Source organism: Chryseobacterium sp. HMWF035 (genome assembly GCF_003094695.1).
GTDB lineage: Bacteria > Bacteroidota > Bacteroidia > Flavobacteriales > Weeksellaceae > Chryseobacterium > Chryseobacterium gambrini.
On the sequence record NZ_QEHP01000153.1, the window covers coordinates 16,823 to 74,493 of the forward strand.

At 36.3% G+C, this 57,671-nt stretch carries 56 protein-coding genes (1 of these 56 cut by a window edge); 35 read left to right on the forward strand and 21 right to left on the reverse strand.

The window, feature by feature from the left end:
* From DD829_RS23965 to DD829_RS23045, 8 genes are all read left to right on the forward strand, one after another.
* Positions 1 to 476: gliding motility-associated C-terminal domain-containing protein (locus DD829_RS23965; protein ID WP_185140331.1), on the forward strand; the 476-nt coding region annotated here is incomplete at its 5' end.
* A 140-nt stretch (positions 477 to 616) separates the two neighbouring features.
* Positions 617 to 3,436 (forward strand): T9SS type B sorting domain-containing protein, encoded by a 2,820-nt coding sequence (locus DD829_RS23015; protein ID WP_108409820.1) that lies wholly within the window; start codon positions 617 to 619, stop codon positions 3,434 to 3,436.
* Positions 3,437 to 3,555: 119 nt separating this feature from the next.
* Positions 3,556 to 6,957 carry a T9SS type B sorting domain-containing protein gene (locus DD829_RS23020; protein WP_108409821.1) on the forward strand — a complete coding sequence of 1,134 codons (3,402 nt, stop codon included), beginning with the start codon at positions 3,556 to 3,558 and terminating at the stop codon, positions 6,955 to 6,957.
* A 163-nt stretch (positions 6,958 to 7,120) separates the two neighbouring features.
* Positions 7,121 to 7,909: a hypothetical protein gene (locus tag DD829_RS23025; protein ID WP_084196503.1), complete on the forward strand. Its 789-nt coding sequence runs from the start codon at positions 7,121 to 7,123 to the stop codon at positions 7,907 to 7,909.
* A gap of 208 nt (positions 7,910 to 8,117) precedes the next feature.
* Entirely contained in the window at positions 8,118 to 8,918 is an 801-nt protein-coding gene (locus DD829_RS23030) for a DUF6759 domain-containing protein (RefSeq protein WP_108411550.1), read from the forward strand.
* Between the two features lie 82 nt (positions 8,919 to 9,000).
* Positions 9,001 to 9,678 (forward strand): tRNA (guanosine(46)-N7)-methyltransferase TrmB, encoded by a 678-nt coding sequence (gene trmB / locus DD829_RS23035; RefSeq protein ID WP_108411551.1) that lies wholly within the window; start codon positions 9,001 to 9,003, stop codon positions 9,676 to 9,678.
* 163 nt (positions 9,679 to 9,841) lie between these two features.
* Positions 9,842 to 10,465, forward strand: a complete 624-nt coding sequence (locus tag DD829_RS23040; RefSeq protein WP_116548206.1) for a DUF6759 domain-containing protein — start codon at positions 9,842 to 9,844, stop codon at positions 10,463 to 10,465.
* Positions 10,466 to 10,519: 54 nt separating this feature from the next.
* Positions 10,520 to 10,975 (forward strand): DUF6759 domain-containing protein, encoded by a 456-nt coding sequence (locus tag DD829_RS23045; RefSeq protein WP_108411542.1) that lies wholly within the window; start codon positions 10,520 to 10,522, stop codon positions 10,973 to 10,975.
* Between the two features lie 73 nt (positions 10,976 to 11,048).
* On the opposite strand, the gene rpsB is transcribed toward DD829_RS23045, so the two are convergent.
* From rpsB to rplM, 3 genes are all read right to left on the reverse strand, one after another.
* Positions 11,049 to 11,810: a 30S ribosomal protein S2 gene (gene rpsB, locus DD829_RS23050; protein ID WP_076396348.1), complete on the reverse strand. Its 762-nt coding sequence runs from the start codon at positions 11,808 to 11,810 to the stop codon at positions 11,049 to 11,051.
* 207 nt (positions 11,811 to 12,017) lie between these two features.
* Positions 12,018 to 12,404: a 30S ribosomal protein S9 gene (gene rpsI, locus DD829_RS23055; RefSeq protein ID WP_072883409.1), complete on the reverse strand. Its 387-nt coding sequence runs from the start codon at positions 12,402 to 12,404 to the stop codon at positions 12,018 to 12,020.
* Between the two features lie 5 nt (positions 12,405 to 12,409).
* A complete protein-coding gene (gene rplM / locus DD829_RS23060; protein ID WP_027381190.1) occupies positions 12,410 to 12,865 on the reverse strand; it encodes a 50S ribosomal protein L13 in 456 nt (151 codons plus the stop codon).
* A gap of 328 nt (positions 12,866 to 13,193) precedes the next feature.
* Between rplM and DD829_RS23065 the strand changes: the two genes are divergently transcribed.
* Positions 13,194 to 14,309 carry a DUF3667 domain-containing protein gene (locus DD829_RS23065; RefSeq protein WP_108410414.1) on the forward strand — a complete coding sequence of 372 codons (1,116 nt, stop codon included), beginning with the start codon at positions 13,194 to 13,196 and terminating at the stop codon, positions 14,307 to 14,309.
* Here DD829_RS23065 and DD829_RS23070 read toward each other — a convergent pair.
* Positions 14,306 to 14,638, reverse strand: a complete 333-nt coding sequence (locus DD829_RS23070) for a hypothetical protein (RefSeq protein WP_108410408.1) — start codon at positions 14,636 to 14,638, stop codon at positions 14,306 to 14,308. The genes DD829_RS23065 and DD829_RS23070 overlap by 4 nt on opposite strands.
* Positions 14,639 to 14,646: 8 nt before the next feature.
* Positions 14,647 to 16,275: a helix-turn-helix domain-containing protein gene (locus tag DD829_RS23075; RefSeq protein ID WP_108410409.1), complete on the reverse strand. Its 1,629-nt coding sequence runs from the start codon at positions 16,273 to 16,275 to the stop codon at positions 14,647 to 14,649.
* Positions 16,276 to 16,425: 150 nt separating this feature from the next.
* Here DD829_RS23075 and DD829_RS23080 point away from each other — a divergent pair, with 150 nt between their 5' ends.
* The 4 genes from DD829_RS23080 (at position 16,426) to DD829_RS23095 (ending at position 22,738) form a co-directional block, all read left to right on the forward strand.
* A complete protein-coding gene (locus tag DD829_RS23080; protein ID WP_108410410.1) occupies positions 16,426 to 17,331 on the forward strand; it encodes a hypothetical protein in 906 nt (301 codons plus the stop codon).
* The gene (locus tag DD829_RS23085; protein ID WP_108410411.1) at positions 17,331 to 18,143 is read left to right on the forward strand and encodes a hypothetical protein; all 813 of its coding nucleotides are present in this window, start codon (positions 17,331 to 17,333) and stop codon (positions 18,141 to 18,143) included. The genes DD829_RS23080 and DD829_RS23085 overlap by 1 nt, the downstream gene beginning before the upstream one ends.
* Positions 18,144 to 18,155: 12 nt before the next feature.
* Positions 18,156 to 19,061: a hypothetical protein gene (locus DD829_RS23090; RefSeq protein WP_108410412.1), complete on the forward strand. Its 906-nt coding sequence runs from the start codon at positions 18,156 to 18,158 to the stop codon at positions 19,059 to 19,061.
* Positions 19,062 to 19,390: 329 nt separating this feature from the next.
* A complete protein-coding gene (locus DD829_RS23095) occupies positions 19,391 to 22,738 on the forward strand; it encodes a methylmalonyl-CoA mutase family protein (RefSeq protein WP_108410413.1) in 3,348 nt (1,115 codons plus the stop codon).
* A 65-nt stretch (positions 22,739 to 22,803) separates the two neighbouring features.
* On the opposite strand, the gene DD829_RS23100 is transcribed toward DD829_RS23095, so the two are convergent.
* The 3 genes from DD829_RS23100 to DD829_RS23110 all read right to left on the reverse strand — a co-directional run bounded on the left by DD829_RS23100 (position 22,804) and on the right by DD829_RS23110 (position 25,314).
* The gene (locus DD829_RS23100) at positions 22,804 to 23,712 is read right to left on the reverse strand and encodes a hypothetical protein (protein ID WP_116548207.1); all 909 of its coding nucleotides are present in this window, start codon (positions 23,710 to 23,712) and stop codon (positions 22,804 to 22,806) included.
* Positions 23,713 to 23,949: 237 nt separating this feature from the next.
* Entirely contained in the window at positions 23,950 to 24,324 is a 375-nt protein-coding gene (locus DD829_RS23105) for a hypothetical protein (protein WP_116548208.1), read from the reverse strand.
* Positions 24,325 to 24,561: 237 nt separating this feature from the next.
* Complete coding sequence (locus DD829_RS23110) at positions 24,562 to 25,314, reverse strand: hypothetical protein (RefSeq protein WP_116548209.1); 753 nt, start codon at positions 25,312 to 25,314, stop codon at positions 24,562 to 24,564.
* 211 nt (positions 25,315 to 25,525) lie between these two features.
* On the opposite strand from DD829_RS23110, the gene DD829_RS23115 reads away from it, so the two are divergent.
* From DD829_RS23115 to DD829_RS23130, 4 genes are all read left to right on the forward strand, one after another.
* Complete coding sequence (locus DD829_RS23115; RefSeq protein ID WP_108410460.1) at positions 25,526 to 26,236, forward strand: diphthine--ammonia ligase; 711 nt, start codon at positions 25,526 to 25,528, stop codon at positions 26,234 to 26,236.
* 290 nt (positions 26,237 to 26,526) lie between these two features.
* On the forward strand, positions 26,527 to 27,018 hold the full coding sequence (locus DD829_RS23120) for a T9SS type A sorting domain-containing protein (RefSeq protein ID WP_087707136.1): 492 nt from the start codon (positions 26,527 to 26,529) through the stop codon (positions 27,016 to 27,018).
* Positions 27,015 to 29,264 (forward strand): carbohydrate-binding domain-containing protein, encoded by a 2,250-nt coding sequence (locus DD829_RS23125; RefSeq protein ID WP_108410459.1) that lies wholly within the window; start codon positions 27,015 to 27,017, stop codon positions 29,262 to 29,264. The genes DD829_RS23120 and DD829_RS23125 overlap by 4 nt, the downstream gene beginning before the upstream one ends.
* A gap of 98 nt (positions 29,265 to 29,362) precedes the next feature.
* Entirely contained in the window at positions 29,363 to 30,511 is a 1,149-nt protein-coding gene (locus DD829_RS23130; RefSeq protein WP_108410458.1) for a serine hydrolase domain-containing protein, read from the forward strand.
* 1 nt (position 30,512) lies between these two features.
* Here the strand turns inward: DD829_RS23130 and DD829_RS23135 are convergent, their stop codons facing one another.
* Genes DD829_RS23135 through DD829_RS23150 form a run of 4 tightly spaced genes read right to left on the reverse strand, consistent with a single transcriptional unit; the run spans position 30,513 to position 33,020 of the window.
* Positions 30,513 to 31,238 carry a hypothetical protein gene (locus DD829_RS23135; protein ID WP_108410457.1) on the reverse strand — a complete coding sequence of 242 codons (726 nt, stop codon included), beginning with the start codon at positions 31,236 to 31,238 and terminating at the stop codon, positions 30,513 to 30,515.
* 26 nt (positions 31,239 to 31,264) lie between these two features.
* The gene (locus DD829_RS23140) at positions 31,265 to 31,981 is read right to left on the reverse strand and encodes a hypothetical protein (RefSeq protein ID WP_108409010.1); all 717 of its coding nucleotides are present in this window, start codon (positions 31,979 to 31,981) and stop codon (positions 31,265 to 31,267) included.
* Positions 31,982 to 31,986: 5 nt separating this feature from the next.
* Entirely contained in the window at positions 31,987 to 32,700 is a 714-nt protein-coding gene (locus DD829_RS23145; protein WP_108409011.1) for a hypothetical protein, read from the reverse strand.
* Positions 32,697 to 33,020 carry a PadR family transcriptional regulator gene (locus tag DD829_RS23150; RefSeq protein WP_076396392.1) on the reverse strand — a complete coding sequence of 108 codons (324 nt, stop codon included), beginning with the start codon at positions 33,018 to 33,020 and terminating at the stop codon, positions 32,697 to 32,699. Before DD829_RS23150 ends, DD829_RS23145 begins: the two co-directional genes overlap by 4 nt.
* A gap of 82 nt (positions 33,021 to 33,102) precedes the next feature.
* Here DD829_RS23150 and DD829_RS23155 point away from each other — a divergent pair, with 82 nt between their 5' ends.
* Together DD829_RS23155 and ruvC are read left to right on the forward strand one after the other, a co-directional pair.
* Entirely contained in the window at positions 33,103 to 33,630 is a 528-nt protein-coding gene (locus tag DD829_RS23155; RefSeq protein WP_108409012.1) for a 2'-5' RNA ligase family protein, read from the forward strand.
* 56 nt (positions 33,631 to 33,686) lie between these two features.
* A complete protein-coding gene (ruvC, locus tag DD829_RS23160; protein WP_076396396.1) occupies positions 33,687 to 34,241 on the forward strand; it encodes a crossover junction endodeoxyribonuclease RuvC in 555 nt (184 codons plus the stop codon).
* 41 nt (positions 34,242 to 34,282) lie between these two features.
* Here ruvC and DD829_RS23165 read toward each other — a convergent pair whose 3' ends face one another.
* Positions 34,283 to 34,693: a hypothetical protein gene (locus DD829_RS23165; protein WP_116099400.1), complete on the reverse strand. Its 411-nt coding sequence runs from the start codon at positions 34,691 to 34,693 to the stop codon at positions 34,283 to 34,285.
* Between the two features lie 169 nt (positions 34,694 to 34,862).
* Between DD829_RS23165 and DD829_RS23170 the strand changes: the two genes are divergently transcribed.
* The 3 genes from DD829_RS23170 to DD829_RS23180 all read left to right on the forward strand — a co-directional run bounded on the left by DD829_RS23170 (position 34,863) and on the right by DD829_RS23180 (position 37,354).
* Positions 34,863 to 35,933, forward strand: a complete 1,071-nt coding sequence (locus DD829_RS23170; RefSeq protein WP_116548210.1) for a DUF4407 domain-containing protein — start codon at positions 34,863 to 34,865, stop codon at positions 35,931 to 35,933.
* Positions 35,934 to 36,055: 122 nt separating this feature from the next.
* Complete coding sequence (locus DD829_RS23175; RefSeq protein WP_076396402.1) at positions 36,056 to 36,649, forward strand: phage tail protein; 594 nt, start codon at positions 36,056 to 36,058, stop codon at positions 36,647 to 36,649.
* Positions 36,650 to 36,655: 6 nt separating this feature from the next.
* Entirely contained in the window at positions 36,656 to 37,354 is a 699-nt protein-coding gene (locus DD829_RS23180) for a T9SS type A sorting domain-containing protein (protein ID WP_108409353.1), read from the forward strand.
* Between the two features lie 122 nt (positions 37,355 to 37,476).
* Here the strand turns inward: DD829_RS23180 and guaB are convergent, their stop codons facing one another.
* The 6 genes from guaB to DD829_RS23210 all read right to left on the reverse strand — a co-directional run bounded on the left by guaB (position 37,477) and on the right by DD829_RS23210 (position 42,557).
* Positions 37,477 to 38,937: an IMP dehydrogenase gene (guaB, locus tag DD829_RS23185; protein ID WP_108409352.1), complete on the reverse strand. Its 1,461-nt coding sequence runs from the start codon at positions 38,935 to 38,937 to the stop codon at positions 37,477 to 37,479.
* Positions 38,938 to 39,104: 167 nt separating this feature from the next.
* Positions 39,105 to 39,611: a DUF4252 domain-containing protein gene (locus DD829_RS23190; RefSeq protein WP_108409351.1), complete on the reverse strand. Its 507-nt coding sequence runs from the start codon at positions 39,609 to 39,611 to the stop codon at positions 39,105 to 39,107.
* A gap of 25 nt (positions 39,612 to 39,636) precedes the next feature.
* The gene (locus DD829_RS23195) at positions 39,637 to 40,908 is read right to left on the reverse strand and encodes a DUF4252 domain-containing protein (protein ID WP_108409350.1); all 1,272 of its coding nucleotides are present in this window, start codon (positions 40,906 to 40,908) and stop codon (positions 39,637 to 39,639) included.
* Positions 40,909 to 40,969: 61 nt separating this feature from the next.
* Positions 40,970 to 41,638, reverse strand: coding sequence for a hypothetical protein (locus tag DD829_RS23200; RefSeq protein WP_108409349.1), 669 nt, complete (start codon positions 41,636 to 41,638; stop codon positions 40,970 to 40,972).
* Entirely contained in the window at positions 41,613 to 42,122 is a 510-nt protein-coding gene (locus DD829_RS23205; RefSeq protein WP_076396412.1) for an RNA polymerase sigma factor, read from the reverse strand. The genes DD829_RS23200 and DD829_RS23205 overlap by 26 nt, the downstream gene beginning before the upstream one ends.
* Before the next feature lie 84 nt (positions 42,123 to 42,206).
* A complete protein-coding gene (locus DD829_RS23210; RefSeq protein WP_116548211.1) occupies positions 42,207 to 42,557 on the reverse strand; it encodes a helix-turn-helix domain-containing protein in 351 nt (116 codons plus the stop codon).
* A 152-nt stretch (positions 42,558 to 42,709) separates the two neighbouring features.
* Between DD829_RS23210 and DD829_RS23215 the strand changes: the two genes are divergently transcribed.
* Together DD829_RS23215 and DD829_RS23220 are read left to right on the forward strand one after the other, a co-directional pair.
* Entirely contained in the window at positions 42,710 to 43,996 is a 1,287-nt protein-coding gene (locus DD829_RS23215) for a hypothetical protein (RefSeq protein WP_108411350.1), read from the forward strand.
* A gap of 9 nt (positions 43,997 to 44,005) precedes the next feature.
* Positions 44,006 to 44,893 carry a hypothetical protein gene (locus tag DD829_RS23220; protein ID WP_228408277.1) on the forward strand — a complete coding sequence of 296 codons (888 nt, stop codon included), beginning with the start codon at positions 44,006 to 44,008 and terminating at the stop codon, positions 44,891 to 44,893.
* 35 nt (positions 44,894 to 44,928) lie between these two features.
* Here DD829_RS23220 and DD829_RS23225 read toward each other — a convergent pair whose 3' ends face one another.
* Both DD829_RS23225 and DD829_RS23230 read right to left on the reverse strand, forming a co-directional pair.
* Positions 44,929 to 46,089 carry a GlmU family protein gene (locus DD829_RS23225; protein WP_108411709.1) on the reverse strand — a complete coding sequence of 387 codons (1,161 nt, stop codon included), beginning with the start codon at positions 46,087 to 46,089 and terminating at the stop codon, positions 44,929 to 44,931.
* A 105-nt stretch (positions 46,090 to 46,194) separates the two neighbouring features.
* A complete protein-coding gene (locus DD829_RS23230) occupies positions 46,195 to 46,446 on the reverse strand; it encodes a type B 50S ribosomal protein L31 (protein WP_002976190.1) in 252 nt (83 codons plus the stop codon).
* Positions 46,447 to 46,628: 182 nt separating this feature from the next.
* On the opposite strand from DD829_RS23230, the gene DD829_RS23235 reads away from it, so the two are divergent.
* The 11 genes from DD829_RS23235 to DD829_RS23285 form a co-directional block, all read left to right on the forward strand.
* Complete coding sequence (locus tag DD829_RS23235) at positions 46,629 to 48,041, forward strand: hypothetical protein (RefSeq protein ID WP_108410779.1); 1,413 nt, start codon at positions 46,629 to 46,631, stop codon at positions 48,039 to 48,041.
* Between the two features lie 3 nt (positions 48,042 to 48,044).
* Entirely contained in the window at positions 48,045 to 48,236 is a 192-nt protein-coding gene (locus tag DD829_RS23240) for a hypothetical protein (RefSeq protein ID WP_108410778.1), read from the forward strand.
* Complete coding sequence (locus DD829_RS23245; RefSeq protein ID WP_076396420.1) at positions 48,237 to 48,563, forward strand: nucleotide pyrophosphohydrolase; 327 nt, start codon at positions 48,237 to 48,239, stop codon at positions 48,561 to 48,563.
* Positions 48,564 to 48,651: 88 nt separating this feature from the next.
* On the forward strand, positions 48,652 to 49,881 hold the full coding sequence (locus tag DD829_RS23250) for a 3-phosphoshikimate 1-carboxyvinyltransferase (RefSeq protein ID WP_108410777.1): 1,230 nt from the start codon (positions 48,652 to 48,654) through the stop codon (positions 49,879 to 49,881).
* 122 nt (positions 49,882 to 50,003) lie between these two features.
* On the forward strand, positions 50,004 to 50,804 hold the full coding sequence (locus DD829_RS23255) for an SDR family oxidoreductase (RefSeq protein ID WP_108410633.1): 801 nt from the start codon (positions 50,004 to 50,006) through the stop codon (positions 50,802 to 50,804).
* Between the two features lie 116 nt (positions 50,805 to 50,920).
* The gene (locus DD829_RS23260; RefSeq protein ID WP_076396424.1) at positions 50,921 to 52,525 is read left to right on the forward strand and encodes a hypothetical protein; all 1,605 of its coding nucleotides are present in this window, start codon (positions 50,921 to 50,923) and stop codon (positions 52,523 to 52,525) included.
* Positions 52,526 to 52,775: 250 nt separating this feature from the next.
* Positions 52,776 to 53,354, forward strand: a complete 579-nt coding sequence (locus DD829_RS23265; protein ID WP_108410631.1) for a hypothetical protein — start codon at positions 52,776 to 52,778, stop codon at positions 53,352 to 53,354.
* 96 nt (positions 53,355 to 53,450) lie between these two features.
* The gene (locus tag DD829_RS23270; RefSeq protein ID WP_108410630.1) at positions 53,451 to 54,251 is read left to right on the forward strand and encodes a WxL protein host-binding domain-containing protein; all 801 of its coding nucleotides are present in this window, start codon (positions 53,451 to 53,453) and stop codon (positions 54,249 to 54,251) included.
* Positions 54,244 to 56,979: a hypothetical protein gene (locus tag DD829_RS23275; protein ID WP_108410629.1), complete on the forward strand. Its 2,736-nt coding sequence runs from the start codon at positions 54,244 to 54,246 to the stop codon at positions 56,977 to 56,979. Before DD829_RS23270 ends, DD829_RS23275 begins: the two co-directional genes overlap by 8 nt.
* On the forward strand, positions 56,976 to 57,509 hold the full coding sequence (locus DD829_RS23280; protein WP_108410628.1) for a hypothetical protein: 534 nt from the start codon (positions 56,976 to 56,978) through the stop codon (positions 57,507 to 57,509). The genes DD829_RS23275 and DD829_RS23280 overlap by 4 nt, the downstream gene beginning before the upstream one ends.
* A 9-nt stretch (positions 57,510 to 57,518) precedes the next feature.
* A protein-coding gene (locus DD829_RS23285; protein ID WP_185140330.1) for a hypothetical protein crosses the window boundary here: on the forward strand, positions 57,519 to 57,671 show its 5' end (the start). Its footprint extends 360 nt past the window's final position; the window shows 153 of its 513 coding nt (coding positions 1-153); the start codon lies at positions 57,519 to 57,521; its stop codon lies beyond the right edge, outside the window.

A 57,671-nucleotide genomic window follows, 5' to 3' on the forward strand; every position in this document is an offset into this window, starting at 1 on the left:
TAGAAATTGAAATTTCAAACAATACAGCAACGGTAAAAGTAACCGGAGGAAAAGCACCTTACAAATACGCAGTGGATTCTCCTACCAACTGGCAGGATTCTAATGTATTTACGGGACTTTCAAGAGGACAGCATACGTTCTATGTGAAAGACGCCTACAACTGTACCCCGATCTTTGTAGAGGTAACGGTTCCGAATTTGTTAAACGCCATCACGCCGAATGGGGATAATAAAAATGACTTCATCGATTACAGCGAACTGGCGTACAAGGAAAATTTAAGCTTCGTAATCTACGACCGATACGGAAATAAAATTTTCACAGGGAATAAATTCAACAACTACAAATGGGACGGTAAACATTTCGACAAGAAAATACTTACAGGAACCTATTGGTACCATATCAACTGGAATGAACCCAACAAGGAAAAAACACCGATCAAATATTCAGGATGGATCCTTGTTAAAAATATTGACTAAGCAAACAAAAAAGCTGAATCCTAAAGCCACGATTTTTTATCGTGGCTTTTTTACGCTAATATGTTATCATATTTAAAACATAATTTGAATATGTATTAGAAAATTCCATTATTTTTGCATGAATCCTAATTCAACAACTTATGAATAAAATTCTACTGTCTTTTGTACTGATGCTTTTCGGCATAAGTACTCTTTTTGCACAGAGGGATACAGAGCACTGGATCGCGCCTTATTACGCATCCACCACAGGATATACCAATGCACTATATCTTTCTACAGACTCTACCACTCCGTTTGATGTAAAAATTTATAATAATAATACTTTGCTTACCACCGTTACCATCAGCAAAGGAAATCCTCAATCGTATACCGTTTCTGCCAATCTTATTAGCGCAACCACCACTTCGGAGGCGTTACAGATTATTACAAAAGGTCTTTACCTGAAGGGAGACAAGCCTTTTTACTGCACATTGAGATCTGCACAACCTTCGCACGGAGAGATCATCACATCCAAAGGTAAAGCAGGAATCGGGAAATTATTCTTTGTAGCCAATCCGCCCAACACCAATGCAGGAACAGGAACTTCCAATAATTTTACAGCAGGGATTTTGGCTACGGAAGACAATACACAGGTTACCGTTACATGGAATACTTCAGGATTGGTCTTTTTAGGAGGAATTCCTTCCGGTACCAACACCCACACTTTTACCCTGAATAAAGGAAAGTCTTACATTATGGCCGGAAATAATGGCACCGCAGCAAACCTTACAGGATTTATCGGAGCCAAAATAGTTTCTGATAAGCCCATCACATTAACCAACGGAAGTTCTAACGGTAATTTCGGTGCTTTAAGTTCAAGTGGTTCAGATTTAATTATGGACCAGTCGGTTCCGGCGGAAAGACTGGGGAATACATTTGCCATGGTAAAAACAAGATCTACCGCTCCTGCCGAAAACATGGAAGGTGGAATTGTTATTGCCACAGAAGACAATACCCAGATTTTCATCAACGGCGCCACCGCTCCCATTGCAACGATTAATGCAGGGGAATGGTATAGAATTAATGAAACCAATTATATTCAGCAGGGAGGAGCAAGCGGACATTTCAATATGTTTATTTCAACCTCTAAAAATGTATATTTATATCAGTTAGTAGGAGTAGGAACAGAAAATAATACCGGAGGATACAACTATATTCCGCCTTTGAACTGTTTCCTTCCAAGAAAAATTGATGAGATCGGAAAGATCAACGAAATGCCAAGTGTTTCGGGGGTAACCCTGAAGCTTAATATTCTGACAGAAGCCGGAGCAGCAGTTACCGTAAACGGAGCAACTCCTACTGCAGCTCAGGGACCTTATCCTTTAACCGGAAATACCAACTGGGTAACTTATGCCATTACAGGAATTACAGGAAACGTAACGGTAACCTCCACCAAAGCGGTAACAGCCGGAGTGAACGGAGGATACAGCACGGCAGGTTACGGAGGATATTTTGCAGGATTCTCTTCCATTCCTTTAATTACAAAACAAACCGGAGACTGTATTCCGGGAATTGTTCTTGAGGTTGACGACAGCTATGAGACCTATCAGTGGTATCTGAACGGAAATCCTATTCCGGGAGCCAATTCAAACAGCTATACTCCGACAGTAGCAGGAAATTATACGGTAAGAATTACAGTAGGATCTTGTGTTCCGGCAATAACTCCTGTTTATAAAGTCTACACCTGCCTTCAGCAGTCTACAAAAGCGCTTACGGTTTGTGAAGGTTTTCAGGCTGTGGTTCCGTCTTTTACAAATTCTACCCAGACCTATGTTCCGAGTACGGTAACGATTGTTACACCTCCGGCAAACGGTTCTGCAGTTATTGATCCGAACGGCGTAATCATTTATACTCCAAATTTCGGTTTTACAGGTACAGATACTATGGTTTATAAATTCTGTGGAAACGATCCTGATTTTACAGATTGTGAGCAGGTAACTTTAACGTTTACCGTTTCTGCAAGTCCTACAGTAACAGACGCAACACTGAGATCATGTTTTATTCCGTCGAATCCTGCTACGGCATTATTTGACCTTACAACGGCTCTTGTATCTACCACTACAGGAATTACAAAAAAATATTATCCTTCTTTAACGGATGCACAGCTCGGAACCAATGAAATCATCAATCCGGTAAACTATATAGCACCGAACGGAGTGGTTTTCGTGAAAGTAAGCAATGCAAACGGATGTTTCAGAATAGCAAAAGTTACTTTAATTGTTCTTCCACCAGTGTATTCCAGTGTTTTACAGGAGAAGATTATCTGTATTGAAAATAAAACAACTTTAGATGCTGGTCCAGGATTTACAGCGTATTTATGGAGTACAGGTGCAACAACACAGTCGATCAGTAACGTTACGACAGGAACTTACTGGGTAGATCTGAAAACTGGAAATTGTGTAACAAGACAGACAGTAAAAGTCTATGCTTCGGAACAGCCTGTTATTTCAAATATTGATATTTCAAATAATACCGTTACGGTACATGTATTGGGAGGAACAGCTCCTTATCAATACTCCATTGATAATATTCACTGGCAGGATTCCAATGTATTTACCAATGTTCCGAGAGGAAATAATACATTCTATGTAAAAGATTCCTACAACTGTAATCCAATGCAGGTAGAAGTTACCGTACCGAATCTTATTAACGTAATTACTCCGAACGGAGATGGCATAAATGATGTAATTGATTATTCGGCGTTAGGAAACAAGAAAAATCTTGTATTCAATATTTACGACAGATACGGCACAAAAATGCATGAGGGAAATAAAGAAAACGGATACAAATGGGACGGCGCAGTCGGCGGCAAAAAAGTACCTACAGGAAACTACTGGTACGATGTAAGCTGGAATGAGCCAAACGGCAAACATACCCCGATTAAATATTCCGGATGGATCTTAGTGAAAAACAGAAATTAATTTTAAATATCTCTTTAAATAATACTCTGAAAACCATGATTTTGATATCATGGTTTTTTTTATTTTTTTAAGCTTAGAATGCTTTTTATTATTAAATTTGTGTTAAAGGCAATATCTGAATGAAGAAAATTCTATCTTTTCTGTTTTTACTTCTGTTTTTCACCTCTACTTTTGCACAATTGGATAGAGAACACTGGTTTGCGCCGATGGTAGACCGTACAGGAAATTCAAATCCCAATCAGAAACTGTATCTTTCTACTAACCGTACTACGCCTTTTCCGGTAGAAATTTATAACAACAACACTTTAATTGCTACGGTAACGATCAGCAAAGGAAATCCTCAAAAAGTTGATATCTTAAGAGATTATATTATTACGTCACTACAGACAGATCTTTTTACGACGACAACTAAAGGACTTTATGTAAAAGCAGAATTTCCCTTTTACGCCAACTTAAGATTTTCAGTATTTAATCACGCTGAAATTATTACATCTAAAGGAATTCCTTCCACCGGAAAAACTTTTTACGCAGCCAATGCACCACTCTCTGTAAGTAATTCTATCCTGAATTTTATGACGAGTGTTCTGGCAACTGAAGACAATACCACCGTTACCATAACAGGATATAAACCCACTGTACAGTTTTCCAACGGAACAACGGGAGCAACCAATCCTATCATTACGTTTAATTTAAATAAAGGGCAATCCTACATCATCGACGGAATCGGAAATAATGCGGGAAATTTTGACGGATTTATCGGAGCCAAAATTACAGCCAATAAAAACATCAATGTTACGAACGGAAATTTCAATGGGCAATATGCCGGCAATTTTCCTTCAAGTTCAGATATTTTAATGGACCAGGCGGTTCCGGTGGACAGATTAGGAAATGAATTTGCTTTGGTAAAAGGCAACGGAAGCATCGGTTCGAATATGGAAGGCGCTTTGGTAATTGCCACCGAAGACAATACGGAAATTCGTGTAAATAATGAAGTCGTTCCTGTTGCCACTTTAAATACGGGACAGTATTTCATGATTCCGGACTCCAAATATCAGCTTCAGGGAAGCGGACATTATAATCTATACATCAAAACAACCAAAAACGTCTATATTTATCAGGTTCTTGCAGGTGCAAGTACCGCAGGAAACGAGGTGGCAACCGGTGGATTCAATTTTATTCCTGCATTGAACTGTTACTTACCGAAACAGATTAACGAACTTGGATTAATTGATGAAAACTTTGTGTATTCCAACGGAAATCCGAATGGTATTTTAAATGTTCCCACGAAATTAAATCTCATCACAGAAAGAGGCGCAGTAGTTACCGTAAACGGAGTTACCCCTCCTATTTCAACAGGTCCTTTCAATATGACGGGAACTCTTAACTGGGTAACTTACGGAATTCCGAATACTGCAGGAACGGTAACCGTTGTTTCATCTAAAGCGATAACAGCGGGAATCAACGCTGGAAGTGATGCAGTAGGATATGGCGGTTTTTTCGCAGGATTTCCTACACAGCCTGTAATTTTAAAATCCGGTGGAGACTGCGCTCCGGGAATTGTTCTTACAGTAGATCCTGTAATTTATGACACCTATCAATGGTACGTCGGCGGAGTTTTAATTCCGGGAGCTACAGGAGCTTCTTACTCACCGACTCAGTCCGGTTATTACACCTGCTCAGTAACAATGGGAAGCTGTGCTCCTTTAATCACGGCACAGTACAAGGTACAGAACTGTACAAAACTGTCTACCGCGACCTATGATGTCTGTACCACAAAAACAATTACTCCTGCATTTACCAGTTCTACCCAGACTCCGGTCCCTTCAACAGTCGCAGTGCTTACCGCTCCGACTTTAGGAACGGCAACCGTAAATGCAACGACAGGAGTCATTACTTACACCGTTACGAATCCCGGAACTGCAGGAACAGACACTTTCACGTATACATTCTGCGGAAACAACCCGGATTTTCCTGACTGCGAAACTGTAACCGTCACCATTAATATTCAGGTTTTAACGGTGAATAATGCAACATTAAAAGTCTGTGATAACGGATCGGGACAGGGAATATTTAATTTAACAACAGCCAATGTTACCACTAATTCTCCGGTAACCATTACCTATTATACGAATCTGTTGGATGCCCAGAACGAAACTCCGGGAACCGCAATTACCAATACGACTTCTTATACCGCAACGAACGGAACCATTGTGTATGCAGTGGTAAAAAATACACTTGGATGTAAAGCTATTGCCCAGATTACGCTTAATCTTTATCCTTTTGCCAACGTTCTTAATAATTATACCGGAACTTTTTGTGATGATAATCTGGACGGCGTGGTGAATGTAATTCTGCCTAACATCACCCCTCTTGTTTTAAACAATCCGACTTATTTTACGAATGTAAGATATTACGCCAACTTAGCAGATGCCAATGCCGGAAACGCAAATACATTACCGAATAACTGGTCTTACACAACCACCACTACAATTTATATAAGAGTAGATTCTCCGGACGGTTGTCCTCCAGTTGTGAAGCCGCTTGTTTTTGTTATCGGAAATAAAATTTCTTTAATTAAAACCACACACGCCATCACCATGTGTGATGATAATCTGGACGGTACAAAAGTGATTGATCTGATGCCTTATATCAGTCAGTTTACAACAGATCCTTCTGTTACCGTGACTTTTCACCCTACTCTTCAGGATGCACAGAACAACACGGCGCAGATTGCAAACCCAATGAATTTATCGGGAACCCAAACGGTTTTTACAAGATTTGAGAAATCCGGAGTCTGTCCTAATATTGCTTCAATTACTGTTACGATAAAAACTCCGAAATCGTCACTTATTCTGAAAGATAAAGTAGTTTGCCCTAAAACACTGACGACTTTAGATGCAGGACCGGGAATCGACAGTTATCTATGGAGTACCGGAGCAACCTCCTCTTCAATCGGAAATGTTGCCCCCGGAAATTATTGGGTAGATCTTACCGCAGAAGGCTGTACCTACAGACAAAATGTAACCATTACAGAATCTTCTCTTCCGGTTATCACGATGATTGAAATAAACGGAAGTACAGTAACGATCGGAGCAAGCGGTGGCACTCCGCCTTACGAATATTCTCTGGATGGCGTAAACTGGCAGAGTTCAAATGTTTTCATGAATGTTCCGAGGGGAAATCATATTATCCACATTCGGGACACCAATCAGTGCGAGGAAGTAACCAGACCATTTGTTATTATTAATCTTATCAATACAATTACGCCTAATCTTGATGGCTATAATGATGCTATAAATTATTCTGAATTAATGAATAATGACAATATTATTTTCAGAATTTTTGACCGATATGGAGCGGAAGTATTTCGAGGAGCGCCTTCCAACAGATTTACCTGGGACGGAAGAGTCGGAGGAAGACTGGTAAATACAGCAACGTACTGGTATTTCATCAGCTGGACGGAATTCGGTGGCACAACTACTGTAAAATATACGAGTTGGCTTTTGGTAAAGAATTATTAATCGGGATGAAAAATCATTAAAAATTTTCACACATTTTATATTTAAATGCATCCTTATAACATTCATTAACAATTCCGAATCAAAGTTTAATATAACTTTAACCTGTTTTCACTACTAAAATAGGTATAGCTTGTTGGTTTTCTGCGTAATTTTGCGGTATTATATGAAGAAGCTATTTACTCTGCTGCTGTTGGTTTTTCTGGCAAAAATTAACGCACAAACATACTCTGGAGAAGTTTTTCTAAAAGATAATTCTGTTTTGTATCTGAACCAGATGTATGTTACGAATCTTAATACCCTGAAAACTGTTTTAAGCGATTATAATGGTGATTTTTCTATCTCTGCCAATCCGGGAGATGTGATCCGTTTTACGTCGATTATTACAGAGCGAAAAGATATTAAGCTGACGCCCCAGATGATGGATCAGAAAAATCTGGTTGAACTGAAAGTGGCGTATCACGATATTCAGGAAGTCATCATCAGCAGGTTTAAGCCTACCGGAAACTTACGTTATGATGTAAATTCAATCAGAAAAGAAGATAAGGCTTTAGCCATTAAAAAAGTAATCGGTCTTCCGGAACCGAAAGGAGACGGAACTCCGCCGCAGCTTCCTGTTGCAGGTCTTCGCGATGGCGGACTTACCTTCAGCCTCGAAAGTATTTATGATATTTTATCCGGAGAAAGAAAGAAAAAGCAGCGCTATGTAGCCTACGAAAAAATGAATAATTCTGTAACGCAGATTAAAAATTATTTGGGAAAAGATTATTTTACAAGATTCAAAATTCCTGAAAACTTAATTGATAACTTTCTGCAGTTTGTCTATACTTCAGAAAATATCGAACCTTATGTTCTTGCCGGAAATTTTGAAGCGATAAAAATTCCGATTGAAAAATATCTTCCGATTTACCAGAGAAGATTAAGAAATTCTCACCTTCAGGATGTTCTGAAATAAAATTTCTCATTATGCAAATAAAAAAAATGTACATTTTCCAACTGGGATGTACATTTTTTTGTTTTACTTAAAATAATTTTTAAATTTAGAAAAAATTGAATGTTCATTACAGTTGGTGTAATTTTCGCTGCAATTTTGGATACTAATGCCTTAAAAATAAATCAATTAAACGAGAAAATATTTTACTTTTACACTTTAATACCAGTGAATGAAAAAATTATTTATATTTTTTAGTATGATTCTGTGCATCACTCTTTCAGCTCAGTCGAAAGGGAAAGATTACAGTGAAATTTTAAAAAGTAAAAATATTTACGAAATTAATGCTTTCCTGAGAGATGCTCATCCCGATGATCCGCGAAGATCTGTGCTTAAACCCCGCGTAATGGAAATGATGAAGGAATACATAAAAAATGCCCAACCCGGTGACCAGAAAGTGAAACAGATGCAGGACTGGTTTGCTATGCTGAAGCGAAGACCTTCTACCAAAATATCTTTCGATGAGATGAATGCCCTCATCAAGCACAAACAGATTGCAAAATATCAGAAAGAATTGCAGGTGGGGCAATCTGCGGTAGTGTACACACCAAGCAATCCTAAAAACGTATACATTGCTCCTGCTGCTCCTTCCGCAACATCTGCAAACACTAAACCTGTTGCTGCCATTCCTGATGCAGAAGCTTCTGAATTTAATATGCTGATGGCGGAAAATCCGACGGAACATAAAAACAAAACGGTAAAAATCCTTAACTCTCTTTTCGATAACGACCCTAATGCGAAAGAATGTATTGTGATGATCGAAAATAAATCGGACTGTAATATTATTGTACGAATAGAAGGAATCGGGACCACGAAGTACAGGCTTCCTGTTCCTTCGCACGGCGACAATTCGATTGTGGTACAGAAAGGTGATTATCTTTTTACAAGTATTGTCTGCGGAGCTCAGTACGCCTCACAGAAAACCATCCAGAAACCCATCATGGTTGCATTGGGAAGTTCTATGAGAAAATAACGCAGTTAGCTGTTATTTTCAGGTTTAAAAATGAAGCATTTGCTTAAAATTAGTTATTTTTGCAGGATTTTATAAATGTCTCATGGGTAAAAATAAATTAGCAAGATTCGCAGAAAACAAGATATTACCAAACGTTATTCAGCCAACGCGGGAAGATGCTTTAAACGGTTTCGATCTTAAAGGAAAATGGAGAACAGATTTCTTTAAAAACGACAATCCTATTGTTTTAGAATTAGGCTGCGGAAAGGGAGAATATTCGGTAGGTCTTGCAAAAACATTCCCTGAGAAAAATTTTATCGGAATTGATATTAAAGGGGCAAGATTCTGGTTCGGAGCCAAGGAAGCTGTAGAAAACGACATGAAGAATGTGGCTTTTCTGAGAACCCAGATTGAACTCGTTGATTATTTTTTCGGAGAAAATGAAGTGGATGAAATCTGGATTACATTTCCGGATCCACAAATTAAATACAAGCGTACAAAACACAGATTAACGCATCCTGATTTTTTAGAAAGATATAAGAAATTCTTAAAACCCGGAGGAATTGTTCACCTGAAAACAGATTCTGAATTTCTTCACGGCTATACTTTAGGATTTTTGCAAGGGGCAGGTTATGAAATCATTACCGCACACCACGATATTTACGGAGCTTTAGAATATGATCCGAATACTCCGCATTTAAGGGATATTAAAACGTACTATGAGGAGCTTTTTTCTGCTAAAGGAAAAACAATAACGTATATTAAATTCAGAATTAACTAAACAACAAAACACATCATGAAAAAAATTCAGTATTTCCAGACTCTTTACAAATTTAACTTATCGGTAGTTTTTTAAGTGATAAAATTCACATAAACAATTAAAGGCTGTAATATTCTACACCCTTGCATTTTCACGTACAAACACAAAATTATAAAGATAAGTTATGAAAAAATTAATGTTGATTATTTCGACGGGAATTCTTGTATGCTGTAACACGGCTCAGGTACAAAATAAATCCCAGAATATTTTAGAAAGCAAAAACATCAGTGAAATAGAAGAATTCCTGAAAACAGCGCATCCGGATGATCCGAAAAGAAGCGTATTAAAATCCAAGATAATCGCCTTAAAAAACTCGGAATGGACAAAAGGAAAAAAGGATGCTAAACCGATGGAAGCAAGACCTGTTATTTCCGAAATTTCTTCTAGCCTAATGAAGAATTCTAATGCCTCGGAAACGGAGGAGTTTAAACGCCTGATTGCTTCTACACCCGCTGAACATAAAGACAAAACCGTAAAACTGCTTAATGCAATGTTTAATGAAGATATCAGCAGCAAAGAAGTTATTCTTTTGTTTAAAAATAATTCTGACTGTAATATCGTTTTAAGAATTCAGGGAAAAGATTTCTATAATCTTGCAGTACCGGCGAAAGGAGAAAATTCTATCGTAATTAATAAAGGAAGTTATACTTTAACGAGCCATGTCTGTGATGTTTTATATTCCTCACAGAAAGAAATTAAGAAAAGTATTTTTTTAACCATTAATAATCCTGTTCAGACTGGAAAATAAATTATGACGGGCGAGTAAGTAAAAGTTTTAAATTTACACCAAGAAAATTTTGTTATGAAAAAGCTTTTTTCTTTTACGGTTATGATCATCATTGTCTTAAACAGTTGTGAGACTACTCATTACAGGACAAAAAACGATGCTGTAAAAAATCCTCATAAAAATCCAAATACTGTTAGCAGAACCTCTACTGCCAATCAAACGGAATTAGAATATCAGGCTTTGCTGAAAACGTACAAATCTGAAACGGCGGCAGTTTTAACGGATCTTTTAAACGGTTCCGAAGACAGTCCGAATACATCAATTACTGTTGAGAATAATTCCCGCTGCAATATGGTTCTTACGATTAGCGGAAATAATTATTTTAAGAAAATCCCTATTGGTGCCAATAAAATCGGCTCGGCAATGGTTCCGAAAAATCAGAATTATAATATTTCAGGAATGGTTTGCAACTCTGTATACCAGAAAACAAAGTTTATCAGTTCGTCTTATAATGTAACGCTTTCAAATTAGCAGGAAGCTTTATTAAAAACAAAAAAAGACCGCTAAAATTTAGCGGTCTTTGTATTTTAAAGAAAATCTTTAATTATTCAGCATCAAAGTCAGCATCTTTATCAGCAGATACTACTTCTCCTTCTTCTTTAGATTTTTCTTTATCAGCTTTTCTTTGAGACTGACCTTCTTTGATAGATTCAGAAACTACGCTAAGAATCATATCGATAGATTTAGAAGCATCATCGTTTCCTGGGATAACGAAGTCTACTTTTCTTGGGTCAGAGTTGGTATCAACAATACCGAAAACCGGAATACCTAATTTCTTAGCTTCAGTTACCGCGATGTGTTCTCTCATGATATCTACTACGAATACAGCAGATGGAAGTCTCACCATGTCAGCGATAGAACCTAAGTTCTTCTCAAGATTAGCTCTTTGTCTGTCTACTTGTAATCTTTCTTTTTTAGATAAAGTTTCGAACGTTCCATCTTTTTTCATTTTGTCGATAGAGTTCATTTTTTTAACAGCCTTTCTGATAGTAACAAAGTTTGTTAACATACCACCCGGCCATCTTTCTGTAATATAAGGCATATTAAGTTCAGAAGCGTGTTTTGCAACCACTTCTTTCGCCTGCTTCTTAGTAGCTACGAAAAGAACTTTTTTACCTGCAGAAGTTAATTTTTCTAAAGCGTTACAAGCTTCATCCAATTTAACAGCTGTTTTATGTAAGTCTACAATGTGAATACCATTTTTCTCCATAAAAATGTATGGAGCCATATTTGGATTCCACTTTCTAGTCATGTGACCGAAGTGTACACCAGCCTCTAGAAGGTCTTTTACATTTGCTTTTGCCATGTTTTTTGTTTTTGTTAGTTTACTTTCCGTCTTTTAAACAATCAACAACTTCTTTAGATGGGAGAAGCGTTTGGATGCTAAACGTAACGGGCAATTGGCGTTTTGCTTTTTGCTTGTGGCAATTGGCTTTTCGCCGAGATTAAGTTTAAATAAAAATTAATACATTTCTGTAGCAAACAACCATAAGCCATTCGCCAACAGCAAATCTTAACGTTTTGAGAATTGGAATCTCTTTCTTGCTTTTTTCTGACCTGGCTTCTTTCTTTCCACCATTCTTGCGTCTCTTGTAAGTAAACCAGCAGGCTTCAATGCTAATCTGAACTCAGCGTTGATTTCGCATAAAGCTCTTGAAATACCTAATCTGATAGCCTCTGCCTGACCTGTATTTCCACCACCGAATACGTTTACGGTAACGTCATACTGACCAACAGTTTCAGAAAGGATAAATGGTTGGTTTAATTTGTAAACCATTACATCTGTAGAGAAGTATTCTTTAGCGTCTTTACCGTTTACTGTAATGTTACCAGTTCCTGGCTTTACATAAACTCTTGCTACAGAAGTTTTTCTTCTTCCGATTTTGTGAACTGTAGACATATTAATTATTTAAATTCGTTAACATTAATTGTTTTAGGCTGTTGAGCTTCATGTTTGTGCTCAGTTCCTTCGTATAAGTAAAGATTCTTAAGGATCGCAGCTCCAAGTCTGTTTTTAGGCAACATCCCTTTTACTGATTTTTCCAATACTTTTAAAGAATCTTTCTTTTGAAGTTCAGCCGCAGTCATAGACTTCTGTCCTCCAGGATAACCTGTATGCCAGATATAAGTCTTGTCGTTCCACTTGTTTCCGGAAAGAGTTACTTTCCCAGCGTTCAAAACGATTACGTTATCACCACAATCTACGTGAGGTGTGTAGTTCGTTTTGTGCTTACCTCTCAAAATCTTTGCAACCGTAGAAGCTAGTCTTCCCAACGGTTGTCCTTCAGCGTCTACCACAACCCATTCTTTATTAGCAGTAGCTTTGTTCGCTGAAACAGTTTTGTAACTTAATGTATTCACACGTTTTAGTTAAAGATTAAACATAATTTCCCCCTAAAAGGGTGTGCAAAGGTACAAATTATTTTTAGAATGCAAAAACATATTTCGTTTAATCTGTTGATTATGTGTTTAAGCCTAAGTATCTGAAAGACTTAATCGTACAAAAACCAATCAAAAAACACGGAAATAACCATTTAAAAAATTCATGTATAAATTCGAAAATCATTTAAAAATCGAATAAATTTTAAGGGTAATTATTAATTAAATTTAATATTATCCTCAAAAACATATCAATATGATTATTTAATTTCTTTAAATAATTATATTTGCTGAAATCCATATCTATATCATGAGCCACGGAAAAATTAGAGAAGATAAAACGTGTCTTAACTGCGGACACCTTGTTGAAGAAAGATTCTGCCCTCGTTGCGGACAGGAAAATACGGAACCCAAACAGCCGTTCCATTATCTTTTCACTCATTTCATTGAAGATTTCACGCATTATGACGGACAATTCTGGAAAACAATAAAATATTTACTCATTCGTCCCGGGAGATTAACTAAGGAATATCTTGCCGGAAAGAGACAAATGTATGTGGCTCCTGTAAAACTGTATATTTTTATCAGTTTTATTACTTTTTTCCTCCCTACTTTATTTTCCAGTTCGGAAGAGGAACTTTCAGACCATGAAAAGAAAGAACAGATTTTAAAAGAAAAAGAACAGGACGAAAAGATTGCAAGATTCACAGACAGTCTGAAACATTCACTCCAAAAAGATCAACTGATAAAAGAAAATGTATCTCATCCTGAAACGGAAAAAGAGATGAAAACTGTTGACCCGAAAGACAGAAACGATCCTGAAGTGGGTACTTTTGGAGAAACAGCAGACGGAAAAATGAGCATTTTGGGAGCTACTACCCTAAAACAGTATGATTCTTTAAGCTTAAAAAGCAAGGATAAAAAAGCTACATTCGCATTTCTAAAACCTTATGCAGAAAAAATATTTCATTTTCAGGAACAAGGGCTGAAAAAAGACCAGATTTTTGAAAAATTTGCTGATAATATTGTTCACACTCTTCCGAAAGCACTATTTGTTTACCTGCCGATTTTCGCCTTTCTTCTTTGGCTTTTCCACAATAAAAAGAAATGGTGGTATTTTGATCACGGAATTTTTACGCTTCACTATTTTTCCTTTCTGCTTTTAGGAATTCTGATTATCATAACGGTCTCAGAACTCACTTCACTGCTTCCGGATAATACGATCTTCAACACCTTTAGTTTTTCGCTTTATTCTGCGGCAATCATTTATATGCTTGTGTATTTCTTCGTTGCGCATCACAGAGTTTACGAAAACGCACGGAGCATAAGCGTGGTAAAAGGAATTCTTTTATTTATTGTGAATTTATTCGGACTTGTCTGCATGTTCCTTATATTAATGTATGTAAGTTTTATGACGATGCATTAATTGCGCAATGTTTTGTTTGCTCTGAAGCTTGCAATTAAATAATACGCCACAAAAACCGTCGAAAATTTCAGAACGGAAGGGATAGCCAGTTCCAGATTAAAAATTAAAGTTCCCGCAAGAACTAAGATTCCCATGGCAACAAAAGATAATCCTAATTTCTGAGGCAGAGTAAAATCCGGGGTATCTAAATAATAAGCAATTCCCCATGCGAAGCCAAAAGCAAAAGCATAATAAATATCAAGTCCGATGTTTTCCGAACTGTAAAACAAATAATTGATTAAAAAACTCAGAACAGTTCCGAGCATGAAGTATAACATTGCTTTTTTCATAATTTTTTTTAAAATTCTAATTCTTTATTACGATTTTTCATATAATAAGAAGGTCCGATTCCTGTAATTTGTTTAAACGAATTAGAGAATGCTCCCAATGACGAATATCCCAAATAATCTGCAATATATGTAAGTTTAAATTTACGAAATTCACTTTCACTGTCTAATTTTTGAATGAAATGCCTGACACGCAGATCATTAATATACCAATTGAAATTCATATTTTTTTCAGCTTTTATAAAATCAGAAATCGTTCGGGAACTAATATCGAGCAGAGAAGCAAGTTTTGCTGAAGTAAAGTTTTTTTCAAGAAACAAAGTTCCGCTTTCAAAGTCTTGCAAAGCGATGCGCAAACGTTCGGTTGTTTTTTCTGAAACCATGAGTCCGCTTTTAACAGCAGTTTCCGGAGAAATTTCTTTCCCTGAAGTACTTGCAGATGTTTCCTGAAGAGAATCCTTTAGGTTTGAAGACTTATTATCTGTGTTTCCTATACTTATTTTCTTTCTCAGTTCCTCATACTTCTTTTGATTTTCTTTCGATCTGTAAAGATAGAAAACAGTAAGCAATATCATGATGACGATTAAAGAAATAAGCAATCCTGAATACACGGAAACTTCTGTATTCTGATCCTCAATTGTTTTGTTCTTTTCCTGAAGTGATTTTTCCAGACTATGAAAGTTTTTTTTATTTGAAACTGCCGAAAGTTTTTTAAGCTCTTCGGAGTATTTAATAAAATTTGACTGATCTCCGTTTTCAGAATAGGTTTGAGAAAGGTTTTTTAGAATTTCTATCTTTTTATTTACAAAATCATTATTATCCGGAAGAATAGCCAACGCTTTTTTAAAATACATAATGGCTTTCTGATAATCTTTGGCTCCCATATGCAGATAGCCAATATCATGATTAATGGCAGCCTGAAGATAAAAATTATCCGGCTTTACAAGACTCAGTGCCCGTTGAAAATAGACATTTGCTGAATCCGGATTTTTCAGATCAGCATAATTGTATCCGATATTGGTATATGCCGAAACCAGTTGGTTATTACGAAGCTCCGGATCTTCAATATGTCGGAATTCTTCTACAACTTGCAACGAAACAGCAAGTTTCTCTTTTGTAAGCTGCGGTTCCTTACCATCTCCCAAAACAATCAGTTTTGAATTAAGAATCAATCCTCTTACCTCATAAGACTCCTGAGAACTCAAATTTTTTAAAATATTCAGCCCGTGTTCAAAGTTCTGCATCGCAAGATCAGAAGCCTCCATTTTTGCATACTGAGTTCCTAATATTCTGTAGGCGAGAGCCTGCCCTTCTTTATAGTTTATGCTCTCTGCAAGTTCCAGAGATTCTTGTGCATTCTCAAAACAGCTTTCCGGATCTCCATTCAGCAGATAAGCAAAACTTTTAAGGTATAACCCTTTTACAACAAACTTTTGCTCTCCTGAATTCCGGGCGTTAAGAATTAATTGGTCGGTCTGTTTTAAAGCAGAATGAATATCACTCTGAGCCAACTGTTTCAAACGGTTGTACTCATCTTCAAAATGGATTTGTTTTTGAGCTTTCCCATAATGGAAACCCATAAAAACTAAACACCAAATACACTTTATGACAAAAGCTATTTGTTTTTTGGACTTTTTCATGTGTGCTTTTGTTTGTAAAATTCTGTATCCTACAAGTAAGATGCAAATTATCCTTTTGCAAAATTCCGCAATTTGCAAATATGCAACAAGTTACATTAATTCAAACCGTTATCCTAATAATAACTTTGCAAAAAAACATAAGATAATAGAATGAAAAAATGTAAGTTTCTTTTAATAACAATACTGTTATTTTTTCAGCTGTGTAATTCTCAGGTCGGTATTAATACCAGTAATCCTCAAAAAAAATTTCACGTAGATGGAAACAGGGACAATCCTGCAACAGGAATTCCTAACAATATCCAGACTGCAAATGACTTCACGATAGATTCAAACGGAAATGTAGGAGCCGGAACAATTACTCCGCTCGTAAAATTGGATCTGCGTTCTGCAGGAAGCAACAATTCTTTAGCCATAGGAAATACCACACAAACAGCAACACAAGTCTCCGCCGGTGCTGTACGCTATGCCCCTGTAAACGGAGGGGTAATTCAATATTCCGACGGAACGGCATGGTTTCAGCTAAAAACGCCTGATATCGAAAAAACAAATGTGGTGGCGAGAATCCGTGCAGCTGCCTTTCAGGCACAATATCAGTTTCCTTACAATACGGATAAAAAGGTTACCCAATTTGAAGAATTTACAGATAATAAAAATGCATTCGATCCGTCATCCGGAGAGTTTACGGCACCCCGTAACGGAATATACCTTTTGACATTCACTTACGATATGGTGAGATATTGGGTATTGAAAGGAGGTGTCATAGAAGTTGATTTTGTAAAAATCACAGAAACCGGAGCTACCTCTGTCGAAAAAAGATGTGTCCGCAGTTTAGCCTCTTACGGTGATAATTCCAGTGTTACTTACGCCCGTCAGTCGCAGATAGGAGGATCCTGTGTAGGCGCAATACCTCTTACTACCAACGAAAAAGTTTATGCAACCATAAGACAGACTACTTATAACGGAAATCTAAGCATGAGACTTCCCTCCTCCACCGCGGTAAACGATCTCTCCAATCCAGAGCAGGGTTTTAACCATTTAACGATAACCGAACAATAATGATGAAATATATTATACTGATAGGATTTTTACTATTTGGCAAGATCTCCGCACAAAATGTAGGAATAGGCACGTCAAATCCCGAAAATGTTTTACACGTAGATGCCAAAAAAAATAATCCTCAAATTCCGTCAGCTGATGCAAGTTATTATTATGATGATATAGTAATTAATGAAAACGGATTTCTGGGAATAGGAACCAAAAACCCTGTAACGCGGGTTGATGTACGCTCAAAAGGAGACAATAATGCCATTGCTGTCGGAAACACTTCCCAAACCGCCGCAAATGCGGGCGCAGGCGCAGTTCGATACAATGGAACCAATCTAGAATATTCTGACGGAATAACATGGATTGTATTGCCCGTAGTAACCCCCAATGCATTTGTCCTTGCGGGTAAGGTTTCCAGCCAGTCTGTTAATGACAATACTACTTCAACCGTGGTAAACTGGTCTGAGAACAAAGATTTAACGGAGAGTTTTAATCCCGCCACAGGCATCTTTTCAGCAAATAAAGACGGGCGATATCTGGTTACTTTCAATTTCGAATTTCAGACAGCGACTTTAGGAACCAATGCATACGTAGAAGCTATCATTACCAGCAACAGAACCAATAATAATATACAGACTTTTAAATGTGTTTCTTCTTATCCTGGAAGTTCCAACAGCAATATTTCTGCTTCAGGAGCGTGTACCGCCATTTTTAACCTGAAACAAAACGACACAGTAAATGTACAGGTAAAAAATGTTACCGGCGGAAACAAAATTATTGCTTCCGACCCGGCAAAAACAACATTAACGATTTTCGGTATTTAAAAAAAATGAAAAATGAAAAAAAAATATCTCTTACTCCTCATTATTTTTGCATTTCAAGATATCTCCGCTCAGTTGGGTATTGACACTTCTGTACCTGTAGGAATATTTCATGTTGATGCTTCAAAAAACAATCTCAACGCAGTTCCTACAAGCACCACTGTTGTAGACGACTTTATCATATCAAATTCAGCAGGTACAGAAGGCTACATCGGCATAGGAAACAGTTCGCCAAAAGTAAAACTGGATGTAAGGACTACAGCAGGAAACAACAGCGCCATAGGCATCGGTAATACTACTCTTACCGCAGACGCAGCCAAAGAAGGCGCTTTGCGGTACAACGGAACTATACTGCAATACAGCAACGGCTTAGAGTGGGTAAACATAGAAAGTACCACAAACTCTAACAAATCTGTAGTTATTGCAAATAAAACAGATACACCGAATATTCCTCACAGAACGTCTTATTATTTCGGATGGAATAAAATTTATGATTCTAATAATAATTTTACAGCAGGATCAAACGGCGCCGGGGAAACAAATCCTACGGGAGGATATTTTACTGCACCTCGGACAGGAAATTATCTGGCAACTTTTACTTTTGCTGCCAATACATTGGTTCAGGCTTTTCAAAATACAACATTTGACGATCCTAACCAAATTGAAGCTATATGGGAAGTAAGAAGTGATGCGACAACTATCCTAAACCGCCTGAAATGCGCCAACAATTTTCCTGCAAACAGCCGCAATTCAAGTGGAACTGTTATTTCTACGCTTGTCGGCAGCAACTGTACCGTTACTGTACATTTAACAGCTGGACAAAGACTTTATCCTTTGGCTTGGGTAGACTTGAACCCCGGAATCGGAGTTAATCTGATTAATGATTCTTCATATAACACTCTTACAATCGTTGAGCAATAAATGTAGCGCAAAATTGATGACGCAAAAATATAAATACCTACGAATTTCACTGAAAACCGGAACTATGACTCAATAAGTGGATAATTTTAACAATTTAAAAGCTATTATTCTTATTTTAAAAGAACACAGATACTATATACTATTAAGAAAATCAGCAAGAGGGAGGGAGTATATTTCCTCCTTTTTAATGTTAAGTACCTTGTTACGAAGTTTAAAAACGTCTATCTTCTCCTTATCATTTTACTGCGATCAAATAAATCTGCATTTATGTGAGCTCCTCTGATCAATTTTTTTATCTTTGAAAAATTCAGAAATTTTCTAAATCTTTTATGGAAACCCAAAAATATACTCCAAAAAATAAAGTCAGAATCGTGACGGCTGCGTCGCTATTCGACGGTCATGATGCTGCGATTAATATTATGCGCCGTGTGATTCAGGGAACAGGATGCGAAGTTATCCACCTTGGACACGATAAATCGGCAGAAGAAGTTGTAAATACTGCGATTCAGGAAGATGCAAACGCTATTGCGTTAACTTCTTATCAGGGCGGTCATAACGAATATTTTAAATATATCTATGATCTTTTAAGAGAAAAAAATTCGCCACAGATTAAAATTTTTGGCGGCGGCGGCGGTGTAATTCTGCCTGAAGAAATCGAAGATATCATGTCTTACGGAATCGACCGAATTTATTCTCCGGATGATGGTCGTGAACTTGGTTTGCAGGGAATGATCGACGATTTGGTTCAGAAATCAGATTTCGCAACAGGAAAAGATATTGATGTAAAAGATCTGGACTCCATCAGTTTTGAAAATTCGACAAGCATAGCCAAAATCATTTCGGCAGTTGAAAATTTTTCAGAAGAAAAACCGGAACTGGTAAAAGCGATCGACGAAAAATCAAAAGACTTACATATTCCGATTATCGGAATTACAGGAACCGGAGGAGCGGGAAAATCTTCTTTAACAGACGAATTGGTAAGACGTTTCCTGCGTTCAAACACCGATAAAAAAATTGCGATCATTTCGATCGACCCTTCTAAAAAGAAAACAGGAGGTGCACTTTTGGGAGACAGAATCCGTATGAACGCAATTAATGATCCAAGAGTGTATATGCGTTCAATGGCAACGAGAGAAAATAACGTTTCTGTTTCTCCGTTCATTCATTCTGCATTAAATGTGCTGAAACTGGCTCATCCCGATGTTATCATTCTGGAAACTTCAGGTATCGGACAATCCGGCTCGGAAGTATCTGATTTTGCAGATGTTTCAATGTATGTAATGACTCCGGAATACGGAGCTTCCACACAGTTGGAGAAAATCGATATGCTGGATTATGCAGATTTGGTTGCTTTAAATAAATCTGACAAACGTGGCGCTCTTGATGCCCTTCAAGCCGTAAGAAAACAGTTCCAGAGAAACCATCTTTTATGGGAACAGCCATTGGATGAAATGCCTGTGTATGCTACAAAAGCATCTCAGTTCAACGATCACGGAACAACAGAATTATACAACAGACTGGTTGCAAAAGTCAACGCTAAATTTGCTGATTTAAATTTACAATCGTTTGTTGAACAGGAAATTACAGACGAAGTAACCATTATTCCTCCCAAAAGAGTGCGTTACCTTTCTGAAATTGTTGAAAACAACAGACAGTACGATGCTAATGTTGAAAAACAGGCTGAACTGGCAAGAAAAATGTATCATATTGAAGGGGTTAAAAATTTCCTTTCCAATGAAACTTTAGATGCTGAATATCAGAAAGCAGAAAAAGAACTTCAACAGGAAAACATCGACTTCCTTAAAACATGGGATGATACGAAAGAGGCTTTCAAAGCTGAATTTTATTCCTATTTCGTAAGAGGAAAAGAAATCAAGGTGGAAACCTCAACAGAATCTTTATCCCACCTAAGAATTCCGAAAATTTCTTTACCGAAATACAACGACTGGGGTGATCTGATTAAATGGAAAGGACAGGAAAACCTTCCGGGAAGTTTCCCTTATACTGCGGGAATTTATCCTTTCAAAAGAACTGGAGAAGATCCTACGAGAATGTTTGCAGGAGAAGGAGGTCCTGAAAGAACCAACAGAAGATTCCACTACGTGTCTGCGGAAATGCCTGCCAAACGTTTATCTACGGCTTTTGACTCGGTAACTCTTTACGGACAGGATCCTGCTTTACCGCCGGATATTTATGGTAAAATCGGAAATGCAGGCGTTTCTATTGCCACTTTGGACGATGCTAAAAAGCTTTATTCAGGATTTGATCTGGTGAATGCATTAACTTCGGTTTCAATGACGATTAACGGACCTGCACCGATGTTGCTGGCTTTCTTTATGAATGCAGCCATCGATCAGAATGTGGAGAAATACATTATTGAGCATAAGCTTGAAGCAAAGGTTGAGGAAGTTTTGAAAGCGAAATTCGACGATAAAGGTTTAGAAAGACCAAAATACAACGGAGAATTGCCGCCTTCCAATAATGGTTTAGGATTAAAATTATTGGGAATTACAGGAGATGAAGTCATTCCTGCCGATGTGTATGCAGAAATTAAAGCAAAAACCATCGCAACTGTTCGTGGAACTGTTCAGGCAGATATTTTAAAGGAAGATCAGGCTCAGAATACCTGTATTTTCTCTACTGAATTTGCTTTGAGATTAATGGGCGATGTTCAGGAATATTTCATCAAAGAAAAAGTAAGAAACTTCTACTCTGTTTCCATTTCAGGATATCATATTGCGGAAGCAGGAGCCAATCCGGTTTCTCAGTTGGCATTTACTTTGGCAAATGGTTTCACGTATGTTGAATATTATCTGTCAAGAGGAATGGATATCAACGATTTTGCACCGAACTTATCGTTCTTCTTCTCGAATGGTATCGACCCTGAATATTCGGTAATCGGACGTGTGGCAAGAAGAATCTGGGCAAAAGCGATGAAACTGAAATACGGGGCCGACGAAAGAAGCCAGATGCTGAAATACCACATCCAGACTTCGGGACGTTCTCTTCACGCTCAGGAAATTGATTTCAACGATATCAGAACCACTTTACAGGCGTTGTATGCAATTTACGACAACTGTAATTCATTGCACACCAATGCTTATGACGAGGCAATTACGACTCCTACTGAGCAATCGGTAAGAAGAGCAATGGCAATTCAGTTGATTATCAATAAAGAGTTAGGATTGGCGAAAAATGAAAATCCGCTACAAGGTTCATTTATTATTGAAGAATTGACGGATTTGGTGGAAGAAGCCGTGTACGCAGAATTCGACAGAATTACGGAAAGAGGCGGTGTTTTGGGTGCGATGGAAACGATGTACCAACGTTCGAAGATTCAGGAAGAATCAATGCATTACGAATGGCTGAAACATACCGGGGAATATCCGATTATCGGGGTAAATACTTTCCTTGGAAAAGACGGTTCGCCAACGGTTCGTCCGGGAGAAGTCATCCGTTCAACGGAGGAAGAAAAGCAGTTCCAGATTGAAATGCTTCATAATTTCCAGAAATCCAATGAAGACAAATCGGAAGCCGCTCTGAAAACACTGCAACACGCCGCGATCAATCAGCAAAACTTATTCGAAGTGATGATGGACGCTGTGAAATACTGTTCTCTTGGACAGATTACCAATGCTTTGTTTGAAGTGGGTGGTAAATACAGAAGAAATATGTAAATATAATAAGAGCTGTACAAATTTGTACAGCTCTTAATAAATGATTGAAATAATAATAAAATCGATTAATTATTTAAACTATCTAAATCAAGCTCAGGATAATGTTCTTTTGCATACCAAACAAATTCATCTAATGAACCTTTAAATTTCTTAACAAATTCTATAAGTTCATTTTTTGGTTTTCTGTAAGTCTGATAGATTTTCTTAACAATCGCCTTTCTTGTACCATTTTTTAATTTAAAAATAAATTTACTATCAGTAGTAAGAGGTTTTTTTCTATTAAGAATTTCAAGAGAAAGATAATTTCTTGCAATAAACCAATTATAAAGATTCACATATGCTCTGCCACCACTAATTATAAATTTAGGCAATAATATTATGGGTTTTCCCGCAAAATTTGGCAAATTAACTTTTTTTGTTTCCCATTTTTTAGTAATTGCATTATAAAATTCAATTATTTCAGCAACAGTAGCAACCTTATATTTAGTACAAATCTTTAAAGTAAAATTAGCAAAAATATCTCTGCAAACATTTGCTATAATGTCTGACATAATATCCTGTCCAATGCCTTTTACAAGAAGCAAAACAAAATGTGCTTCATTTGTAATTGCAGCATTTTGTTTTGCTAATACATTATTTCTTAAGGCATCATAAATCACTTCTGCTCTTACATCAGAAACTGCTTTACCTTTATTTCTATCAGAGTATCCTAAATGATATTCGTTAGGTTCATGTAAATGAGAAAGAAATTCAATTCCTTCACTTCTTTTATTCGGTTTAATAAAATCTCTATTGAGCTTTATTAAAAATTGATGAACTCTCTCATATACTTCAAAAGCAATAGGATTGGCTAATTTATTGTTCTCAATTAAAAATGGGCAGATAAATGCCTCTAAATCTTCCCCTAAGGGAATATCTACAAAGTCTATATTTCTTTTCTTTAACTTTGTAAAGTAAGTATTGAATGTTTCCATTTCTTGTTTAATGAAATTAATAACTCTAACGTTCGTGAGTGTTAAAACCGAATTTTATTTTGGAAAAAAGAAACATTTGAAGTACATTTGTAAAACAAAAGTAGATGAGGTAATCTCACTTCTTCTTAAATAATTTTGTTAAAAAATTAGGGGTCGCAATCCAAATTAAAAACAAAATTTGATAAATTTTCCTCGGCTGTTTATTCAGCCTTTTTTTATATTTTCTTTCCCTCGATATTACTTTTTTCTTTTAGTCAAAATAAAGAACTCTGTTCCCTCAGAATTCTCTTTTTTTATATCATATATATAACTTTTATTTTTATAGTCAATCCCTCTTTTATCAAAAACATTTTTCAGATTTATATAATAATACATACCTGCTTTTGAAATTTTAAAAGCATTATTCTCGACATCAGATTTAACCATATATATACTATCATCATTGGCATCATTATTATTAAATCCAACTTTAAAAAAACAATCTTCTCTAATTCCCATAAAATCTTCGGCTCCAGAAGAAAACCCAAGCTTTCCGGTCTTGTGTATTGTTGCCTTTATAGAACCTCCAACCTTATTAGGGTCTTCAAATGAAACGAAATCTAAAACACCCATGTTAATATTTTCTACAAAAATAATAAAAATATTTTAAAAATCAAAATACATAAAAAAAATTATTAGATTGCCATCTAATTACATTCCCGTTTTCCATAAAAAAATTAACACATTCAATCTTATTACTTAATCATTTACTTAATCATTTCCTTAAAATTCATTACCCATCAATCACATCTTTTAACAATAAACCCCTCACAGAAATTCTATGAGGGGTTTAGTTTATTTAAAACCATCTTAATTCTGGCTTAGCAAAACAATATTCAGCGAAGCATCTGAAATATTAGCAGCCGCTCCGTCAGAATATATATAAAGTCTTAACTGATCATTTTTATTAAAATAAGCAATTCTTGTATAAAGCATTGTCCAGCGGTTTCCGGGATTCGTGTCCCAGATTCCTTCAGGAATATCCGAGTTAGACGTATTTACCGCCTGAAACACATTCCTACTTGCGCTTCCGTCTATCAGTCTTATACTCGATTTGATGAGATACGTTCCTGAATTAGGCACGGTATAAGTGTTGGTTGCGGGAGTCCAGATTCCTCCGCCTACATTTTTACTGACGGTTGAAAGCGGAACTGTTGTAAATGCTCCTGAATTAATTGTAGCCGCCGTAGCAGAACCGTCTCCGTTTCCTAAAGAAGCAATAAAAACCGCGGTCCCTGTTTTGGCAACTACCGACTGCCATGCAGTACCGTCAAAATAATAATATCCAACCGTCGTAATCTGTGCTGTAGCAGCTACGGTAGAACCACCTGCAACACTGGTAATGTAAAGCAAAGCTCCTACATGATTGGAATTATACCCTGTTTTTGCGTTCAGTTGGGCCAATGTTATTCTGGGAGCTCTCATTCCGTCGGCTTTAGCTACAGTAGAAGCCACTCCGTTTACATCCAGAGTCATTTGCGGGGTAACAGAATTAATCCCCACATTCTGAGCATTCATCTCGCTCAAAAATAAAATAGAAAGAATAAAAAAAATCTTTTTCACGGTCACAAAAATTAGCAGGTGCAAATATATAACATTATTACCCACCATAAATCCTTATAACTGACTAAAATAAAATTATATATGAACTTTTATTAACATTTAATTAAAATAATCTAATACAATGCAAACAACCATAATTTCAATAAATATATACAAAAGTCAACTGACTTTTGAATCAATCTGATTATTTTTGAAAAACATTACCTAAACAATGAAACCGAAAGCCATTTTCAACTGGAGCAGCGGAAAAGATTCTGCTTTAGCTTTATATAAAATTTTAAAGGAAGAAAAATTTGAAGTCACGTCTCTGCTTACAAGCATTAATAAAGAATTTCAGAGAATCTCCATGCATGGCGTTCATGTTTCGCTGTTGGAAAAACAGGCAGAAAGTTTAGGCTTTCCTCTCATTAAAATGGAACTTCCGAAAGAACCTACAATGGAAGAATACCGTGAGCTGATGAACAAAATGATGAATGATCTGAAATCTCAAGGCATTACCCATTCTGTTTTCGGGGATATTTTTTTGGAAGATTTAAAGAAATACCGCGAAGACCAGTTACGCTCCATCGGAATGGAAGGAGTCTTTCCGTTATGGAAAATCAATACAACCGACCTCATCCGTGAATTTTTAGATCTTGGCTTTAAAACCATTGTTACCTGCGTGAACGAAACCTATCTCGATAAAAGTTTTGCCGGAAGAATTATTGATGAAGACTTCATTAAAGATTTACCTGAAAATGTAGATGTATGCGGAGAAAATGGCGAATTTCATACTTTTACTTTTAACGGACCTCTTTTTAAAAATCCCGTTGAGTTTGAAATCGGAGAAATTGTAAAAAAAACATATCCAAAACCGAAATCTGATGAAAACAGCGAAGATGACGAATACGTTTTCTGGTTCTGCGATCTGATTGTAAAATAATTCCGTTTTTCTACACGGAAAGAGACTGGATTACAAACTGTACAACAAAAGTTATTCTTTGTACAGCAGCAAATACGATATTCATTACATCCCGAAACCTTATACTAAATTTTTCACCGAAAGTGATCTTGTAAAAGACATTTTTATTGTTTTTATAAAATAACGATCCTTCAATAAAAATTTATTTTAATTAAATATTTCTCATTCACCGACACATTTTTACTGTTTACCTCAAATTATTTTTTCAATGTTAACTAAAAATTAATTTTGAAATATAAATTAATTTGACAATGAAAATAGCAAAACCTTTCAGTAAAATGATGTGTTTGCTTTTATTTGTGTTTGCTGCAGTTTCCTTTGCACAGACAACAATAAAAGTTACCTATTACACGGGTTCCACACAGAACTACACGATTGAAAACAGCGGAAAACTTTACTTTTCAGGCAGCAATTTGTTGGTGAAAACCGCGAGTTCCGCTTCCGATATTTCTATCCCGACCGGTATTATCCGGAAAATTACTTTTTCGTCAGCTATTTTAGCCACTCAGGAAATCGGGATAAATAAAGACCAGATCAGGTTATACCCGAATCCTTCCGCAGAATTCATCAGAATAACATCAGACAAAAAAGAATCTTTAAAAGTGAAAATCTATTCTGCTGAAGGAAGACTTGTTCTGTCGGGAACTTATCAACCCAATGAAGACATCAATATCAGCAGCTTCAGAGAAGGCTTTTATCTGGTGCAGGTTAATAACACAACTTTAAAACTGATCAAAAAATGAGAAAGCATTTATATATAGTAATTGCGTTTATTTTGTCTTTTGGACTAAAAGCCCAAAGCAATATTGTGGCGCATAATTCGGGAAATAATATGTACGCTTCCCCTACTCCGGTTGTCGACAGTATTAAATTTGACTCAAATTATACAAAATTTCACATCAACGGAGCTTCAACAAGTTTAGACTTACCGAAAAGCATCGTTGACAGTTTAACCTTCTCTCCTACTGCGGTTAACTTAACCAAAATTTATATCATTTACAAAGGTTCGGAAAACGCAACCATTATCAATCCTTATTCTAATCAGGGGGTTAATATTACGGCAACAGGCGGAACGGTGAATATTGTTTCAACAGCAACCATCAATAATTTAGAATATAATTTACTTGGAACAAGCACAACAGGAAGTCTCACGATGAACTCTTCTCTTCCCGCAAGTTTTGTAATGAATAATTTAAATCTTACCAACGCTTCCGGACCTGCCATTAATATTACGGGCGGACAAACTCATACATTTACAATTCAGGCAGGGACAACAAATTCGTTAACAGACGGTTCTTCAAGCACAAAAAACGGGACATTACAAACCGACGGAAAAATAATTTTTACAGGAACAGGAACTTTAAGCATTAAAGGAATTAAAAAGCACGGCGTTTCCACTTCGGCAGGAATTGAAGTTCAGAACGGAAATATTACGGTAACTTCCGCCGCATCAGACGGTTTTCATTCAGAAGGTTATGTCATGAGCAGCGGAACGGTAAACATCACAGCAACCGGAGACGCAATTGATGCAGGAGATACAGCAATCTCTATTTCGGGAGGAAATGTAACCGCAACTTTAGCTTCAGCCGATGTAAAAGCGATAAAAACAGGAACTTCAACCATCGGAATTTCGGGAGGCACATTTAATTTAACTTTAACAGGTGCACAATCGAAAGCCATCAGTGCAAAAGGAAATATTACTTTCGACGGTGGAAATATTACTGCTTCACTTTCGGGAGCAGCCGTTCTTACCGCTTCAGGAAGCGGCTACGATCCTTCGTATTCCACAGCCATAAAAACCGATGCAAGCGTTATTGTAAACGGAGGAACCTTCAATCTTTCTTTAGCTTCTACGGCAAACGGAGGGAAAGGAATTTCAGCCGCTCAGAATATCACAGTCAATAATGGAAATTTAACGATTACAACGGCAGGAAACGGAGCTACTTACACCAATACAACGGGCGTTTTGGATTCCTATTCTTCTTCCGCCATTACTGCAGACGGAAATCTTCTGATTAATGCAGGTTCGGTGACGACAACAAGTTCGGGAACAGGAGGAAAAGGCTTAAAAGCAGACGGAACGATAACGATAGGAAGTTCAACGGGGAATCCTGTTTTACTGATTAAAACGACAGGAGCCAGATTTTTAGTATCCGGAACAGATTACAGTCACCCGAAAACTTTGGTTGCAACCGGAGCCGTTACAATCAACAACGGAAGCAATACGTTTAATTCTACAGATGACGGGATTCATTCGGATGCCTCGGTTACCATAAATGGCGGAACAAATACGGTTTCTGCAATTTCTTCCACTTCGGGAGTCGGTGAAGGTGTAGAAGCGCCCATCATTACTTTAGCAGGAGGAGTAAACAATATTACGGCTTCCAATGACGGAATTAATGCAACCTACGGAACGGTTGCCGGAGGAACGGAATCTAATGACAACAGCCATCTGTACATTACCGGAGGAATTAATATCGTAGCAGGAAGCGACGCGATCGACAGTAACGGAAATATCACCATTACAGGCGGAACAACTATTGTAAACGGACCGACAAGCCAGCCGGAAGAAGGAATTGATTACAACGGAACTTTTTTAATGAACGGAGGTTTTCTGATTTCTGCGGGATCGAATGCAAGTATGACTAAAGCAATGGGAGCTGCTTCCACACAGGTAAGTATGTTCCTGAAATCCAGCGCACAACTTGCAGCCACTTCTATACTGCATATTGAAAATGCTTCGGGAACGGAAATGGTAACCTTCAAGCCTAAAAACGGAGTGTATTATTTCCATTTTTCCAGTCCGAATATTGCAAACAGTACTACTTATAAGGTTTATTTTGGCGGAAGTTATACCGGCGGAAGCTATGTAGGAGGAACTTCAGGATGGGGATTATACACCGGAGGAACTTATTCTACTTCCGGAGGAACGCTTAAAAGTACCTTTACCACTTCAGCAACCAATACCGTAAATACAGTATCATTCTAATTATCATTTTAATAATTTACAACAAGCCTCTTAATGAAAATTAGGAGGCTTTTTCGTAACAGGGGCATAAAAATTGCTTCCTGAAAGAAAAACAATAAATGATTAAAAAATTACTTTTCTCTGCTCTTTGTGCTTTGATTTCTGTCAGTTTAATTTCCTGTCAAAAAGAGATTACATTTATTCCATCCGAAAAAAAAGTGGACAAACAGGCAATTGCAGACAGTACGATCATTGCTTTTGAAAAAAGTCTTCTGAAAAACCAGATCGATTCTGTTTTCAAAAAATATCAGTTTAACGGAAGTGTGGCGGTTTTCAAAGATTCGGTTGAGCTGTACAGAAAAAATCAGGGCTTTGCAGATTTTAAAGATCAGTTAAAAATGAATGACAGTACTGTTTTTGCCATCGGTTCTGTAAGCAAACAATTTACCGCTGTTTTAATTCTGCTTCAGATGGAACAGGGAAAACTGAATGTAGACGATAAAGTTTCAACGTATTTAAAGGAGTTTCAAAATAAAAATTACGAAAACATTACCATTCATCAGCTTCTGAACCATACTTCGGGACTGAATACTTTAGGCGGAAAGCTCCAGTTTAAAAGCGGAACAGATTTCTTTTATTCCAACGACGGTTTTAATACATTGGGAAAAATTGTGGAAAAAGTTTCGGGTAAATCGTATGACGAAAATGTTTTGGATTTACTTAAAACAGCCGGAATGAATCATTCTTCAACTGCGACTTCTTTTGAGGGAGAAAACTTTGCCGGAGCTTATTTAGGCAACAGAAAAAAATTCGAAAAGATCCAGAATATGCCGAAAAGACTCGCCAGTAAAGATATCGGAGTTCCTGCAGGCGGAATTTTATCCACCATTAACGATCTTCATGTGTGGAACACTGCTTTATACAGCGGAAAAATCCTCCGTCCTGAAACACTGAAAAAGTTTGAATCTAAAAGTGCAGAAAGACATCATGCGATTTTCGGGAAAATGGGTTACGGCTACGGAATTATGAGCAACATCGGAAAACCGTCGGCATTTTTCCACAGCGGTTACGTTAAAGGTTCTCCTTCATTAAATATCTTTTATCCGGAAACAAAAACTTCGGTTATTATTCTTTCCAATATCGCCGATGAGGAACAGGGAAAAGGATTTACTTTTAAACCTCACGTTGAGATCAAAAAAATTACAGATGCTCTGGAAAGCACTATTTCGGAGATGAATTCTTCAAAAGGAAATGCAATGAAGATGTAAATTATTCAGCAGAAAGATTCAGGAACTCTTTCATTTTTTCTAATGATTTTTTATGTTCAAAAAAATTAATCATCACGAAAATAATCATCACCTGAACAATAAAAGGAAGGATTAAGGTGATCAGAACATAAACAATTTCATCGTGGTTATGTTCTCTGAAATACAGATACGGATAATTTCCTTCTTTAGAAACGATCTGTCCCATAATTCCGATCATGGAAATAGTGACTGCCGCATTCTGCTGATACATGGTATAATATAATTTACCTTTGTATTTGTAATCAGACTTAATGTATTTAAGCATTTTGTAATGCAGAGCCCTGATCGCGACAGGAAACAGAATAAACAACCCGTTCTGTATTTGGAAAAATAAAGAATAGGTTTCGGCATCCTTCATCAGAAAAACAGATGCAAAATTCACCGCAGCTGAAACCAACCCCAATAACAAGGATTTTTTGAAAATACTGAAATACCTTTCTTTTACGATTTTCTTCACAATTACTGGAATCTCTTCTGAAAAAAATGCGGAATACGTTGTACGTTTAAACTCACTTTCCCACAATTTCCGGGTTTTATGAAAAGCATCCTGAAAATTTAAATTTTCTTCCGTCTGAATATCTGCAACCTGGGAAATCATGTGATCTTTCACTTCCAGCAAAATATCCAGAGGAAGCTTATGAAGCATAAGATAATCTGTAATTTCCTGTTCCTGTTCTTTTGAAAACATCTTATTTATTTTAAATCTTCAACTGATTAAATCGTTAAAAAATTATTCATCTTCGTCATTGTCTTTTTATGTTCGAAAAAATTAATCAGCACGAAGATCACAGTGGTATGCAGTATATAAGGTATGATTAGAGCAATCAGCAATGAAAATACCGATACAGGATCATCTGTTCTGAAAAACCGGAAAACATATTTATCCTCCCGCAGAATAAGCTGAAAGGAGATATTAAGCGTCAAAACAAAAAGTCCCAGATTCTGCTGATAGATCGTAAAGAAAGATTTTCCCTGATATTTAAAATCTTTTTTTACATATTTTCTCAAATTTTTATTAAACAGCCATAATAAAAAAGGAACCATTACAAAAAGTGAATTATACAGCCTGAAAAGATCACTGTAAGTTTCCTGATCGGTTGAAAAATAGATCAAAAGGAGATTTACTGTAAAAGAAGCCAGCCCGAAAATCAACGATTTTTTAAAAATGCTGCGATACTTTACCTTCGCAATTCTCTTTACAATAACCGGAATCTGTTCTTGGTAAAAAATAGAGTAACGCGTCATTTTAAATTCACTTCCCCATAACTTTTTCGTTTTAAGAAAAGCTTCATCGAAACCCACATTTTCCTCCATCTGAATATCGGCAATCTGAGAGATCATATGATCTTTCACCTCAACTAAAATATCCAGAGGAAGCCTGTGAAAAATAAGATAATCCGTAATTTCCTGTTCGTGTTTTTCAGTTATCATGTTATCTAAGAGTAAAGTTTTTTATAATTTAATTTTTTAATATTTTCCTTTAATGAAAAATAGGAGAACAAATAAAGTGTGAGAAATAAAACTCCGGCAATCATGCTTTTTGCAAAAACATATCCCGTAATTTCTGTATGAGAATGATTATTTACAAAATCATAAATCATGTTGTTTGAATTCTTTGGTAAATCAATCAGATTATCAGCAACAACCGTAAGAAAAAATACAAAAAGCGGATGTACAAAATTGTTTAACACTATATTTTTCTGAAAGTTTATTTTTTCCAGACGCTTCTGACTGATATACATTCCTACAATAATAAATGGCGAAATAAAAAATACGGCTTTTACAATTTTATGAATTCCCAGATATACATATCTGTTTGTAAAAAATGCCAAAATGATTTCAGAACCAATAAAAGCCAGAGCAAATAAAAGAGATTTCAGAAACAGGTTTTTATTAGATGCCTTATCAATTTCATAAGCGAGCCTGGTAATTTTCTGACCCGAGAATATATTCTTTCTTACCATCACCATATCTTTACTCCAGCTCATTTTCATCCTTTCAAAAGCTTCTTCAAAAGCTAAATTTTCATCGTTCTGGATATCAAGAATTCCGGAAATCATGTGATCCTTGATCTCATTTAAAAGTTTTCCAGAAATCTTCTTTTTCAACAAATATTTTTCGATTTCTCTTTCCTGAAAGAAGGTTATCATATATTAAAAATCGTATTGAGGTTAAATAAATAATTTTTCATTTCTGCTTCCTGTTCTGCCTGCTGCTTTTTCCCTTTTTCGGTCAGAAGATAGTATTTCCGGTCTCTTCCGTTGATCTTCTGGATTTCAGACAAAATCATTCCTTCCGCTTCCAGCTTATGCAAAAGCGGATACAGCGCACCTTCCGTCATTTCCAGTTCGCCCTGCGTAAGTTCTTTGGCGCGCTGCGTGATCTGGTATCCATACATCTTTACTTCCTTGGCAAGAAGCTTCAGGATGATGTTTTGGAGGGTTCCTTTATACAGACTGTTCTTTTTCAATATCTCATCTTTTATACCTAGCAAATCTATACATAATTTTCTTATGCATCATAATTAATTTTAAAATTCTTAATTTCAATCAATGAAAAAGATGTATTTCATCGCCATTTATCCGCCACAAAAAATTATTGAAGAAGTAAAAATATTCAAACAGGACTTTGCATTAAATTTTGACAATTCCAAAGCTCTGAAAAATGAAGCGCACATTACTTTGTTTCCGCCGTTTTCCAGAGAGGTCACATTAGAAAATGACATTCTGAAAGCTTTCCAGAAGATTGATACTGCTGTTTCTCCTTTTGAAATTGAACTGAATGGTTTCGGAAGTTTTGCCCACCCTAAAGATCCTGTGGTTTTTGTGAAACCTGAAAACAACGAACAACTCAATGATCTTTATCTTCGGATGAAGGAAATATTCAACTTTATCAATTATTCTTTCCACCCTCATGTAACGGTGGGTTTTCGAAATCTGACTTGGGAAAACTATCTGAAAGCATGGGAGAAATATCAAGAAAAAGAATACAAAACTAAATTCTTAGCTGATAAAATCACTTTGCTTCGACATGATGAAAACTGGATTCCTATTGCAGAAAAGAAAATGGGACTGCTGTAAAATATGATTCAAAAAATTTCATTCTTAAAAGTCTGAAAGTTCATATCTTTGAAGCAATGATTGCAGAGAAGATTATTTTAGGAATCGACCCGGGAACAACCGTGATGGGTTTTGGGATTATTTCCATAAAAAAAGGAAAAATGGAAATGATTTCCATCCATGAATTATTGCTGAAAAAGTATCCGAACCACGAAACCAAGCTTAAATATATTTTTGATAAAACTTTGGCGCTGATTGACGAATTTCATCCTGATGAGGTTGCTCTCGAAGCTCCTTTCTACGGAAAAAATGTTCAGAGTATGCTGAAATTAGGCCGCGCGCAAGGCGTTGCGATGGCGGCAAGTCTTCACAGAAACATCCCGATTACAGAATATTCTCCGAAAAAAATAAAAATGGCGATCACCGGAAACGGAAATGCCAGTAAAGAACAGGTTGCAGGAATGCTCCAAAGTCTTTTAAATCTGAAAGAATTTCCCACAAAATATCTCGATGCCTCCGATGGATTGGCAGTTGCGGTATGTCATCATTTTAATTCAGGAACGATTGCAGATACAAAATCTTACACCGGCTGGGAAAGCTTTTTAAAACAAAATCCGGATCGGCTGAAATAAAAATCACTCACAGATAAATATTTTGTGAGTGATTGAATGGTTTACTTTGTTTTGTATTCTTCGGGGGTAATTTTAAAATCGGCGGTCGGTTTTCCGTTTTTATCATAGTAACTATATACCATGGTAACATCATTATCCCTAAACTCTTTAATCTCCGGCGAAGTTTTAATAACTCTTAAAGCTCCTTCTTTTGCATTGTTTTTAAAAACTTGAATTTCTTCAGGACTTACACTTTCTTTTACATCGTCGGTTAGGGTATAATTATATTTAAAAATTTTCCCAGGCTGTACGGAAACGCTGTCGAGACGCACTCCGTCGGCAAGATTCTGCGGTGTCGTTTTGTTGATGTTTGCGGCAACTTCTTTCAGATCATCATCTATCGATTTTTCTTTGGTACAGGAAGTAAGCGCAAACGAAGCCATTGCCAGAGAAAGGCAGATTACATTTTTCATATTTTGATATTTAGTGATTATACATAAAGATAAGAATATTTTATTTAATAAATTTAATTGATTGATTTACAGTAAAATAATAAAACAAACCTATATACTTGGTAAAACATAATACTATCTTTTACATTGGTATGATTTTTAGTAGTACATTTGTATAAATTTTTCTATCATGAAAAACAACCAACAAACTATAAATCAGGTGAATCATAAAATAAACTGGTTCCAAAAGTTTCTGATGGTCTGTTCCGGAGGAAACATTCATATTCTGAGAAAAACTCCGAGCGAATGGAATAAATTCGCGGGAATCGGAGGAATTGTACTATTTACCGCTGTATTTGCAACGCTTTCCGCAGGTTACGCAATGTATACGGTTTTCGATGATATCTGGACAGCAATTGGCTTCGGTGTTTTATGGGGTTTAATGATTTTTAATCTGGACCGATACATCGTTTCTTCCATCAAAAAAACAGGAACATGGTGGAATCAGATTTTAATGGCAATTCCCAGATTAATTCTGGCGACTTTTTTAGGAATTATTATATCTAAACCTCTTGAACTTAAAATTTTTGAAAAGGAAGTAAACAAACAACTGAATACAATCATTCAGAGAAATAAAAAACAGCTTCAGGGCGAGATGAACGGAAGAATCCTTCAGCAAAGCGGACCTTTTGAGACTGAAAAGAAACAAATCTCCGATAAAATCGCCAACTATCAAAAATCTTATGATTCCGCTTCTGTAGAGCTTGAAAAAGAAATTTTAGGAAAGCAATCCGGATTAACAAGCGGGAAAGAAGGTTTCGGTCCCAATGCAAAACGAAAGCAGGAACTGAAGGAGCAGAGAAGACAGGATCTGGAAAATTACCAGAAACAGGTTGCTCCCAGACTTGAATATTTAGATAAAGAAATTTCTAAAGTATATACCAATTTAGAAACAGAGAGAAAATCTACCGAGACTTTTGAAGATAAATTCAATGGTTTTGCAGCAAGATTACAGGCTTTGGACGAACTGGGAAAAAACTCCGCCATTATCGGTTTAGCTGCCGCTTTTATTATGGGACTTTTTATATGTCTTGAAATTTCTCCGGTTTTGGTAAAACTAATTTCCCACGTCGGACCTTACGATTATCTTTTAGAAAAAACAGAAAATGATTTCAGATTATATTCAAAAGAAAAAGTGGAAAAAGGCAATGCCCTGACAGATTTCAGGATCGATGATTTTAAAAATAATTTAAATAAATAATTAAATATCAATTAAAATATTTCAACCTTTCAGCAAAGTCTGAAAGGTTTTGTTATTTATAATTAAAATATACAGAATAATAGTTAACTTTACAACACCTAATTAAAACTAATTTATTCGTCATGAAAAAACTTGTATTCGGATGTACTCTGCTATTGAGCATTGCATCTACTTCTGTTTTAAAAGCACAAGCTTCAGAGCCTTTCCTAGGACAAATCGCATTCGTACCTTACAATTTCGTTCCAAAAAACTGGGCTGCCTGTAACGGACAACTTTTACCAATTGCGCAAAATCAGGCTCTTTTTGCACTGTTAGGAACCACTTATGGTGGTAACGGAACTACAACATTCGCTTTACCAGATATGAGGGGAAGAGTTCTGGTACACGAAGGACAAGCTCCGGGAGGACCTACCAACTACACGATGGGACAAATCGGGGGAACAGAATCTGTAACACTTCAGGTAACACAAATGCCGCCTCACTCGCATACAGTAAATGCTGTAACCGCTGAAGGAAATCAAAATTCGCCTACGGGTAATCTCCCTGCAGATACAAAAGGATTAGATAAAGAATATTCTGATGCTGCTGCAAATACAACCATGAAATCGACCATGGTAAACCAGACAGGAGGAGGACAGCCACACGAAAACAGACCCCCTTTCGTAACTTTGAAATGTATTATTTCCTTACAAGGTATTTTCCCGACACAATTTTAAAATATTATGAAAAAACTTTACCTGTTATCTCTGGCTTTAGGCAGTTCTGCCTTTGCACAGACGATCACCTTTAACGGTTGTCATAATATATTTGATAATCAGAATTTTGTTTTTACAAAAACGGGAGTAGACGCCTTTAATAAAGGGATATATATTACAACACCTTTAGACGGACAACCTTGTGGCGGCTTAGGAACCTGCGAATTTAAAATTCAGTGGAATAATACATTAAGCAGATGGGAATTCCTTGCTGATGAAGGATACGGAACTTTTTCAAGCCCAAACTTAATCTACTATAATTCTACGGGTAACAATAATTTCGTACAAAATCCACCATCAATTACTTTTGGAACCTGGGTTGAGAATACATCATTTACATCACAAGCCGGAGGTTGCGGAGGAAATCTTACGACTTCCAATGCGACCATGACGGGAGATCTGCACAGTACATCTCTTGCAGCTTCAGATGTCAGAAACAATGATTCTAAAATTCAGATCTTCCCCAATCCGGTTGCTGAGATCATTAAAATTTCAGGGATAAAAGACGGAAAATCTGTTCAGATCTATAATATGGCCGGACAAATTGTAAAATCTGAAGAATTTAATGAAAAAGTAAACGTTTCTGAACTAAGCGCAGGAATCTATCTTTTGAAAATTAATACTAAAAATTTCCAGACTCACGAATTTAAGTTTGTGAAGAAATAAAAATTTTATTATATGTGATAAACCTTCGCCAAAAGCGGAGGTTTTTTTATAATCAGGACAAAAACCAAATAAAAAAGCTACCTCAACAGTGCTGAGATAGCTTTTAAAATATATTTAATTTATTATAAAGAGTAATTCGGAGCTTCCTGCGTGATGATGACATCGTGCGGGTGAGATTCTTTCAATCCGCTTCCTGTGATCATTACCATCTTGGTATCGTTTTGTAACGCTTCAATATCTTTAGCACCGCAATATCCCATTCCTGCTCTCAGACCTCCTGTTAACTGGAAAATTACTTCTTCCAGAGATCCTTTGCTTGGAACTCTTCCTTCGATTCCTTCCGGAACGAATTTCTTAGCTTCGCTCTGGAAATATCTTTCTTTTCCGCCTCTCTTCATCGCAGAAAGACTTCCCATTCCCTGATAAGTCTTGAATTTTCTACCCTGGAAAATGATTTCTTCACCCGGAGCTTCATCAGTTCCTGCCAAAAGCGAACCTAACATTACGGCTCCTGCTCCACTGGCAATCGCTTTTACGATATCTCCGGAAAGCTTGATTCCACCGTCTGCAATTACAGCTACGTTCTTTGTTTTCGCATATTCGTAAACATTGTAAATTGCGGATAACTGAGGGACTCCAACTCCTGCAACCACTCTCGTTGTACAGATTGAACCGGGACCAACTCCCACTTTCAGAACATTTGCTCCGGCTTCGATCAGATCTTTAGCCGCTTCAGCCGTTACGATATTTCCTCCAACGATATCCAGATCAGGATATGCCTGTCTTATTTCTTTAATTTTATTTAAGACTCCGATGGAATGTCCATGAGCAGAATCGATTCCAATGATATCAACGCCTGCTTTTACAAGCGCCTCGATTCTTTCCAGTGTATCTTCTCCTACTCCAACTCCCGCTCCAACGATTAATCTTCCGCTCTGATCTTTGTTCGCGTTTGGATATTCTAACTGATTGTCGATATCTTTAATGGTAATTAATCCTACCAGTTTATTTTCAGCATCTACGATCGGAAGCTTTTCCACTCTGTTTTTAAGAAGGATCTCTTTCGCTTTCTCCAGATTGGTATTTTTATCAGAAGTAATCAGCTTTTCTTTCGTCATGATCTCTTCCACCTTCATGTCAAGATTTTCCTGATATTTTACATCTCTGTTGGTAATGATCCCGATTAAAGTATTTTCGGCATCTACTACAGGAAGTCCCGAAATTTTATATTTCGCCATTGTTTCTTTAGCCTGAGCCAAAGTATGATCTTTTGAAAGCGTAACAGGATCTGAAATCATTCCGTTTTCCGAACGCTTTACACGATTAACCTGTGCAGCCTGTTCAGCAATTGTCATGTTTTTATGAATAAATCCTAAACCGCCGACTCTTGCCAGTGCAATTGCCAGTTCAGCTTCTGTAACGGTATCCATTGCAGCAGAAACAATCGGAACATTAAGCGTAATTTTGTCGGTAAGTCTTGATTTTAAAGAAACCTGATTAGGTAAAACTTCTGAATAAGAAGGGACTAGAAGCACGTCATCGAAAGTGATGGCTGTCTCTACAATTTTGTTATGAATAGACATCTTTACTTTCTTGCAAAATTAAGGTATTTTACCGAAATACGAAAATCGATTTTCATAGTTTAAATAAAACTTAATAATCAATAACTTAAATCAAAAAACCGCTCCTTTTTGCGGAACGGTAGTTTGTATAAAAAAACAATTTAGTGATATGATTTGAATATGAAGCGCTATTTATCGGATGCCGATGAAATCATTTTTGAAATATCATTGGCTGTAAAATTTCCCCGAACATCCACAAAAACCAACTCTTTATCTGAATTTACCGTAATCAGCATATTTTTAATAACATCATCTTTCTGTTTCACCCGGATATTTACATTTTCTCCGTCATGTTTTATGGTTGCCCATTCTTCATAATTATTGTTATTTAAATAATTCGCAAAATCATTCAGCATCGATTTATCTCCGTTTTCTACAGTTAAAACTTTAATTTTTGAAACTTTCCGGATCAGCCGGATCACCTCTTCATTATCTTCACCGTCTTCTCTTAATGCTTTTTTAATAACAGGCTTTGCTAAAAACATCGGAACATTGATGGTGGTAAATTTTGCTCCTTTAAAATCGTTCCCGGAATCTGAAAAGTAAGCCATTTTACCGGCTCCCGAAGAAACTATACAGGATTGTAACATGAACATCGCACAGGCGATAAGAAAAAGGTGTTTTAATATTTTCATGGCAATTTGGATTTAAATTAAATTTTTAGTTAATGGGTTTTAAACTTCCGCCGGACATTTTGCTGATGTCTGAAGTAATTTCAGGATTTCCTCTGTATCTGATGGCTCCGCCAGATGAAGCCTTCGCTTTTAATTTATCTACCGCATTTACAGAAAGGTTAGATCCTGAAGTAGATTCCGCTTCCACCTGATTTGCCTGAAATGCTTCGCCTTTACAAACCGCACCGCTGCTGACATCAAAAGCGGCTGTTTCTGCTTCACCTTGAATACTTGTATCTGAACCGCTTGATCCTTTAAATACTAAGCTTCTGGAATTTACCTCTACTTTTACGCTTGTTCCTGAAGACGCTTCCAATAAAGCATTATTCGAAATATTGAATTTACCTTTCACTACAGAACCTGAAGATGCATCAATGGTAAGGTTATTTTCTTTTACAGAATTAATCGTGGTGAAAGTTGCTCCCGAAGACGCTTTAATGTTATCCATTCTTGGCGAAGAAACGTTGACACTGATGTTTTTAAATTTTAAATTTTTCTGTCCTTTGTTATCAACATACACTTTCAGAACCCCGTTGTCAACTTTTGTAACAATGTACTGAAGCTTATCGGCATCGGCAATTACCTTTACATTGGTCGGACTTTCCTGCTTGAACACCAGATTAACACCTGTGCTCACCTGAATTCCTGAGAATTCGCCTACATTTCTGGATTCGCCATTCAGATAAGAAGAGGTATTTTCCGAAGTGAGGTTATTTCTGGTATTGGTAACCGGATTTGTTTTTGTTTCTGTAGAATTGATTATTTTATTGATATCATTCATCGAAAGTTTTCCGTCCAGTTTTACAAGGATATTTTCCTCTCCTCCGCTATCGATGCTCAATAGCAAATCATCCAAAATTCCGTTTTTCTCTTCTGCTGAAAGAAATTTTATTTTAGCTCCGTTACTGTTCATCGTCATGATTTCACTGTACTTAAGATTGCTTAAATAAGAAGAAATGTCTTTGTTGATTTGCGACAGTTTCTGTCCTTTCGCAGAACTTCCGTCCTGTGGTTTTTCGGCAATGAATACTTTCAGTCCGTTAATTTTGGATAATAACGGTTTTATCTGATCCAGTTCAGCATCTCCCAAGTCCAGATTGCTCAGCATTCCGAACATCGGTTTGGCAATTTTAATGGAGGTTACTCCCTCTACTTCCTGATATTTATCAAAAAGCTGATCTAACTTATCTTTTTCCTGCCCGTAAATATTAAAGAAATGGGAAAAAGCGAGTGCGAATATTATGAATACTTTTTTCATGAGTCAATTTTTTATTTTGGATTATTAGTGCCTGATCAGGTGCATAATCTTTTAAGGTTAATTAATAATCGTCATCCACGACGGTTGGTTTTGCTAATTTTTCACTAACGTTATTTGCAAATATTTGAAATGAATACTTAGTCACATTAATTGCTTCTTCTACATTTTCGATTCTTTTTCCGTTAACGATAACGTAAGAATCTTTATATCCTGTAGAATCTGAAGCTTTAGAGGAGTTATATACATACTTCGGCTTTCTTTCTTTCTTCAGCCTTCCTCTTTTCGGTAAAATTTCATCCAGATAATCTTTCTCGGCAACCGGATTTTCATGAAAAACTGAATCTTTTTTCGCTCCGGAAACTGAATCATTCGGAAGGTTTACCGCTACCTGTTCCGTATGTTCACTGTTTTCTTCGATGAAATTATCTTTTTGCTTCTTTATCTGGTTTTCAACCAGCTGAGCCTGATTTTCCACATTTGAATTGTGAGTATAATTAAAAATAAGACCAACACTCAACAGCAAAACTACGCTTGCAGCCATCCAGAACCATTTCGGGAACGATGGTTTTGTTTTCGTATCAATAGGGACGATCGGCGTTATATTTTCCTGAACCTCATCATTTTTTTCTTCCGTTTTTTTCAGAAAATCATTAAAATCCCAGTTCATTTTTTCTTCCTTTAAATTCTGGAAGATTTCGTCGTATTTATCTTGAAATTTGTCGTTGCTCATAACTCATCAATTGTGAAATTTGTTCTTTTACTTTTTGTCTTGCCCGCATCAGATTCACTCTTACTGCGTTTTCCTCCATTTCCAGCATTTCGCCGATTTCCGAGACTTCATATTCTTCTACATCTTTCAAATGGATTACCATTTTCTGTTTCTCCGGAAGCTGATTAATGAAACCAATGATGTGTTCCTTTAAATTATTGACTTCCATACTGTAAAGTTCGGAACGGTGAAGCTGCATATCTGCAAATCCCAGCTTTACATCGTGATGCTTCAGTCTGTTTAGGCACTCGTTCCGGACCGATTTCAGAGCATAGGATTTTAAATTCCCAAACTGCTCCAGTTCTTCTTTCTTCTGCCAGAATTTAATCATAAGATCCTGCACCACGTCTTCTGCTTCATCACTGCTCATGACAAACCTTTTCGCAAAGCGATACATCTCATCTTTGAGAATGAATACCGTACTTCTGAAAGTTTCTTGGGTCATAAGTTTTGTTTCTATAAGTAAGACAACCGGATTTTACATTTCATTACATTAAAAATAAAAAAACTTCAAAAAAATTTGAAGTTTCTATTTTTTATCGAGAAGCTGTTTGAGAAATGCGATCTCCGCATCTTTATCTTTAAGCCTTTGCTCATACTGTTCTATTAACTTTTCAGAAGATGTAATTGGAGCGTAGTTTTGTGCTACAGCAATTTCATTATTTGTTTGATTTACTGTAATACTATCACCACTTAAAAAATCAAGAACACTAACATCCAAAGTTTTTGCAATATTTTCAACCTGATGAAAGTCCGGTTTACTTTTATCGTTCTCAAAATTAGAATATGTTTTTTGGGAAACATTTAGAACTTCTGCAAGATATTCCTGTGAAAAGTTTTTGTTAATTCTTGCTTTTTTTAGTTTTTCACCTAAAGTCATAATATAAAAGTATTTACTTCAAAAGTACATAAAATTTTTCTTTAGAAAAATAATACGGATATCAGTAATATTTTACTGTATTTTCTCAACATTTTTGTCACACCTTTGTAGAGTTATAAAAAAAATATTATCTTTAATTTACAAAACAACAAATGCTTACGACAAAAAAACTAATTTCATGGCTTACATTTATTACCATTTTCACCTTGAGTATACAATCGTGTATACATGATGACATTTACTCTTCTTCCGATCCTACATCTGAAGAATACCATTCTAAAAGTCTTTGGAAAGAAGATGAAATCTACATCAAAAATATTATTAAAATCTACGGTGAGCATGAAAATGAGATCAGGAAAGAGCATGGAATTCCATTATGGGATTATGCAATGACGTTGGATAAATTTAATGAAAGCTATCTTGTAGTGCCTATACGCGAAAACGGAAAAATATCGAAAGTTCTGGAAGTTCCCAGATTTGGAAGGAAAGTATATTTCAGATATTCTAATGATGTAGAAAAGGTTGCACTTTTTAATCAGCTGATGATCGACAGACCCAAAAAGCCTCTTCCTGCAAATTCTGCCAACGGGACATCTAAGATTGTATGTGTGGTAAAAACGTTTTCTATGTGGTATCCGGATAGTGAGAGCAATCCTAACGGAAGCGGACACTGGGTAACTTCTTCTTACACCATCTGTATAGATCTTACCATTGATACTTTTGAGAATCCGGATGATGGAAGCGGGAACGGTGGTTATGATTATCCGCCATCATTTGGAGGTGATAGTGGGATCACAGATTCAACTGCTATATTACAAAATCAAGATATTACAATTGACCAACTACAAAATTACCCATGTGCACATAGTATCGCCCAACAGTTACCAAATTTAAATAACAGTATTGCTTCGAATATGAGACAAATATTTCAAAATAATACAAAATATAATATTACCTTTAAGGCAAAGAGTGGATTAGGGGCTACTGACGGAGAAACCTTTGCAACATATAGCACAGAATTTGATACTTTCAATGCCGTTATTAATCTAAATGATGAAGTATTACTATATGCAACAAAAGAATATATATTGGTTACTATGTATCATGAAGTTCTTCATGCCTTTTTAAAATATCAATTATACAAATTAGGAAATACAGAATTTCAAGCACAATATCCCGGTGTAACCGTTGGATATGATTATGCACCAAATGGAACTATTACCAATACATTTACTTTCATTGAAGGACACGCACAATTAGTTCCATTTTTAACAACACTACAAAATATCGTTTCACAATACAATCCTAATCTCCCCAATAATGTAATCACGGCTATATCAAGAGCTGGTATAACAACATTAACTCCGGAACAAGTACAACTAAACAACAACGAAAGGAATACACTATTAGGAAACAATTTAGGAACAAAATGTCCATAAATTAAAATTATGAAAGTAATACTATCAATAACATTATTAATATCAAATCTATTTCTTGCACAGGAGTATTTTTTATTAGATGATCTAAAAACAGATTTTAAGATAAATGAATATACTTTAGATACTAAAGATCTTTATAATATTCAAAAAGACATCAATGTTTTTAACATATTTATTTCTAAAGAAAACATATTGTTATTATCTGTAATACCAGATCTTGATGAAAAGATTCTTCCTAGAATGGACGAAAGAGGCAATAACTGGATGATTATTAATTACGATAAAATAAAAGATAAAGTATTTTCCAAAGAAAAAATACTTAGTATGTTAAGTGATTGGAAAATGAATAATACTCCAGAAAAAAAGACTTTTCAATATAAACTTATTAAAAAAGAAAATGGCAGCTATTATGTATCTAAGAAATGTTTAACAGAATTTTTTAGTATTGCAAATCTAGAAGCACCTCTTGTTTCTACATATGGTACGATTAATACTAGCGAAAAAAAGGTAACTATTCAACAGATGGAAAAAAGTTTCAAGAAACAAATTCCCAGTCAAAAATTTATCATGGATCCTCGCGATGCTGATCTCAGCAAAAACATTGATACTCCATACAGTTTCAGAAACTATTTATCTAAAGAACTACTTATAAAAGGAAAGAAGGCCTATCAGTTTTGGACTTTTGATGGATGGTGGATGCAAGACGGATATGATGAACATCGTGGCATTGACAGATTTTTATATATTCCAGATAAGGGAATTGTTGGAGGATCATTTGATTTTTATTTTAAATTAAAACCCAAAAATTCATCTAACAAATATTATACCGCAACAAATGAATTATTATGGAATAATATCATCAACGAAAAAATAATGATCGCAAAAGAATTAAAATAATTAAAAAACCTCTGGAAATCCTGAGGTTTTATTTTTCAATACGCATCAAAAATATGTTTAAAAATAGCCTTATCCTCATCCGTTAAAGGCACTTTTCTTCTTGCCATTGCCCGTTCTGCCACTTCGTAGGCTTTGTCTAATTTAAATTTCTCATCGCCTTTAAAACCGCCCCACGAAAAACTTTCCACCAGATTCGGAGGAAAACCTTCTTTGAAAATATTGGAAGCAACACCTACAACTGTTCCTGTATTTAGTTGCGTGTTGATGGCTGTTTTAGAATGGTCTCCCATAATTAAACCTGCAAACTGCAATCCTGTATCTTCAAAAGATTTGGTTCTGTAGTTCCACAATTTTACAGAAGCGTAATTATTTTTAAGATTGGAAGAATTGGTATCTGCTCCCAGATTACACCATTCTCCGATCACCGAATTTCCTACAAAACCGTCATGCCCTTTATTAGAATAGCCAAAAATGATGATATTATTCACTTCTCCGCCCACTTTGCAATGAGGACCAATTGTTGTTGCTCCGTAAATCTTCGCGCCTAAATTAAACTTAGACTCTTCACACAGCACAATCGGACCACGAAGATTACAGCCTTCCATTATCTCAGCATTTTTCCCGATATAGATTTTGCCTGTTTTTGTATTGATGGTCGAAAATTCAATTTGTGCTCCTTCTTCTATAAACAGATCTTCTTTATTTCCCAAAAATCCATTGGTTGAAGAAAGTTCCTGAGAAACTCTGCCTTTCGTAAGCAATGCAAAATCGAAATCTATAGCTTCTTTATTATAGGTAAAAAGATCAGTCGGTTTTTTAAAGAAAATAAGCTCTTCTTTAATGTCCGTCATTTTCTCAATCTGATGCAGAGAGAAACCATCCATATTGATTTTTGCAGCGACTAACTCATCTTCATACACCAATGCTTCTCCCTGTTTCAGGTCTTTGATCTGCTGAATAACATTTTCTGTCGGTAAAAAATTCGTCACCAGAAAAAGACTTTCTTTTTTTGCAGGCTCAGGAAATTTTCCCTGCAGATACATCTCCGTAAAGAAAGAAATCTCGGTGTTTTCTAAAATTTTCTGCCATCTTTCGGAGAAAGTAAGAATTCCGCATCGCATTTCTGCAACGGGACGCGTAAAAGTAAGCGGAAGAAAATCTTCCCAGTATTGTGCATCTGAAAATACTAATTGCATCGTTCAGTTTTTAGTTTAAAATTCAATGTTTAACGTCTAAACAAAAATACAACAAAAAAGTCCTCCGGAAACCGAAAGACTTTTAAATATTGTGATCACAAAAAATTACTTAGCGAATTTTTTGTATTTGTTCATGAACTTATCAACTCTACCTGCAGTGTCAACTAGCTTCACTTTACCAGTGTAGAAAGGGTGAGAAGTTGAAGAGATTTCCATTTTAATCAATGGGTATTCTTGTCCTTCGTACTCGATAGTATCTTTTGTTTCTGCAGTAGACTTGCAAAGAAACACCTCGTCGTTACTCATATCTTTGAAAACAACAAGTCTATAATTTTCTGGGTGGATTCCGTTTTTCATAATACAATTTTTAAAAAATTAAAGTTTGCTTTCGAAATAGTAATGGATATTTCTCTGCTAATTTTAGGGTGCAAAAATACAATAATTTTTTAAAATTACAAATAGACGATCAATATTTTTTTCTTCATAAGAAATTCAAAGTATTTTCGTTAAATTTGAAATCTATTTAAACTTTAATTTCGATGAAATTCAAATTATTACTGGCTTTTTCTTTCTGGATGCTTGTTATGGCTGTATCTTGTAATAAGGACGACATCAGTTTCGATGCTCCTTCGCAGGAATTAAGCTTTTCCAAAGACACGGTTTTCTGCGATACGGTTTATCATCAGGTTCGTTCAGAAACGTATGCGGTAAAAGTATATAATAATGAAGACAAAGACATTCTGATCCCTCGGATTCATCTGCAAAAAGGGGCAACCTCTTTGTATAAGATCAATGTGGATGGGAAACCCGGATATGATTTTAAAGATGTACCGTTGAGAAAAAAAGACAGTCTGTATATTTTCGTTGAAATTGCACCGGAAGCAACCGGTCCTGAAGCGATTGCCGAAGATAAAATATTATTCCAGAGCCCAGTCGGACAACAACAGGTTGTATTGTTCTCCGTGGTTCAGGATGCGGAATTTTTTATAAAAACACCTACGAATCCGAATATTATTACCTCAGATGCAACATGGAATAACAATAAGGCTAAAATTATCTACGGAGATTTAACGATTGACCAGAATGTTATTCTGAATATTCAGCAGGGTACAAAAGTGTATTTCCACAAAAACAGCGGAATGAAAGTGCTTTCGGGAGCCACACTGAACATCAACGGTACTTTAGCCAACAATGTTACGCTTCGCGGAGACAGAAATGATCCTGCATACGATACGATTCCTAAAAACTGGAATTCTATTAAAATGGAAGCCGGTTCTACCCTGAATATGAATTATGCAAGACTTTTCGGAGGAACAAAAGGTCTTGAAATGAAACAGACCAATGCCAATATCAGCAATTCTTTTATCCACACCTTTCAGGAATATGGGATTTATGCCGTTGCTTCTACCATTACTGCAAAAAATCTTGTGATGAATAATTGCGGAGAATCTGCGGTAGGAATTTTCAAAGGAGGAACGCATAACTTTACTCACTGTACGATTGCCAATTATTCGGATCTTCTGCATTCTTATAACCGAAACGGAATTTTAGCCGCTAATGAATGGACGAATGCATCCGGAGTAAAAGAATACGGAGCACTGATCTTTAATTTAAGAAACAGCATCGTGTATTCCGACCGTGACAATTCGGTTAATTTTGAGCAGACCCCGCCAAACTTATTTAATTTTACCATTCAGAACTGTCTCATTAAATACTCAGGAACTTCGGAAGCCGGTTTTGATTTCAATACAAGTCCGGGAGTTATTCAGTCACTTAAAAATTTGGATCCGCTGTTTGTTAATTATTTCGCAGCCCAGATGAATCTGAGAGTAAAACAGAATTCTCCGGCAATCGGAAAAGGAAGTACAACTGTTGCGGCAACCGTTCCAACCGATATCGCAAATATATCGAGAACTTCAAATCCTACAGTGGGTGCTTATCAATACTTTTAAAAAATGGATCTAAATATTGTAAATATCGGAGCTTTTGCCGTTTTGATTATTGTGTATATCACGGTAAGAAAACTTCTGAAAAAATTTGCAGATTTTACCGAGAATATCGGAAATTCCGCCTATCATGAAGAAGAAATAAAAACACTGGAAGCGAAAATAATTGTATTAGAGGAAAAAATCAATAACAAACCATAAATGGAAATTACACATCTGCAGCAACAAGTTGACGAATGGATTAAGACCATTGGCGTTCGTTATTTCAATGAACTGACCAATATGGCAATGTTGACGGAAGAAGTAGGCGAAGTGGCGAGAATCATCGCCAGAAGATATGGAGAACAAAGCGAGAAGGAAAGCGACAAAAGCAAAGATTTAGGCGAGGAATTGGCAGATGTTCTGTTTGTAACGTTATGTTTGGCCAATCAGACCGGAGTTAATCTGCAGGAAGCTTTTGACAGAAAAATGAAGATCAAGACGGATCGCGATAAAGACCGCCATCAGAATAATGAAAAATTAAAATAGCTGGATGCCGGAAGTTGGATGCCGGAAGTTTTTAAACTAAACTTTTCATCTCCATCTTCCAGCTTCGAGCTTCCAACTTAGACGAACAATGAAGAAGCTAGAAAAATCAAAACTACAGGAAAACAAAACCATACAAATCAGCGGTTCGAAAAGTATTTCGAATCGTTTGTTGATTTTAGAAAGTCTGTTTAAAAATATAGAAATCGGGAATTTGTCGAATTCTCAGGACACGCAGTTACTGAAAAAAGCTCTGTCTGAAGATTCGGAGATCGTGGATATCCACCACGCGGGAACGGCGATGCGTTTCCTTACGTCCTATTATTCTATTCAGGAGGGAAAGACAACGATTCTTACGGGTTCCAAGAGAATGAAAGAAAGACCAATTAAAAATCTGGTTACCGCTCTGCAAAATCTGGGTGTCGAAATCGAATATCTGGAAAATGAAGGATTTCCGCCTCTTAAAATTCACGGGAGAAAAATTACGGAGACCACAGTGGATGTTCCGGCGGATATTTCCAGCCAGTTTATCACCTCTCTTCTTCTGATTGCCGGAAAACTGGAAAACGGACTGGAAATAAATTTAGTAGGCAAAGTGACTTCACGGTCTTATATTGAAATGACGCTCAACATTTTAACCCGATTTGGAATTAAAAGCAGCTTCATCGAAAATACCATAAAAGTTGAAAAATTTGATGTGAATAGTCAATCGTCAATTATCAATTATGAAGTGGAAAGTGACTGGAGTTCGGCATCTTACTTCTACTCTTTCGCTGCGTTGGGAAGAAAAACCATTCATTTAAAAAGCTTTTACAAAGAATCTACACAGGGAGATTCGGCAATTGTAAAAATTTATGAAGAATTTTTCGGAATTAAAACGACTTTCACGGAACAGGAACATAAACTAAAGCTTGAGCCGATTGAAGGATTTGAATTTCCCGAAAAGATCGTTCTGGATATGAATAATTGTCCGGACATCGCCCAAACACTTTGCGTAACCGCAGCAGCCCTGAAAATTCCTTTTGAAATTTCAGGATTGGAAACTTTGCGTGTAAAAGAAACTGATCGTCTTTTAGCTTTACATAATGAACTAAAAAAGCTGGGTACGCAAACAGAATTTACAGATTTGACGATTAAATCTATTAGTTTCAACGAACCTCAGGAAAATATTTCCATTGCAACGTATCAGGATCACAGAATGGCGATGAGCTTTGCGCCGTTTTGTTTAATAAAGGAACTGACTATTGAAGAGGAAAATGTAGTGGAGAAATCATATCCTATGTTTTGGGAGGATTTGGAAAATTTATTAATTAAAGAATAATATTTACACATAATATCAATTTATAGTTGTCATTTCGACGAAGGAGAAATCTAAAAACAGATTCTTCATTCCACTGAGTTTCATTCAGAATGACAACAGAGTTTAAATTTACATACAATCAGATGTCACAACATAAAACCATCATCATTACCGGAACTTCCTCAGGAATTGGTTTCGTGTTAGCAGAATATTTCGGGAAAAAAGGTCATAAAGTTTATGGCTTAAGCAGAAAACACACCGAAAGTCAGTATTTCAAATCGATTCCGACGGACGTTACAGATAATGAAGCCGTACAAAATGCGATTGCTGAAGTCTTGAAAACAGAAAACAGAATCGATGTTCTGATCAACAATGCCGGAATGGGAATGGTAGGAGCTGTGGAAGATTCTTCCAAAGAAGATATTTTGAAACTGTTTAACCTGAATTTGGTCGGAGCTGTACAAATGATGAGCGCCGTGATGCCGAAAATGCGCGAAAATAAATTCGGACAAATCATCAATGTTTCCAGTATCGGAAGTGAAATGGGACTGCCTTTCCGAGGATTTTATTCGGCTTCAAAATCGGCTTTGGATAAAGTAACGGAAGCGATGAGATACGAAGTTTATCCTTGGAATGTGAATGTCTGCTCGCTGCATTTGGGAGATATCAAAACAAATATTGCAGAAAACCGGGTGAGAACAAAAGTTTCAGAACCTTACAAAAATGTTTTCGACAAAGTATATGCTTTAATGAATTCTCACGTGGGCGACGGAACAGAGCCTCTGGAAGTTGCAGCATATGTAGATCAGCTTTTAAGCAAAAACAAATGGAAAGCACATTATTATTTTGGTAAATTCGGACAGAAAATCGGAGTTCCGCTGAAATGGATTCTTCCGCAGGGAACTTATGAAAATCTGATGAAGAAATACAATAAACTGGCTTAAATTGAGTTGAATGATTGGACGCATTGTCATTCTGAACGGGATGAAATGCAGTGAAGAATCTTTTTGTATTTTTATAGAGATTCTTCATTCCGCTTCACTATATTCAGAATGACAAATTGAAATTAATTCTAAAAATATTTTTTATACTGTTTTGCGTTTTTGTACAGGCGCAGAAGAAGCATTATTTCCTGATCGATTCTGAAACCAAGGTGAAGAAAAAGGTAAAAGATTCTGCTTCAGCAGTGAAGTTTCTGGATTCTCTGGCTCAGACCAATTACTTTTTCACCCAGTTGAAAGAAGTCAGAAAAAAAGGTGACAGCACAGAAATATTTTATGACAAAGGGAAGAATTTCAACCAGACTTACGTTAATCTTTCAGATTCTATTTCAAATAAAACGAAGATTCAGAAAGAATTTTTCACTAAAAATTTAGATTCAACAAAAAGAAGCATCAACAAAAAGTACATTGATGAAGGCTTTGCATTCAGCAGAATAAAATCCAAATATAAAGGACAGAAAAACGGTTATCCTATTGTAGAACTCGACATCAACAAGAACGATAAAAGAACCATTGATAACTTCGTGGTAAAAGGCTACACCAGTGTTCCGAAAAGATTCATTAAAAATCTTGAAAAGGAATTTAAGGGAAAAACCTATGATGATAAAAACCTGATTGCCATTAATAAGTCTTTCCAGAGCCATCAGTTTGTTGCTTTGGAGCGTCCTCCGCAAACGTTATTCACCAAAGATTCCACGAGCATTTATCTTTTCATGGAAAAGAAAAAAACCAACAGTTTTGACGGGGTCATTGGTTTCGGAAACGATAAAACGGATAAATTTACCCTGAACGGAACTTTGAATGTAAATTTCAGAAATATTTTCAACAGTTTTGAACTCATCAATCTTTACTGGCAGAGAAACCCGGATAAAGGGCAAACTTTTGATCTTCAGACCGATATTCCTTACCTTTTTAAATCCAATGTGGGTCTGAATATGAAGGTGAATATTTTCCGTCAGGATTCTACATTTGCCAATGTAAAGGCACTTCCGGCATTTTATTACCATCTGAACTCCCGAAATAAACTGGGACTGAGAGGAACTTTCGAAAGCTCCAGCATTATTGATACACTTTATGTTCAGGGTAAAGATTACAACAAAAAAGGAATCGGAATCTGGTTTGAAATGGTAGAACCGACCGATATTGATCTTTTCCTTTATAAAACAAAAATTAACGCAGGATACGATTATTTAACGACCACATATACCAAAGACAATATAAAATCTCCGCAGAATCAGTTTTACTTCTTTGGAGAGCACAATTATCATATCAACGGAAATCATTTCCTCAACATCAAAGCGGAAGGAGCGATGATGGATTCTAAAATCGACTTTTCTGCCAATGAATTGTACCGTTTCGGGGGCTGGAATTCCATGCGGGGTTTCAATGAAAACTCTCTCGCCGCCGATTTTTACTATTACGGAAGTTTAGAATACCGTTATCTCATCGGAAGTCAGGCATTTTTTGATGTTTTCGGGCAATACGGACAGCTCAACAACAAATCTCTGAATGTAAAACCCAAACTCTACAGTGTCGGGCTCGGTTTCAATTTCTTTATCCCGATCGGATTGATGAGTTTCCAGCTTTCTAATGGTAACGAGTTTGGAAATCCTTTTAAATTCAACGATATTAAAATCCATTGGGGAATTTTAAGCAGGTTTTAATCTTAACTTTTCAACGGAGTATTTTCAGTTCATTTTAAGTAAAATGGATGAAGCCTCATGCAAAACAGGTTAAAGCTTTTTCTTTTATACTGAGGTAAATCATAAAATTTCACACTCAAAATAATTAAATTGAATAAAACATTTAAATTATAAATTATTGATAACGAATTAATAATGATAAAAATTTATTGTTAAAAACTTTTCATATTACATTTTAATTTATTAACTTCACTGAACAAAATATATCACCATGAAAAGATTTAAATTCAGTTTAACTTTGTCTTTAGTCGCCCTTGCTGCATCTGCGCATTTGAGCGCCCAAGACACCAATACCGACAATCACACCATTACAATTTCCGTTCCGGAAGTAGCTTTGGTAGATATTGAACCTGCCGCCAGCAAAAACATTACCTTGGGCTTCACCGCTCCTACAGAAGCCGGAAACCCGATTGTCGCAAACGCAGCCAATACCACTTTATGGCTTAATTATTCTTCTATAAAATCTGTCGCAGATCCTACCCGCAATGTTTCCGTAAAACTAAATGCCGTTATTCCGGGGGTTGATATCAACGTAACCGCTGCAGCGGCAACAGGATCGGGAGGCGGAACTTTAGGAACTCCTTCTGCACAGCTTACCTTAAGCGCCGCAGACCAAACCATTATTTCCGGAATCGGAAGCGCATATACCGGAAACGGAGCGAATAACGGACACAATCTTACCTATGCTTTAGCTCCTGGAAGTGGTCCCGGCGGAGTTGCTGCCTACGCAGATCTCACAGCTGCGGCTACTACGGTTGCAACCGTTACTTATACGATCTCGGACAATTAAGAAATACATTTTCCGATATACAGGCAGGAAGAAGTTGCAAAAATTTCTTCTTGGTCTTGTATAGCCTTTTATCAAACTTAAAACTTTACATATATTATGATAAAGCAGATCTTGCTATTTTCTTTTTTGATGCTTCAGTTTGTATTTCTGAAAGCAGGAATTGTAGTACTGAACGGACTTTCCCATACCTATAAAGTGGAAAACGGAAAAATCTATAAAGGCAAAATTGCTCTTGAAAATACAGGAAGCCGATCCCAAAGTGTAAAATTGTTTCTTCAGGATTTCAGTTATCAGTCCGATGGAACGATTCAGTATTCTGCTCCTCATACCAACGTTAAAACCAATACAGACTGGATTAAAATGAACACCAATCTGGTTACGCTTAAATCCAAGGAAAAAACAGAAATCTATTATGAAATTACCGTTCCTGATCAACTTTCTGAACCCGGAAGTTACTGGAGTGTTATTATTGTAGAACCTGTGGAAGAAATAAATCCTGATGAGAATAAGCAGGGAGTGAGCATAACTTCGATCATCCGTTATGCCATTCAGGTGATCACTGATCTTGATGCAGAGCAAGCAAAACCAGATCTTAAATTCGAAGGAATAAAGATTGAACAAGAAAACGGAAAACAGATTTTAAAAGTTGCCATTGCCAATAAAGGAAATCTGTATTGCAAACCGACAGTGGTAATGGAAATGTATGATAAAAAGAGCGGACAGAAAACAGGAAGTTTTTCCAGTCAGGCAATGGGATTGCTGCCACAAACCTCAAAATCCTTTCATATCGATCTGGAAAAAACGCCTCCTTCCCTTTATAAGGCTGTTCTCATCGCAACCGATGAAGATGAAAATGCTTTTGCCCTCAATGTGGAATTAGAAGTAAAAAATGATTAAAAACTGTGCATCATATATTTTCATTTTATTTCCGGCAGTAATTTTTTCTCAGACAAAAAGTTTTGCTGAAAAAAAAGACAGTCTGATGCCGGGAATCACCACTTCTATTCCATTTACCATAGAAAATAATTTTTCTGAAAATAAAATTTACAAGCTCTCTGTTGAAACTTCTAACCAGAACATCGTTCCCATTTTAGCAAAAGGAGAAATCGAAATCTCATCAGGAGAAAAAAGTGTATACCTTGTTCCGGTAAAAATTGCATCCGAAACTCCTCAGGGAACATATAAAATTACTCTTTACGGAACGGAAAAGAAAACAAGCGATCAGTTTTCAAATGATTTTGAATTTGTTATTTCCGGAAACCGAAAACTTTTACTCACTGCTTTAAATGCTCCTGAATTTGTAAGAGCGGGAGAAACTATCATTTCCACTTTTCTATTAAAAAACAACGGAAACTTTAAAGAAAATCTGATTCTGGAAAGCAAAAACGCGCTGATTGATCAGGAAAATTCATTGATTTTATCTCCGGGTGAACAGAAAATAATAACTGTATCAAAAACAACCAGTCCGGATTTAGGTAAAAATGAATCTCAAAACATCATACTTTCCGTTTACTCGCGAGAACATCCGAAAGAAAATCTATCTGCTTATGCAAGTGTGAAGATTATTTCAGTAAAACCATCAGAAGAAGATGTCTTTCACAGGCTTCCTGTTTTTGCCTCTCTTGCTTTTACAGGAATGGAAAACCGAGGCGATTACCAAAATGGATTTCAGGGAGAAATTTACGGCAAAGGCAGTCTGGATAAAGAAAATAAAAATCTCATCGAATTTCATGCGGTAACGAAAAATCCTGTCGAATTTAACTCTTTCACGAAGTATGAGGAATATTTTGTGAATTACAAGAGGGAAAACGTATTTATTCATTTCGGAGATAAAAATTATTCCTCTTCATTTTTAACGGAATATGCCAGATATGGACGTGGAGCGGAAATTCGAATCGATACAAAAAAGATGAGTTTCGGTGGTTTTTACAATCATCCCAGATTTTTTAGAGATATCAAGGATGAGTTTAATATCTATTCAAAATTTAAAATTACAAATGAATCCGAAATTACAGCGGGATATTTATATAAAATTCCAAGAAAGGATAATCCCGTTTTAAGTTTCACCAATTTCAGGCTGGATTCTGATGCACAGCTTCCTTATGTAACAGGAAAATTTAAATTAAATAAAAATATTGAAGTTTCCGGAGAAATTTCTTACAGCAAAACTCAAAAGACAGAGGGAAACGCTTTTATGATGCAGACGGTTGCGAATTTTAATAAAATCAGCGGAAACATCATGTATATGCGTACAAGTCCGGAATATGCAGGATATTTTAACAATACCAGTACTTTCAACGGAAATATTCAGTATCAGATTTCAAAAAAAGTAAATTTATTAGCAAATTATGTTCAGGATGCAAAAAACTTTCAGCGGGATACCCTGTTTCTTGCCGCACCTTACAGAAAATACCTGCAGTATGGAATTCTATACAGATATGCAAAAAAAGGATCTTTCTCCGTTTTCAATGGATTTCAGCGATACGAAGACCGCCTTATTCCAAAGGAGTTTGATTATAAAGAACAGTTTTTCAGAATCAGCATCGATCAGCAGTTCGGCATTTTTCAATTCAATGCAGAAGGACAATTCGGAAAAACAAAAAATTACCTTCTGAACTTTTCAGGCAATTCAAGTTTTTATACGGCAAACATCGGCTTTGAAAAATTCAGGACTTCATTCAATATCTATGGAAGTTATGCCATTACTTCAAGATACCAGATGCAAAATCAGAAGCAGGTTTATTACGGAGCGAGAATTCTGAGCAGGATTTCACAAAAGACAAGTTTTAGTTTATTTTATCAGAACAATTACATGCCTGAAGAATATTTTGCCGACAGAAACTTATTTGAAGCCTTATTTCATCAGGAAATTTTTCCGGGACACGAGTTCGATCTTTCCGGAAGATATACATTACAGCGCGGAGAATTGGGGAATAAAGATTTTATCTTCTCAATTCGATACACCGCCAGACTGGATATTCCCACGCAAAAAACAGCGGATTATACTTCTCTTTCCGGAACAATTTCCAATTTAGGCGTAAAAAAAGTGGAAGGAATCAGAGTGTTACTCGGGCATTATTTATCTGTAACGGATAAAACCGGAAATTTTGTTTTTAAAAATGTGATTCCCGGAGATTACATTCTGGAAATCGATCGCTCTACAACGGATATTAATGATATTTCAAACATCAGTCTTCCTGCTTCTTTGCAGTTAACCAATAAGGAAAATGTTTTCAATTTCGGATTAACAGGCGCCGCAGGAATTCAGGGAAAAATTGAATATTCGGAAAATGCGCAATCCAACTTTATCGGATTATCCAACAAAAAAGACCGTAAGAAAAAAGAAAATATTATCATCGAAGCCTCAAACGGAAATCAGATTTATCGCAAAATAGTGATGATCGGAGAAAATTTTGATTTCACCTATTTGCGACCCGGCGAATGGAAAGTAAAAGTTTACAGAAACGGATTGGATAAAAAGTACAAAATTCCCGTAGAAAGTTTTGATTTAACGCTAAATCCTTCAGAAATAAAAAAAGTAATCATTAACGTCATAAAGCAACAATCGGAAATCAAATATCAGCAGGAATCCATCAAAGTAACTTACAACGAAATAAAAAAATGAATTATTCAAAATCTATATTTTTAATCTTACTGATGATATCTTGTCAATTATTTTCTCAAACGACAGGAAGCCGAAATGTTGCTGTTGCCCTACCTGTCGTAACACTTATGGATATTGAACCTTCCGGAACGATCAGTTTAAATTATACAGCCCCAACTGAAGCCGGAAATGCTATAACAGCGCCCGTTGCAAATACATCAAAATGGATTAACTATACTTCAGCAATTGCCCCTTCCGGATTATCACGCAGAATCACGGCATCTGTCAACCAGACCATTCCGGGAATCGATATTAAAATTCAGGCAGCAACAGCATCAGGTTCAGGAGGAGGGACATTAGGAATTCCATCTGCACAGATTACCCTTACGACGGTAGCTCAGACTGTAATCAGCGGAATTGGAGGAGCCTTTACAGGAAACGGATCCAATAATGGACATCAGCTAACAGTAACTCTTGTAACCAACAACTATTCCAGTCTAAATGCAAGATCGAACACACCGGTTATCATTACCTATACCATAACAGAATAAAAGGAAAAAATGATTGATCTAAAGAAATTTTTTGCTAAAAATATATTTATTGCCATTCTGGTTGTATTTTCTCAGTTACAGTCACAACGCACATTAACAGTTGGCGGAACAAACTGGACAGTTACAATTCCATCGATAACCGAAGCAGGAAATAATTACACC

What these genes read in the sequence shown, in the direction of transcription:
- DD829_RS23245 (WP_076396420.1), top strand. Translation starts at nt 48,237, where the DNA reads ATGGAAATTACACATCTGCAGCAACAAGTTGACGAATGGATTAAGACC.
- DD829_RS23030 (WP_108411550.1), top strand. Translation starts at nt 8,118, where the DNA reads ATGAAAAAATTATTTATATTTTTTAGTATGATTCTGTGCATCACTCTT.
- DD829_RS23100 (WP_116548207.1), bottom strand. Translation starts at nt 23,712, where the DNA reads ATGGAAACATTCAATACTTACTTTACAAAGTTAAAGAAAAGAAATATA.
- DD829_RS23085 (WP_108410411.1), top strand. Translation starts at nt 17,331, where the DNA reads ATGATGAAATATATTATACTGATAGGATTTTTACTATTTGGCAAGATC.
- rpsI (WP_072883409.1), bottom strand. Translation starts at nt 12,404, where the DNA reads ATGTCTACAGTTCACAAAATCGGAAGAAGAAAAACTTCTGTAGCAAGA.
- DD829_RS23195 (WP_108409350.1), bottom strand. Translation starts at nt 40,908, where the DNA reads ATGAAAAAAGTATTCATAATATTCGCACTCGCTTTTTCCCATTTCTTT.
- DD829_RS23090 (WP_108410412.1), top strand. Translation starts at nt 18,156, where the DNA reads ATGAAAAAAAAATATCTCTTACTCCTCATTATTTTTGCATTTCAAGAT.
- trmB (WP_108411551.1), top strand. Translation starts at nt 9,001, where the DNA reads ATGGGTAAAAATAAATTAGCAAGATTCGCAGAAAACAAGATATTACCA.
- DD829_RS23075 (WP_108410409.1), bottom strand. Translation starts at nt 16,275, where the DNA reads ATGAAAAAGTCCAAAAAACAAATAGCTTTTGTCATAAAGTGTATTTGG.
- DD829_RS23080 (WP_108410410.1), top strand. Translation starts at nt 16,426, where the DNA reads ATGAAAAAATGTAAGTTTCTTTTAATAACAATACTGTTATTTTTTCAG.
- DD829_RS23040 (WP_116548206.1), top strand. Translation starts at nt 9,842, where the DNA reads ATGAAAAAATTAATGTTGATTATTTCGACGGGAATTCTTGTATGCTGT.
- DD829_RS23115 (WP_108410460.1), top strand. Translation starts at nt 25,526, where the DNA reads ATGAAACCGAAAGCCATTTTCAACTGGAGCAGCGGAAAAGATTCTGCT.
- DD829_RS23200 (WP_108409349.1), bottom strand. Translation starts at nt 41,638, where the DNA reads ATGAGCAACGACAAATTTCAAGATAAATACGACGAAATCTTCCAGAAT.
- DD829_RS23065 (WP_108410414.1), top strand. Translation starts at nt 13,194, where the DNA reads ATGAGCCACGGAAAAATTAGAGAAGATAAAACGTGTCTTAACTGCGGA.
- DD829_RS23280 (WP_108410628.1), top strand. Translation starts at nt 56,976, where the DNA reads ATGAATTATTCAAAATCTATATTTTTAATCTTACTGATGATATCTTGT.
- DD829_RS23265 (WP_108410631.1), top strand. Translation starts at nt 52,776, where the DNA reads ATGAAAAGATTTAAATTCAGTTTAACTTTGTCTTTAGTCGCCCTTGCT.
- DD829_RS23155 (WP_108409012.1), top strand. Translation starts at nt 33,103, where the DNA reads ATGAAAAAGATGTATTTCATCGCCATTTATCCGCCACAAAAAATTATT.
- DD829_RS23250 (WP_108410777.1), top strand. Translation starts at nt 48,652, where the DNA reads ATGAAGAAGCTAGAAAAATCAAAACTACAGGAAAACAAAACCATACAA.
- DD829_RS23095 (WP_108410413.1), top strand. Translation starts at nt 19,391, where the DNA reads ATGGAAACCCAAAAATATACTCCAAAAAATAAAGTCAGAATCGTGACG.
- rpsB (WP_076396348.1), bottom strand. Translation starts at nt 11,810, where the DNA reads ATGGCAAAAGCAAATGTAAAAGACCTTCTAGAGGCTGGTGTACACTTC.
- DD829_RS23210 (WP_116548211.1), bottom strand. Translation starts at nt 42,557, where the DNA reads ATGACTTTAGGTGAAAAACTAAAAAAAGCAAGAATTAACAAAAACTTT.
- DD829_RS23120 (WP_087707136.1), top strand. Translation starts at nt 26,527, where the DNA reads ATGAAAATAGCAAAACCTTTCAGTAAAATGATGTGTTTGCTTTTATTT.
- DD829_RS23240 (WP_108410778.1), top strand. Translation starts at nt 48,045, where the DNA reads ATGGATCTAAATATTGTAAATATCGGAGCTTTTGCCGTTTTGATTATT.
- DD829_RS23140 (WP_108409010.1), bottom strand. Translation starts at nt 31,981, where the DNA reads ATGATAACTGAAAAACACGAACAGGAAATTACGGATTATCTTATTTTT.
- DD829_RS23225 (WP_108411709.1), bottom strand. Translation starts at nt 46,089, where the DNA reads ATGCAATTAGTATTTTCAGATGCACAATACTGGGAAGATTTTCTTCCG.
- ruvC (WP_076396396.1), top strand. Translation starts at nt 33,687, where the DNA reads ATGATTGCAGAGAAGATTATTTTAGGAATCGACCCGGGAACAACCGTG.
- guaB (WP_108409352.1), bottom strand. Translation starts at nt 38,937, where the DNA reads ATGTCTATTCATAACAAAATTGTAGAGACAGCCATCACTTTCGATGAC.
- DD829_RS23205 (WP_076396412.1), bottom strand. Translation starts at nt 42,122, where the DNA reads ATGACCCAAGAAACTTTCAGAAGTACGGTATTCATTCTCAAAGATGAG.
- DD829_RS23130 (WP_108410458.1), top strand. Translation starts at nt 29,363, where the DNA reads ATGATTAAAAAATTACTTTTCTCTGCTCTTTGTGCTTTGATTTCTGTC.
- DD829_RS23020 (WP_108409821.1), top strand. Translation starts at nt 3,556, where the DNA reads ATGAAGAAAATTCTATCTTTTCTGTTTTTACTTCTGTTTTTCACCTCT.
- DD829_RS23215 (WP_108411350.1), top strand. Translation starts at nt 42,710, where the DNA reads ATGCTTACGACAAAAAAACTAATTTCATGGCTTACATTTATTACCATT.
- DD829_RS23105 (WP_116548208.1), bottom strand. Translation starts at nt 24,324, where the DNA reads ATGGGTGTTTTAGATTTCGTTTCATTTGAAGACCCTAATAAGGTTGGA.
- DD829_RS23180 (WP_108409353.1), top strand. Translation starts at nt 36,656, where the DNA reads ATGAAAAAACTTTACCTGTTATCTCTGGCTTTAGGCAGTTCTGCCTTT.
- DD829_RS23230 (WP_002976190.1), bottom strand. Translation starts at nt 46,446, where the DNA reads ATGAAAAACGGAATCCACCCAGAAAATTATAGACTTGTTGTTTTCAAA.
- DD829_RS23235 (WP_108410779.1), top strand. Translation starts at nt 46,629, where the DNA reads ATGAAATTCAAATTATTACTGGCTTTTTCTTTCTGGATGCTTGTTATG.
- DD829_RS23145 (WP_108409011.1), bottom strand. Translation starts at nt 32,700, where the DNA reads ATGATAACCTTCTTTCAGGAAAGAGAAATCGAAAAATATTTGTTGAAA.
- DD829_RS23025 (WP_084196503.1), top strand. Translation starts at nt 7,121, where the DNA reads ATGAAGAAGCTATTTACTCTGCTGCTGTTGGTTTTTCTGGCAAAAATT.
- DD829_RS23170 (WP_116548210.1), top strand. Translation starts at nt 34,863, where the DNA reads ATGAAAAACAACCAACAAACTATAAATCAGGTGAATCATAAAATAAAC.
- DD829_RS23255 (WP_108410633.1), top strand. Translation starts at nt 50,004, where the DNA reads ATGTCACAACATAAAACCATCATCATTACCGGAACTTCCTCAGGAATT.
- DD829_RS23220 (WP_228408277.1), top strand. Translation starts at nt 44,006, where the DNA reads ATGAAAGTAATACTATCAATAACATTATTAATATCAAATCTATTTCTT.
- DD829_RS23275 (WP_108410629.1), top strand. Translation starts at nt 54,244, where the DNA reads ATGATTAAAAACTGTGCATCATATATTTTCATTTTATTTCCGGCAGTA.
- DD829_RS23070 (WP_108410408.1), bottom strand. Translation starts at nt 14,638, where the DNA reads ATGAAAAAAGCAATGTTATACTTCATGCTCGGAACTGTTCTGAGTTTT.
- DD829_RS23015 (WP_108409820.1), top strand. Translation starts at nt 617, where the DNA reads ATGAATAAAATTCTACTGTCTTTTGTACTGATGCTTTTCGGCATAAGT.
- DD829_RS23175 (WP_076396402.1), top strand. Translation starts at nt 36,056, where the DNA reads ATGAAAAAACTTGTATTCGGATGTACTCTGCTATTGAGCATTGCATCT.
- DD829_RS23135 (WP_108410457.1), bottom strand. Translation starts at nt 31,238, where the DNA reads ATGTTTTCAAAAGAACAGGAACAGGAAATTACAGATTATCTTATGCTT.
- DD829_RS23045 (WP_108411542.1), top strand. Translation starts at nt 10,520, where the DNA reads ATGAAAAAGCTTTTTTCTTTTACGGTTATGATCATCATTGTCTTAAAC.
- DD829_RS23125 (WP_108410459.1), top strand. Translation starts at nt 27,015, where the DNA reads ATGAGAAAGCATTTATATATAGTAATTGCGTTTATTTTGTCTTTTGGA.
- DD829_RS23165 (WP_116099400.1), bottom strand. Translation starts at nt 34,693, where the DNA reads ATGAAAAATGTAATCTGCCTTTCTCTGGCAATGGCTTCGTTTGCGCTT.
- DD829_RS23190 (WP_108409351.1), bottom strand. Translation starts at nt 39,611, where the DNA reads ATGAAAATATTAAAACACCTTTTTCTTATCGCCTGTGCGATGTTCATG.
- DD829_RS23270 (WP_108410630.1), top strand. Translation starts at nt 53,451, where the DNA reads ATGATAAAGCAGATCTTGCTATTTTCTTTTTTGATGCTTCAGTTTGTA.